44 protein-coding genes, 6 tRNA genes and 3 rRNA genes (2 of these 53 cut by a window edge) are annotated in these 57,671 nt (G+C 30.7%); 23 read left to right on the top strand and 30 right to left on the bottom strand.

Annotated features, from left to right (window positions below; genetic code table 11):
* The 22 genes from ACKU3H_RS00535 to ACKU3H_RS00430 form a co-directional block, all read right to left on the bottom strand.
* On the bottom strand, nt 1-410 hold the 5' end (the start) of the coding sequence (locus ACKU3H_RS00535) for an acetolactate synthase large subunit (RefSeq protein WP_320035023.1). It extends 1,246 nt beyond the left edge of the window; only the first 410 of its 1,656 coding nucleotides appear in the window; it begins with the start codon at nt 408-410; its stop codon lies beyond the left edge, outside the window.
* A 207-nt stretch (nt 411-617) separates the two neighbouring features.
* Entirely contained in the window at nt 618-1,646 is a 1,029-nt protein-coding gene (locus ACKU3H_RS00530) for a hypothetical protein (protein WP_320035022.1), read from the bottom strand.
* 74 nt (nt 1,647-1,720) lie between these two features.
* Nucleotides 1,721-3,736, bottom strand: a complete 2,016-nt coding sequence (locus ACKU3H_RS00525; protein WP_320035021.1) for a dynamin family protein — start codon at nt 3,734-3,736, stop codon at nt 1,721-1,723.
* A complete protein-coding gene (locus tag ACKU3H_RS00520; RefSeq protein ID WP_320035020.1) occupies nt 3,733-6,075 on the bottom strand; it encodes a dynamin family protein in 2,343 nt (780 codons plus the stop codon). Before ACKU3H_RS00520 ends, ACKU3H_RS00525 begins: the two co-directional genes overlap by 4 nt.
* 222 nt (nt 6,076-6,297) lie before the next feature.
* The gene (locus ACKU3H_RS00515) at nt 6,298-7,029 is read right to left on the bottom strand and encodes a fumarate reductase iron-sulfur subunit (protein WP_320035019.1); all 732 of its coding nucleotides are present in this window, start codon (nt 7,027-7,029) and stop codon (nt 6,298-6,300) included.
* The gene (locus tag ACKU3H_RS00510) at nt 7,029-9,014 is read right to left on the bottom strand and encodes a fumarate reductase flavoprotein subunit (RefSeq protein WP_320035018.1); all 1,986 of its coding nucleotides are present in this window, start codon (nt 9,012-9,014) and stop codon (nt 7,029-7,031) included. The genes ACKU3H_RS00515 and ACKU3H_RS00510 overlap by 1 nt, the downstream gene beginning before the upstream one ends.
* On the bottom strand, nt 9,014-9,805 hold the full coding sequence (locus ACKU3H_RS00505) for a fumarate reductase cytochrome b subunit (RefSeq protein WP_320035017.1): 792 nt from the start codon (nt 9,803-9,805) through the stop codon (nt 9,014-9,016). Before ACKU3H_RS00505 ends, ACKU3H_RS00510 begins: the two co-directional genes overlap by 1 nt.
* A 222-nt stretch (nt 9,806-10,027) precedes the next feature.
* Nucleotides 10,028-11,533, bottom strand: a complete 1,506-nt coding sequence (locus ACKU3H_RS00500) for an NADH-quinone oxidoreductase subunit N (protein WP_320035016.1) — start codon at nt 11,531-11,533, stop codon at nt 10,028-10,030.
* Complete coding sequence (locus ACKU3H_RS00495) at nt 11,530-13,014, bottom strand: NADH-quinone oxidoreductase subunit M (RefSeq protein WP_320035015.1); 1,485 nt, start codon at nt 13,012-13,014, stop codon at nt 11,530-11,532. The genes ACKU3H_RS00500 and ACKU3H_RS00495 overlap by 4 nt, the downstream gene beginning before the upstream one ends.
* Before the next feature lies 1 nt (nt 13,015).
* Nucleotides 13,016-14,905 (bottom strand): NADH-quinone oxidoreductase subunit L, encoded by a 1,890-nt coding sequence (gene nuoL / locus ACKU3H_RS00490; protein ID WP_320035014.1) that lies wholly within the window; start codon nt 14,903-14,905, stop codon nt 13,016-13,018.
* Nucleotides 14,905-15,216, bottom strand: a complete 312-nt coding sequence (nuoK, locus tag ACKU3H_RS00485; RefSeq protein ID WP_320035013.1) for an NADH-quinone oxidoreductase subunit NuoK — start codon at nt 15,214-15,216, stop codon at nt 14,905-14,907. The genes nuoL and nuoK overlap by 1 nt, the downstream gene beginning before the upstream one ends.
* Nucleotides 15,213-15,728 (bottom strand): NADH-quinone oxidoreductase subunit J, encoded by a 516-nt coding sequence (locus tag ACKU3H_RS00480; protein ID WP_320035012.1) that lies wholly within the window; start codon nt 15,726-15,728, stop codon nt 15,213-15,215. The genes nuoK and ACKU3H_RS00480 overlap by 4 nt, the downstream gene beginning before the upstream one ends.
* Nucleotides 15,721-16,227: an NADH-quinone oxidoreductase subunit I gene (locus ACKU3H_RS00475; protein WP_320035011.1), complete on the bottom strand. Its 507-nt coding sequence runs from the start codon at nt 16,225-16,227 to the stop codon at nt 15,721-15,723. Before ACKU3H_RS00475 ends, ACKU3H_RS00480 begins: the two co-directional genes overlap by 8 nt.
* A 1-nt stretch (nt 16,228) precedes the next feature.
* On the bottom strand, nt 16,229-17,512 hold the full coding sequence (locus tag ACKU3H_RS00470; RefSeq protein WP_320035010.1) for a complex I subunit 1 family protein: 1,284 nt from the start codon (nt 17,510-17,512) through the stop codon (nt 16,229-16,231).
* Entirely contained in the window at nt 17,509-18,945 is a 1,437-nt protein-coding gene (locus ACKU3H_RS00465; RefSeq protein WP_320035009.1) for a 2Fe-2S iron-sulfur cluster-binding protein, read from the bottom strand. Before ACKU3H_RS00465 ends, ACKU3H_RS00470 begins: the two co-directional genes overlap by 4 nt.
* 37 nt (nt 18,946-18,982) lie before the next feature.
* Complete coding sequence (locus ACKU3H_RS00460; RefSeq protein ID WP_320035008.1) at nt 18,983-20,269, bottom strand: citrate synthase; 1,287 nt, start codon at nt 20,267-20,269, stop codon at nt 18,983-18,985.
* A 17-nt stretch (nt 20,270-20,286) separates the two neighbouring features.
* Nucleotides 20,287-21,546 carry an NADH-quinone oxidoreductase subunit NuoF gene (gene nuoF / locus ACKU3H_RS00455; RefSeq protein WP_320035007.1) on the bottom strand — a complete coding sequence of 420 codons (1,260 nt, stop codon included), beginning with the start codon at nt 21,544-21,546 and terminating at the stop codon, nt 20,287-20,289.
* Nucleotides 21,546-22,022 carry an NAD(P)H-dependent oxidoreductase subunit E gene (locus tag ACKU3H_RS00450; RefSeq protein WP_320035006.1) on the bottom strand — a complete coding sequence of 159 codons (477 nt, stop codon included), beginning with the start codon at nt 22,020-22,022 and terminating at the stop codon, nt 21,546-21,548. Before ACKU3H_RS00450 ends, nuoF begins: the two co-directional genes overlap by 1 nt.
* Nucleotides 22,022-23,656 (bottom strand): NADH-quinone oxidoreductase subunit D, encoded by a 1,635-nt coding sequence (locus tag ACKU3H_RS00445; RefSeq protein WP_320035005.1) that lies wholly within the window; start codon nt 23,654-23,656, stop codon nt 22,022-22,024. The genes ACKU3H_RS00450 and ACKU3H_RS00445 overlap by 1 nt, the downstream gene beginning before the upstream one ends.
* Nucleotides 23,649-24,164 carry an NADH-quinone oxidoreductase subunit NuoB gene (locus ACKU3H_RS00440; protein ID WP_320035004.1) on the bottom strand — a complete coding sequence of 172 codons (516 nt, stop codon included), beginning with the start codon at nt 24,162-24,164 and terminating at the stop codon, nt 23,649-23,651. Before ACKU3H_RS00440 ends, ACKU3H_RS00445 begins: the two co-directional genes overlap by 8 nt.
* Nucleotides 24,155-24,517, bottom strand: coding sequence for an NADH-quinone oxidoreductase subunit A (locus ACKU3H_RS00435; protein ID WP_320035003.1), 363 nt, complete (start codon nt 24,515-24,517; stop codon nt 24,155-24,157). Before ACKU3H_RS00435 ends, ACKU3H_RS00440 begins: the two co-directional genes overlap by 10 nt.
* Nucleotides 24,518-24,647: 130 nt before the next feature.
* Nucleotides 24,648-25,805: a PatB family C-S lyase gene (locus ACKU3H_RS00430; RefSeq protein WP_320035002.1), complete on the bottom strand. Its 1,158-nt coding sequence runs from the start codon at nt 25,803-25,805 to the stop codon at nt 24,648-24,650.
* Nucleotides 25,806-25,889: 84 nt separating this feature from the next.
* Here ACKU3H_RS00430 and ACKU3H_RS00425 point away from each other — a divergent pair, with 84 nt between their 5' ends.
* A complete protein-coding gene (locus ACKU3H_RS00425; protein ID WP_320035001.1) occupies nt 25,890-27,704 on the top strand; it encodes a menaquinone biosynthesis decarboxylase in 1,815 nt (604 codons plus the stop codon).
* A gap of 11 nt (nt 27,705-27,715) precedes the next feature.
* Here ACKU3H_RS00425 and ACKU3H_RS00420 read toward each other — a convergent pair whose 3' ends face one another.
* The gene (locus tag ACKU3H_RS00420; protein ID WP_320035000.1) at nt 27,716-29,995 is read right to left on the bottom strand and encodes an ABC transporter substrate-binding protein; all 2,280 of its coding nucleotides are present in this window, start codon (nt 29,993-29,995) and stop codon (nt 27,716-27,718) included.
* A 127-nt stretch (nt 29,996-30,122) separates the two neighbouring features.
* Between ACKU3H_RS00420 and ACKU3H_RS00415 the strand changes: the two genes are divergently transcribed.
* The 8 genes from ACKU3H_RS00415 to rrf all read left to right on the top strand — a co-directional run bounded on the left by ACKU3H_RS00415 (nt 30,123) and on the right by rrf (nt 38,148).
* Entirely contained in the window at nt 30,123-30,692 is a 570-nt protein-coding gene (locus tag ACKU3H_RS00415) for an aminodeoxychorismate/anthranilate synthase component II (protein WP_320034999.1), read from the top strand.
* A complete protein-coding gene (locus tag ACKU3H_RS00410; protein ID WP_320034998.1) occupies nt 30,689-31,885 on the top strand; it encodes a hypothetical protein in 1,197 nt (398 codons plus the stop codon). The genes ACKU3H_RS00415 and ACKU3H_RS00410 overlap by 4 nt, the downstream gene beginning before the upstream one ends.
* Nucleotides 31,885-32,514 (top strand): type II secretion system protein, encoded by a 630-nt coding sequence (locus ACKU3H_RS00405; protein WP_320034997.1) that lies wholly within the window; start codon nt 31,885-31,887, stop codon nt 32,512-32,514. Before ACKU3H_RS00410 ends, ACKU3H_RS00405 begins: the two co-directional genes overlap by 1 nt.
* A 356-nt stretch (nt 32,515-32,870) precedes the next feature.
* Nucleotides 32,871-34,388, top strand: a 16S ribosomal RNA gene (locus ACKU3H_RS00400).
* A 104-nt stretch (nt 34,389-34,492) separates the two neighbouring features.
* Nucleotides 34,493-34,569, top strand: a tRNA-Ile gene (locus ACKU3H_RS00395).
* A gap of 22 nt (nt 34,570-34,591) precedes the next feature.
* Nucleotides 34,592-34,667: transfer RNA gene (locus tag ACKU3H_RS00390), tRNA-Ala, on the top strand.
* 338 nt (nt 34,668-35,005) lie between these two features.
* A 23S ribosomal RNA gene (locus ACKU3H_RS00385) occupies nt 35,006-37,885 on the top strand.
* A gap of 147 nt (nt 37,886-38,032) precedes the next feature.
* Nucleotides 38,033-38,148 (top strand): 5S ribosomal RNA (gene rrf, locus ACKU3H_RS00380).
* The 16S, 23S and 5S rRNA genes sit together here with 2 tRNA genes alongside, the layout of an rRNA operon.
* 543 nt (nt 38,149-38,691) lie before the next feature.
* Here rrf and ACKU3H_RS00375 read toward each other — a convergent pair.
* Nucleotides 38,692-39,204: a peptidylprolyl isomerase gene (locus tag ACKU3H_RS00375; RefSeq protein WP_320034996.1), complete on the bottom strand. Its 513-nt coding sequence runs from the start codon at nt 39,202-39,204 to the stop codon at nt 38,692-38,694.
* Nucleotides 39,205-39,214: 10 nt separating this feature from the next.
* Nucleotides 39,215-41,095 carry a penicillin-binding protein 2 gene (locus ACKU3H_RS00370; protein WP_320034995.1) on the bottom strand — a complete coding sequence of 627 codons (1,881 nt, stop codon included), beginning with the start codon at nt 41,093-41,095 and terminating at the stop codon, nt 39,215-39,217.
* Nucleotides 41,096-41,123: 28 nt separating this feature from the next.
* Here ACKU3H_RS00370 and ACKU3H_RS00365 point away from each other — a divergent pair, with 28 nt between their 5' ends.
* Both ACKU3H_RS00365 and ACKU3H_RS00360 read left to right on the top strand, forming a co-directional pair.
* Entirely contained in the window at nt 41,124-42,362 is a 1,239-nt protein-coding gene (locus ACKU3H_RS00365; RefSeq protein ID WP_320034994.1) for an FtsW/RodA/SpoVE family cell cycle protein, read from the top strand.
* Nucleotides 42,359-43,378 carry a UDP-N-acetylglucosamine--N-acetylmuramyl-(pentapeptide) pyrophosphoryl-undecaprenol N-acetylglucosamine transferase gene (locus tag ACKU3H_RS00360; protein WP_320034993.1) on the top strand — a complete coding sequence of 340 codons (1,020 nt, stop codon included), beginning with the start codon at nt 42,359-42,361 and terminating at the stop codon, nt 43,376-43,378. Before ACKU3H_RS00365 ends, ACKU3H_RS00360 begins: the two co-directional genes overlap by 4 nt.
* Here ACKU3H_RS00360 and ACKU3H_RS00355 read toward each other — a convergent pair.
* Nucleotides 43,358-44,128: an undecaprenyl-diphosphate phosphatase gene (locus tag ACKU3H_RS00355; protein ID WP_320034992.1), complete on the bottom strand. Its 771-nt coding sequence runs from the start codon at nt 44,126-44,128 to the stop codon at nt 43,358-43,360. The genes ACKU3H_RS00360 and ACKU3H_RS00355 overlap by 21 nt on opposite strands.
* Nucleotides 44,125-44,787, bottom strand: a complete 663-nt coding sequence (locus tag ACKU3H_RS00350) for an MqnA/MqnD/SBP family protein (RefSeq protein WP_320034991.1) — start codon at nt 44,785-44,787, stop codon at nt 44,125-44,127. Before ACKU3H_RS00350 ends, ACKU3H_RS00355 begins: the two co-directional genes overlap by 4 nt.
* Before the next feature lie 71 nt (nt 44,788-44,858).
* On the opposite strand from ACKU3H_RS00350, the gene ACKU3H_RS00345 reads away from it, so the two are divergent.
* The 5 genes from ACKU3H_RS00345 to glnA all read left to right on the top strand — a co-directional run bounded on the left by ACKU3H_RS00345 (nt 44,859) and on the right by glnA (nt 49,167).
* Nucleotides 44,859-45,080 carry a MoaD/ThiS family protein gene (locus tag ACKU3H_RS00345; RefSeq protein ID WP_320034990.1) on the top strand — a complete coding sequence of 74 codons (222 nt, stop codon included), beginning with the start codon at nt 44,859-44,861 and terminating at the stop codon, nt 45,078-45,080.
* A 24-nt stretch (nt 45,081-45,104) separates the two neighbouring features.
* Nucleotides 45,105-45,557, top strand: a complete 453-nt coding sequence (locus tag ACKU3H_RS00340) for a molybdenum cofactor biosynthesis protein MoaE (RefSeq protein ID WP_320034989.1) — start codon at nt 45,105-45,107, stop codon at nt 45,555-45,557.
* The gene (locus ACKU3H_RS00335; protein WP_320034988.1) at nt 45,557-46,807 is read left to right on the top strand and encodes a diguanylate cyclase; all 1,251 of its coding nucleotides are present in this window, start codon (nt 45,557-45,559) and stop codon (nt 46,805-46,807) included. The genes ACKU3H_RS00340 and ACKU3H_RS00335 overlap by 1 nt, the downstream gene beginning before the upstream one ends.
* Nucleotides 46,804-47,604, top strand: coding sequence for a histidinol-phosphatase HisJ (hisJ, locus tag ACKU3H_RS00330; RefSeq protein WP_320034987.1), 801 nt, complete (start codon nt 46,804-46,806; stop codon nt 47,602-47,604). Before ACKU3H_RS00335 ends, hisJ begins: the two co-directional genes overlap by 4 nt.
* Nucleotides 47,605-47,739: 135 nt before the next feature.
* The gene (glnA, locus tag ACKU3H_RS00325; RefSeq protein WP_320034986.1) at nt 47,740-49,167 is read left to right on the top strand and encodes a type I glutamate--ammonia ligase; all 1,428 of its coding nucleotides are present in this window, start codon (nt 47,740-47,742) and stop codon (nt 49,165-49,167) included.
* Between the two features lie 117 nt (nt 49,168-49,284).
* On the opposite strand, the gene ACKU3H_RS00320 is transcribed toward glnA, so the two are convergent.
* Genes ACKU3H_RS00320 through gpmI form a run of 3 tightly spaced genes read right to left on the bottom strand, consistent with a single transcriptional unit; the run spans nt 49,285 to nt 53,466 of the window.
* Complete coding sequence (locus ACKU3H_RS00320) at nt 49,285-51,291, bottom strand: PBP1A family penicillin-binding protein (protein WP_320034985.1); 2,007 nt, start codon at nt 51,289-51,291, stop codon at nt 49,285-49,287.
* 1 nt (nt 51,292) lies between these two features.
* A complete protein-coding gene (locus ACKU3H_RS00315) occupies nt 51,293-51,991 on the bottom strand; it encodes an ATP-binding cassette domain-containing protein (protein WP_320034984.1) in 699 nt (232 codons plus the stop codon).
* Entirely contained in the window at nt 51,991-53,466 is a 1,476-nt protein-coding gene (gpmI, locus tag ACKU3H_RS00310) for a 2,3-bisphosphoglycerate-independent phosphoglycerate mutase (RefSeq protein ID WP_320034983.1), read from the bottom strand. Before gpmI ends, ACKU3H_RS00315 begins: the two co-directional genes overlap by 1 nt.
* Before the next feature lie 158 nt (nt 53,467-53,624).
* Here gpmI and mraY point away from each other — a divergent pair, with 158 nt between their 5' ends.
* The 7 genes from mraY to tuf form a co-directional block, all read left to right on the top strand.
* Entirely contained in the window at nt 53,625-54,686 is a 1,062-nt protein-coding gene (mraY, locus tag ACKU3H_RS00305; RefSeq protein WP_320034982.1) for a phospho-N-acetylmuramoyl-pentapeptide-transferase, read from the top strand.
* A gap of 103 nt (nt 54,687-54,789) precedes the next feature.
* Nucleotides 54,790-55,950: a UDP-N-acetylmuramoyl-L-alanine--D-glutamate ligase gene (gene murD, locus ACKU3H_RS00300; RefSeq protein ID WP_320034981.1), complete on the top strand. Its 1,161-nt coding sequence runs from the start codon at nt 54,790-54,792 to the stop codon at nt 55,948-55,950.
* Between the two features lie 57 nt (nt 55,951-56,007).
* Nucleotides 56,008-56,083 (top strand) — tRNA-Phe (locus tag ACKU3H_RS00295).
* Nucleotides 56,084-56,098: 15 nt separating this feature from the next.
* Nucleotides 56,099-56,175: transfer RNA gene (locus ACKU3H_RS00290), tRNA-Thr, on the top strand.
* 66 nt (nt 56,176-56,241) lie between these two features.
* Nucleotides 56,242-56,326 (top strand) — tRNA-Tyr (locus ACKU3H_RS00285).
* A gap of 9 nt (nt 56,327-56,335) precedes the next feature.
* Nucleotides 56,336-56,412: transfer RNA gene (locus tag ACKU3H_RS00280), tRNA-Gly, on the top strand.
* Between the two features lie 240 nt (nt 56,413-56,652).
* On the top strand, nt 56,653-57,671 hold the 5' portion of the coding sequence (gene tuf / locus ACKU3H_RS00275; RefSeq protein ID WP_320034980.1) for an elongation factor Tu. It continues 190 nt past the right edge of the window; 1,019 of the gene's 1,209 nt are visible here — the first part of the coding sequence; its start codon is at nt 56,653-56,655; its stop codon lies beyond the right edge, outside the window.

The raw sequence follows: 57,671 nt of genomic DNA, 5'->3' as shown, positions 1-57,671 counted from the left end.
GATGGTACATTATTACCATTTACAACAACTTTCGCATATTTTGTTAATGGTTTCATCATACCAACAACATCAATAATCTGAAATCTTCCTTGTTTTGATTTTTTAATTGGTTTTTGACCTGTAATCATCATCATTGGCATAGCACCTAATTGTGCATAAGCAGCAGCTGTTGTAAAGTTAGTAGCTCCTGGCCCTAGAGTTGATACACAAACACCAACTTTTCCTGTTAATCTACCATAAGTTGCAGCCATAAAACCTGCACCTTGCTCATGTCTTGTTAAAATTAGTTTGATTTTGTCTGATTTTCTAAGAGCTTCTAGTAAGTCTAGATTTTCTTCCCCTGGAATACCAAAAATATATTCAACACCTTCATTTTCTAACGCTTTAATAAATAAATCTGACGCGTTCATTATGTCTCCATTATGTAAATTATTTTATATCAAGGATTTTCACACATTTTGTTTTAAATTGATGTTAAGTATCACAATTATGTTACCACTTTATATCTTTTTTGTAACAAATGCGAATATTCGACACAGTCGCTATTATATTATTATATTTTGTTTAAATTATTTACTTAAAATATATTTATAATATTAAAAAAATATATATAATATCTAGTTTTTTTTGAGTATATCTAATCTTGGTATAGTGCAGTTTTTAGCGACTATTGTATAGATATTATTATCATATCTTAATGATAAATAAGACTCTTCTTCTTCCGGATTTTTTATAATCCAAACATTTGTTCTGTCAAATACAATTTCACAAAAATTAAATTTCTTACATTGAGAATATAACTCTTTTTTTAAAGATTCAAATGAGATATTCTTAAAATTTTTTATTTCAATTTTTTGAAAATTTTTATCAGAAGATTCAATAACCTCATTTGGCTTTTCATTATGTTCTTTTTTTATCTCTGTAAATAGCATATTGTAAATATATTTGTAAACACTAGATATAACACTAATTGTAAATATCATAATAAATATATTTAAAAAAGAGTATAAAATTGAAAAATATTCACTTACAACTTTTACTAAAAATCCTATTGCTAAGTTATATACAAATGCTACACTAAAAGAAAATATTGCAGGAAAAACAACTATCATAATAAATGTTAGAAGCTTGTATCTTTTTGTTATATTCCAACTCTCTTTAAAACTCATATTATTATCACAGGCAAGAGCAGGAAATACAAGTGAAAGTCTGCTACTAATTATAACAGCTACACCTATAGCTATATATATTCCTACAGTAGGTATAAAAGAAAGTAAGAAAGTAGGTATTGCTAATATAAAACATAATTGTATTGATTTAAATAAAAATTTAAATTCTCTTTTTCCTAAAATTGCTGAACCAAAATTTGATACAGAGTTATTTCCTAATATTGAAACTCTATGAGTTGTAATTGCTATTGATATGTTAATCATCATCAGTAAGAATAATAATAAAAAAATTATTGCTAACTGATTTAAATCAAAGTTTCCATTTTTTATATTAGAGATTGCATTATCATTTATAAAATTTGTATAAAAATATTCTATTAGAACTAATAAAAAAATTGGTATTAAAAGTTTTTGAAATAGTTTGTCAAAATTTTTGAATATTGAATCAAAAGTTGAAACAAGTATTTTCTCATACATAACTTAATCCTTAATATATAATTCCTAAAATTATATATAATAAAGAATTAAATTATATTTAAGTAAAGGGTATATTAAATATCGTTTTTGATAATTTTTATATCCTCAATTTTTTTAATATATTCAAGTTTTTTTGATTCAACAAATTCAATTCTATCTTTATTAATATCTAAATACTGCTTTTTTGAATATTGGATAATTTTAAATAGATAATTTCTTTTTGATGTTAAGAAATCCTCAATTTTTTCAAATCCAAAATTAGCTTTTAGTTTTGTTAGTATTTCATCTTCTCTTGGATGATAAATTGTAAATTTTGTAGGTTCTTTTTCATATAATGTAACTGATTCTGCAATTTGTTGCTCAAAGTGAGCAATTGTTGCTTGAGTTGTTTGTATATATGAATAAGAAAGTGCTCCATTAAAATATGCAAATTTTTTTCTTAATGCAGAAATATTTTCTAATATTGCTCTATGAAAACTTCTTAATACATTTTCATAAACCTTTGCTGCAAAGTGTCTTGTTGAAGAGAACTCCATATCTGAAGCAATCTCTCTGTGTTTTTTTAATTGTTCATATGGTTCTTGCCATCTATGAATTCTATGTTTGATCTCTCTGTAAACATTTCTATATGCTTCATTACTATCTAATTCAACTTGTTTTAATTCTTTTATAGCTCTTTTAAACATTTTATCTATAGTTTGATCATCATAAAATAGATTTTTATATACATTATCTGAATCAATCCAATAGGTTTCGTATTCGATTCTTTCGTAACTATCTTTATGTAAAAATCCACTTTTTTCTTCATACCTTGAAGCTTTTTGTTTTTTTATACTTTTATATGTTTCATGGGCCATTTTTTCCATAATTGATTCTAATGAGTTATAAACGGAGAATAGCTCTTTTGAGTAAGTTTTATGGATATTTTCAAAGGCTTCTAAAACATCATCTTCTGCATTTTTAAGTATTTCTATTAAAGAATCATATACGGCAATAATAGTTTCATACTCTTTTACTAAAATATTACAAATCCCTTTTAAATCTTTTTTAATCGCATATTCTTTTGATTCTGCAGCTTGTGGTCTAATTGTATTATCAATGAAATCTAAAACATCTTGAATATTAGATTCTTCAAGAAGTTTTGTATTCCCTGATGAATCTATTTCTTTTATCTTTTTAATTTTATTTTTATAGTCTTCAAAATCTTTTTCAAAAAAATTCAAAGTATTAACATCATTAATTCGTAAGTCTTCTTTAAATTTTTTGATAAATTTTTCATACTCATCATGTATTAAAATGTCACTATGAGCAGACCTTGACTCAAGGGCCATTTTAGCTGATATGGGAACTACTTTAGCAAAAAACTTACCAAATTTATCTTTTATATATTTTGTTGTTGTCTCAATTTGATCTTGGGTAAATTTATCTTTTTGATTTAATACACAAAGTGATTTATTTTTAAAGTGTTGCATATATTCTTCTAAAACTTGAGCTTCACTTAGTTTTCCAGCATTATCAATTAGAGTTAACCAAATTATCCCACCAACATCCCTTAAAACTCTTCTTGTAGTATCTGTATCACTTTGTGATTGTGAATTAAGACCTGGAGTATCTACAAAAGAGATATCTTTTAATATATCCATTGGAGCATAAAGTGTAAGATATTTAATATCTCTCATATCATGTTTTCTTTGGTCTGTAAAATCTGCAATAGCTTCTATTGGAGCATACTCTTGCGCACCAGAATAATATGTGATTTTTAGTTTATACTCTTCTCCATAATTTATAAAATTTACTTTTGATGTAACAGGAGTGATACCCGTTGGTAAAATATTTTTTGATAAAAGGGCATTAAGAAAAGTTGATTTACCTGAAGAAAATTGTCCAGTAATTGCAACTTCCATTGGATATCTTGCCCGTCTAATTTGTTTATCAAGAATATTTCTTAATTGTATTGACGGTAAGAATTTCTCATCAAGAAGTTTTGCTCTTATTCTTTTTATATCTCCTGCTAAACCCTCTTCAAACTCTTCCTCTTTTTTTACAAATTTTTCATTAAATTCTTTTACAAATCCATTTAAGATACTCATGATTTAAGTCCTTTATTGATTGCTTCTAGTCTTTTTATCTTTTTATGAATCTCTATTGTTACAGTCTCTTTATTTAGCTCTTTTTCTTCAAAATTTTGGATTCTATCTTGTAACAGTTTTTCATCTTTTTTTAATTTATGTTCAAATACATTAAGTGGCTCAGCAATCTCTTTAAAGAAATTATCAATTAAAATTTCAGATACAGTTTTAGCTTTTTCTTTAATGGTTTTTTCAATAGTAGAAAACTCCTCTTTTATAAAAGTTTCAATTGTTCTATCAAATTCTAATAGTTTATTCTCTTTTGTTTTACTTACTTCATTGATTATCTTGTTAATTAAAACTTCATTTGAAGATGTTAAGAAGCCAGATTTAAAGTCATCTTGGAAGAAACCTCTGGCATCAAAGTTGTCATTTTTGTGACCAATAACAAAACCTAAATCCTGATATTTTTGTTCACAAATCTCACCAATACTTTGAGATTTTTTAATAAATTTATATCTGTAGTCTCTAATAATATCTATAATACCATCTTTTATAGCTGTTTCAATTATAGTTCTAATTCTTGAACTTTCAGGTCTTTTCTTTGTTTTTTCAAAAGAGTATTTTACATCACTAAATACCCTTTGTTTGATAATGTTTTGTAAATCTATAAGTTCTGTTGAAAGGAATGTTTCTAGAGTTTCAACATAATTTTTAGCATCTTTTTTATAAAGATTAATATCTTCATTAAGTGAAGCAAAAATTCTTTTATTTGTATCTTTCTTTTTAGTGAAGTTTTCTAAATCAATAAGTAATTCATCTTTTGTTTTTGATAATAGAACAAGTTCATAATTAAAAGATTTTAACTCTTTTGTGATAGTTTTTTGGATTTGTGTTTGGGCACCTTTTATAATTAACTCAGATTTAGAAGAGTTTACCCCAAATAGTGTATCATCTAGATACTCTTCAATCTCTAAAATACCTGTGTCTTCTAAGTTATATCCAGCATTTACGGCTTCTTCACTTCTTCCTGTTCTATGGTATAACGCCATTTTCCCCGAGATTGGAATAAATTTTATATGCTCTAAGATATAGTTTAATTTACTATCTTTATTTTGTAGTTTTAATTGTTGTTCAATAGAAGATTTCGTATAGTTTATAACCTCTTCTAATTGCTCTTTTGAAACAGTATCAGCTCTTGTGATAACAATTAGTAATTTTGTAATATTTTGGTAAAGTAGGGCATCAATGATAAACTCTACATCTTTAAGTGTTGCACTTTGACTTACATTCATTAGATGAATCATTAAATCGCAAGCAGATAAATACTCTTTTGTTATCTCTTCCCTTTGTATTACTGGGTCATCAAGTCCTGGTGTATCAACTATCTCTATACCATCACTTAAGAAATTCAAATCAGATTTTAGTTCAACATATTTAACTAAATTACATTTTTTCCCACTAGCTTCAGCAGAAGTGTAAGCTGCAAGATTGTTTATGTCAACATTTTCATTTACTGATTCTTCTTTTATAAGATTATCTAACTCATCACCAAAGATTTTTTTTGTTTCATCTACAAACTCTTTTATTGATTCAATCTCATTTGAACTTTGTTCAATTTTTCCCCATTCTTCTTTATTCCAGTAAAACACTTTTGCTTCTGGTTTACCATGTTTTACAATTGTAAGATTGGCTGTTTCAGGTACTACTGCACTTCCTAATATCTCTTGTCCCATAAGTGCATTAAGCATAGTTGATTTACCTGCATTCATAACACCTGTTATACCAATAGAAAACTTTTGGTTTTCAAGATAATTGTAGGTATTTGATAATTCTTCTTTAAAATCATCTGTTATGAAAATCTCTTGTAGTTCAGCAATTATCTCTTCTAAGTGAATTTTAGCTTCTTTAAATGGTTTTTTCTCATCAACTTGAAATTCATCTTCAACGGCAATTTCATCATCACAAGAAGCTAATTCTTCAGGATCAAAAAGAGAGATAAGTTTATTATATTCAAAGTGACCAATTATGTTTTCTTCTTTTAGGAATTCAAAACTTTCATGCATTTTTTCTATGTGACAATTTCTTGTATCATTTTCTATTGCATCTATAATACAAAATTGAAGTTGATAAAGTTCATCTAGATTATTTACAGTTTTGTTAGTGATTTTTGATGTTAAATTTTTAAAACTTTCAAGGGTAATAAATTTTTCATAATCTTTTCTCGTTGCACAAAGTATCAATGATGCTATCTCAAAAAATTCATCTTTCTCTTTGTTTTCATTTGTACCATAAGTTGTAGTTTGTTCTATATCACTTATACCATGATATAATAAAAAATAATCACTTGCTAAACTCAAATTATTAACCTCTCTTTCTGATCTTTTTAAATAAAGATGTAATAATATCTTAGTTAAATGACTTTAATTGGGCATTTTTATAAAAGTATAAAAATGAATTTTTAAAGTAAAGTTAAGTTTTAAAACTAATTTTTTTCTCTCTAAAATAGAAAAAGCCAATTACTCCTAAGAGTAATTGACTTTTTATACTTGTTTTTATATGAGAGGGAACCTCTCATATAATTATCTAAGTGAAACTAGTTTTCTTCTTAAATAAGCTATTTTATTTTGTAATGGTAAGTGTTTTGGGCAATGGTCTTCACAAGCCATTAATGACATACAACCAAAAATACCATCATCATCACCGATTAATTCATAGAAATCATCAGCTGTTCTTTTATCATGTGGATCAATTTCGAATCTTGCTACTCTGTTCATCCCAACTGGACCAACAAAGTCTGGTCTCATTAGCATAGTACCACAAGAAGCAACACAAATACCACATTCAATACATCTATCTAACTCAAATGTATCATTTGCAACTTCTGGATCAATTCTTTCTTCAAGTTTTGTAATATCAGTCTCTTCATTAGTAACAACCCATGATTCAACTCTTTTAGACATTGCATCCATCCATTTACCAGTATTAACTGATAAATCTTTAATCAGTTCAAATGCTGGCATAGGAAGTAGTGTAATAACACCATCAGGATAGTTTGCAATCAGTGTTCTACAAGCTAGTGCAGGTTTACCATTTACAACCATACCACAAGAACCACAAATACCTGCTCTACAAACAAAGTCAAATGATAAGTCTGGGTCTAGGTTTTCTCTAATGTATGTTAATGCAATAAAAAGAGTCATCCCTGGAGTTTCTTCTAATTTATAATCAACATAGTGAGGTTTTGAAACCGCACTTCTTGGATTAAATTTAAGTACTTTAATTGTAATTTCTCTACCTTTTTGTGTACTCATTACTTGTCTCCTGCTCTTTCATTTTTCTCTTTATAGTTCATTGGTAAATCAAATGGCATAAGTGCATCTTGAATCTCATGTCTATCTTTACCATCAGCTTCCATCTTTTCTCTAATTGAATCAACTTCTTCTTGTCTTTTTACAGATAATTCATTTTCAATAATCATACCCTTAGCACCATAACCTCTAAATGCTGGTGGCATTTCCATTTTCATGATGTCTAAGTCTGCATATTCAATTGTTGGTTCAATATCATCTTTGTTTGGCCAAGTACAAAGTGTTCTTTTTAGCCAGTTTGCATCATCTCTTTTTAGATAATCTTCTCTATAGTGTGCACCTCTTGATTCAGTTCTATCTCTAGCACCTTTAGCTACACATAATGCAACTTTTAACATCTTAGGAACTCTATATGCTTCTTCAAGTTCTGGGTTACCAGCTCTTTCTTTTGATTTTACAGTGATTTGTTTAGTTTTTTGTAATAACTCTTTTAACTCTTCTACTGCTTCTTTTAATGGCTCACCTGATCTAAAGATACCAACTTTTTCATCCATTAGTTCTTTCATTCTATTTTTGATTTTGAAGATATCTTCGCTTCCATTGTATGATAATAATTCATCTAAATAAGCATCTTGCTCATCAACAAATTTTTGAATTGTAGAAGTAGGGATTGTAACATCGTTTTCTAAACAGAAATCAGCAAAATAGTTACCAATAATCATACCCGCAACAACAGTTTCAGAAACTGAGTTTCCTCCAAGTCTATTGAATCCGTGCATATCCCAACAAGAAGCTTCACCACAAGCAAATAAACCAGATAATCTAGTAGATTCACCAGTTGGTTTAGTTCTAATACCACCCATAGAGTAGTGTTGCATTGGAAGTACTGGAGCCCAACCTTTTGGACCCTCATCAGCTGGATCGATACCATTAAAGATTTGACAAATCTCTTGAACATCTCTTAAGTTTCTTTCGATGTGCTCTCTACCAAGAATAGAGATATCTAACCATACGTGGAAACCATATGGAGAAGGAACACCTTTACCATTTCTAATGTGCTCAATCATTCTTCTTGAAACAACGTCTCTTGATGCAAGTTCTTTTTTCTCTGGTTCGTAATCTGGCATAAATCTATGTCCATCTACGTCTCTTAGAACACCACCATCACCTCTACAACCTTCAGTTAATAAAATACCTGATGGAACAATTGGAGTTGGGTGAAATTGTACAGCTTCCATATTTGATAAGGTTGCAATACCAGTTTCAAGAGCAATAGCAGCACCTGTACCTTCACAGATAACAGCATTTGTAGTTTGTTTAAATACTCTACCATATCCACCAGTTGCTATACATGTACCTTTAGCAACATAAGCTTCTAATTCACCAGTAATTAAATCTCTAACTACAGCACCATAACATCTACCATCTTCATGGATAATTGAAAGTGCTTCTTTTCTATCTCTAATATCAACATCATGTTTTAAAGCTTCATTTGCAACACCAAATAACATTGTATGTCCAGTTGCATCTGCTGTATAACATGTTCTCCATTTTTTAGTACCACCAAAGTCTCTTGAAGTGATTAGTCCATGTCTATCTTCTTCTTCAGTAATAGTAGTTTTCTTAGCATTAATTACAGCATCGTGTGGACCAGCTTTAACTCTAGACCAAGGCACACCCCATGAAGCTAATTCTCTAATTGCTTTAGGTGCAGTTGTAACGAACATTCTTGCAACATCTTGATCACATCCCCAGTCTGAACCTTTTACTGTATCTGCAAAGTGTAAATCTTCATTATCACCATCAGCCATTTTAGCATTACCTAAAGATGCTTGCATACCACCTTGTGCAGCCGCACTATGAGATCTTTTAACAGGAACTAATGATAAAACAATTGTACTTAATCCTTTTTTCTGTGCAGCAACAGCAGCTCTAAGTCCTGCTAATCCTCCACCGATTACTAATGCATCACAATAATTAATTTTCATTATGCAACTCTCCCATCATTAATTTTATATTCCATAATTTGTGCAGTTGGAACATATTTATTACCAACATTACCTGCTTGTTTGTTTTCATAACCAATTTTCATATAAGCTGCTAAAGTAGCAAAACCTAAGATTAAGAAGAACCAAGTTAAGGCTTTTTTATATGTTTTAAGTTTTTTTCTAGTTGCTTTAGGATCTTTTCCGTCAAACCATCCCCATTTAACTGCAAGTCTATATAACCCAATAGTACCATGGAATTCAACAGCTAACAATAAAAGAATATATAATGGCCACATCCAGTTAGACCAAACTCTATCTGCACTCGCATATGGTCCAATTGCATCTGCTTGAGTCATAATGATATATAAGTGTACTGAACCTAAGAAGAACATAGCAAAACCAGTAAAAGCTTGAACAAACCATAACTTTGTATCTTCGTGTCCCATGTTATTTGCATGAGCCTTCATAACTTGATATTGCTTGAAGTTAGCTGGAAGTTTTCTCATACCCATTGCAGCGTGTGTTATAAATATAATAAATACAACTAATGCAAGAATAGAAACTAATAAAGGATTACCTCCATCAAAAATAAAACTTGCTTCAAAGAATTTTGTAACAGCGTACATAAAATCTTTACTAACTAAAATAGAAGACACCATAAACATATGTCCCCACATAAAAAGACCTAGAAATAAACCAGTTGCACTTTGAATATAATCAAGTTTAGCTGGAACTCTACTCTTCTTTCTCTCTACAGTCTTACCTAAATAACCTTCTATTAGGTCACTCATTTGACATCCTTTCTTAATGAATTTTTTCGTCTGTTTAATAGCATTATAATAGCGAAATTCCCCTTATATTGGGGTGCACAATTATGTAAAAGCTATGTACAATTATTGTACGAAGTGTACATTTTTAAAATAAAATATCCCATTTTATGGGGTTTTTTAAAGCTTAAGCATGTATACATAATTTTAAAATATTATGCATACATGTTACCTATCAACACATCACTATTTGATAAATAGTGATTGAATTGAGATTTGAGTTAAATTGATTAATGAATCGATATTAAGTGCAGGTATAAAGAATACAATTACACTACCAATTCCACCTACAACTGTAGCAATTGCCAAGAATGCAATAGCATAAGTTGAGATTCTTCTGTCATTGAAGTCATTTGACACACATTCATCTTTTGTTGGATAAAAGTACATCATTGCAATAAGTTTAAAGTAATAATATACAGACACAAAAGTTGCAATAATTGCTAAGATTGCTAAAGCAGTAAATCCAGCATTGATTGCTTCTGTAAATACATAAAACTTACCTATAAATCCTATAGTTGATGGGATACCAGCAAGAGAGAACATAAATACTGTCATCATTGCTGCTAAAAATGGTCTTTCATGTGCTAAACCTTTGAAGTCATCATATGTAACTCTTACTTTTGTTTCTGAAATAATATGAGAAACAAGTCCAAAAGAACCAAGTGCTGATAAAAGGTATGCAATTAGATAAAATACAATTGCATAAGCTGCATCAATATTTTGACCAATAGCAATAAATGCTAATAACATATATCCTGTATGAACAATCGATGAAGCTGCAAGCATTCTTTTAACAATTTTTTGTGTTACTGCTAACCAAGTTCCAAATACTAAAGTTAATACAATAATTACATAAATAATAGAATCCCAGAAATCAATTAATGGTTCTATATCTTGTAAGATTGCTCTTAAGAAGAAAGAGAAAATTGCAATTTTAAATGTAGATGCCATAAATGCAGTGATAATCATCGGTGCACCTCTATAAACATCTAACACCCATTGTTGGAATGGGAATGCAGAAATCTTAAACAAGAATGTAAATAAAATAAGAGTTAAACCAATATATAATAATGGCATATCTGCAACATTATTTGAAGTGATAAATGTAGCTATTTCTGTTAAGTTTGTTGTTTGTGTAACTCCATAAACTAAAACTACACCTAATAGGTAAAATGCTCCAATAAATGAACCAAGAACTAAATATTTGAAAATTGCTTCAACTCTTCTGCTATCATCTGAGTTGTAACCAACCATAATATATACAGCAAAAGATGCAATTTCAAGTGCAATATAAGCAGTAACTAATTCATTTGCATTTGCTAATAACATCATTCCAAATAAAGCAAATAATAAAATTGAGAAAAACTCACCTTTAAAATATGATCTATGTTGGAAATAGTGCTCACCAATTAATAATGTTAATAAAGTACCACCAATTAATAATACATGGAAAAAGTTTGAAAATGTATCAAAAATTAGTACATTATTAAAAATTGACTCATATGGTTTAATTGAATATGATTCACCAAATGGAATAAATGCCATAATAAGTGTAGCAACTAAAACTACAGATGAAACAGTAATAAATGTTTTAATTGAGAATTTATTCTCATACATACTCATAAACATCAATGCAACAGCCGCTATTAGTACAGTTAATACTGGTAATATGTGAATTAGTTGACTCATTTTGCTGCTCCAATATGTAAAATGTCATTTAAATAGTGTGTAACTGTTGGTTCAAATTTATCCATAAAAATATCTGGATAAATACCCATTAGGAATACTAAAATAACCCATGGTGCTAAACCAATAATCTCTTTGATTTTTAAATCTCTAAATTTTAAATCTTCACCAGATTCTCTTTTAACTAAGATTGCTCTTTGGAACATCCATAACATATATGAAGCACCAATAATAACAGTTAGTGCAGAGATGTAACCTAGTGTATGATTGAACTCATAAATACCAAAAATAATTAAAAGTTCAGATACAAATCCATTTGTTCCTGGAAGACCAATATTTGCAAAAAGCATAATTGCAAAAATTGTTGTAAAGATTGGAGATTGTTTAGCTAATCCACCTAAATCTTTAATTGTTTTATATCCAGTTTCATCATGAATAATTCCAACTAATAAGAATAAAGCACCCGTTGCAATTGCGTGAGCAATGATTAAATATAATGCTCCATTGATACCAAATTCATTTAGAGAAAAGATACCAGCGGCTATAAAACTTAAGTGAGATGCTGAAGAGTATGCGAACATTCTTTTAACATCATCTTGCATAAGTGCTGCAATACCAAAGTAAACTAAACCAAATAATCCAATAAATACAAACCAAGTTGAGAATTCAACATAGATATCTGGGAAAATTGGAATCATAAATCTTACAATTGCATAAACCCCAAGTTTAGCCATGATTGAAGATAGTAAAAATACTGCACCTGTTGGAGCATTTTTATATGTTTCCATAATCCAAGTATGTAATGGAAAAATTGGAATTTTAATAGCAAAAGCTGAAAGAAATGCTAAAAATAACCAAATTTTTTCATTATAACTTAGAGTTGTAATTTGAGTTAAAGAGTCATATTGGAAAGACCAATTCCCAAACTCATTAAAGTAACTTACACCTAAGTATAAAATTGCTACAAACATTAATAAAGAACCAAGCATTGTATAAACAGTAACTTTAATAGTAGTAAATACTTTGTCTCCAAATCCATAAATACCAATCATTAAGAATACTGGTAATAACATAACTTCCCAGAAGAAATAGAATAAAATTACATCTAAAGATAATAATGCACCTGTTACACCTGTTTGAACAAGAAGCATATTAATCCAGTAACCCTTTGTTCTACCTTCCCATAAAAGAAGATATGCTGTAGGAATTAAAATAGCAATCATCATAAGAATTGTTAATGAGAATCCATCAACACCAATGTAATAATTAATACCATAAGAAGCAATCCATGGTACATTTGATACAAACTGCATACCTGCACTTGGTTCAAAATCAATATAGATTTTTAATACAAGTGCTAAAATTACTGTAGTTGTTAAAAATGCAATATTTCTAACTGTATCTACATGTTTTGTTGTAATCATTAAACCAAAGGCAACTACTGCTGGTAAAAAGATAATAAACGATAATATATCTGCACTCATATTATAATCCTAAAGAAATATATAGATAGATAAATACACAACTCATACCCACAAGCATAAATACTGCATAAAATCTTACATTCGCATTTTGTAATTGCGCAACTTTTTTACCAAAATTGATAAATTGGTTACATCCATTCATAATTAGAGCATCAATAATACTCATATCAAGCACTTTATCAATAAATGTAGAGATAGCTTTTGAAGTTTTAACAAACACTGCATCATAAATCTCATCAACATAGAATTTATTAGCAATTAATCCCTCTTCACTTTCTGGTTTATAAACATCAAAGTTAGCATATTTTTTATATGCTACAAAAATACCTGAAGCTGCAACTAATACTGAAACAACCATTAGGATATATTCAGTAGTATGTGACATATGAACTTCTATTGAGTTAGTTTGAGCTAACCATGTATCAACCATATGTTCTCCACCTAAAGCTGCTGGTAAATTTAAGAAACCAGCTCCAACTGCACCAATAGCTAAAATAAGTAATGGTAATGTGATTGTTTTTGATGTGTAAACATAATGTTTTGTATGTTTGTTTGGTGCAACAAAAAGTATAAAATACATTCTAAACATATAAAATGCTGTTAAAAATGCTGTAAACATTCCAATTCCCCAGATTAAATATTGCCCCTCTTGGAAAGCTGCTGCTAAAATAGCATCTTTTGAGAAGAAACCAGAAAACGGTGGAATCCCAGAAATTGCAATAACACCAATTAAGAATGTAATTCCAATAATTGGAAGTTGAACTCTGTGTTGTGCCATCTTAAAGATGTTTTGTTCGTGATGTAAAGCTATAATCATACCCCCAGCACCCATGAATAACATAGCTTTAAAGAAAGCGTGAGTTAATACATGAAATAATCCAGAACTATAAAAACCAAGACCAACTGCAATGAACATATATCCTAATTGAGACATTGTTGAGTATGCAAGAATCTTTTTAATATCTTGTTGTCTTGTAGCAATTACTGCTGCAAGTAAAGCTGAAAAAGCACCAATATAAGCTATAAATGTTCCAATCTCTTCTATTCCACTATATAAAAAGTGGAATCTTGCAACCATATAAACCCCAGCTGTTACCATTGTAGCTGCATGGATTAATGCTGAAATTGGTGTTGGACCTGCCATCGCATCAGGAAGCCATACATATAATGGAATCTGTGCTGATTTACCCATAGCACCAACAAATAATAAGAAACCTGAAAGTACTAAAAGAGAAGTTGAGGCATTTGAAATATTAGCTTCTAATGAAGAGAAACTTAAATCTACACCACCTAAAGCAAAGAATAAAGTTACAATACCTAAGATAAAACCAAAGTCACCAACTCTATTTGCTATAAAGGCTTTGTTACCTGCAAGTACATTATCTGTTTCAGAATAGTAAAATGCAATTAGTAAGTAAGAACAAAGTCCTACCCCTTCCCATCCAATAAATAAAATTACTGGGTTATCAGCAAGTACTAAAATTAACATTGATGCTAAGAATAGGTTAAAGTATGCAAAGAACTTACCAAAACCTTCATCTTTTGTCATATATCCAATTGCATAGATATGAATTAACCAACCAATAAATGTAACAAACATTGACATGAAAATAGCTAGTTTATCACCTAAGAAGGCCATTGATATATTTAAAGTATCAATATTAACCCAAGTAAATAACTCTTGTCTATATGTAGTATCGCTATCTACCATATTTAAAAACAACGATAGTGTGATTAAAAATGCAATTAATGGAGTACCAGTACCAATTAGTGAAAACACTAATTCAGGAATTGGCTTTCTCTTTATATGATAAAAATAAAACCCTGCATTTAAAATAGCACCAAATAAAGGAGCTAAAATAATCCATACAAGAAGTGAAGTATCAACCATTATTTCTCTCCTTGTGTTAAAGTTGTAAAGATATCTGTATCAAGTGATTTTTTCGATCTGTAAAGAAGTATAATAACAGAAAGAAAAATTGCCGCTTCAGCAGCTGCAATTGATATAACCATAATTGTAATAATTTGTGGATCCATATTAAAGTGGTATCTAGCAAATGTTATAAGGAATAGGTTAACCCCATTTAACATCAACTCAATAGACATATAGATTACAAATATATTTCTTCTAGCAATTACACCTATAACTCCAATAGAGAAAAGAATCATAGAAACAAATGCATATGATGTTAAACTAATCATGCGTTTTCCTTATTTGTTTTTTTTCTTTTTGCTAAAACAATTGAACCTACTAATGCAATTAAAAGTAGAATTGAGATTAACTCAAATGCTAAAATCCAATCATCATATAATAAACCACCAATTGGTTTAATATCACCAAAAGTTCCCTCTACAATATTCATATCTGCATCTGGTAAGTTTGAAACAGCTTTTAATATAACAACATTAAAAGGGATCATTATAACTGCGCCAAGTCCAATTAAAAAATATTTTTTAGGCTCTTGAGGAAGATTTTCTTCTTTAATGTTAAGAAACATTAGTAAGAATAAAATCAGAGTCATAATAGCACCTGCATAAACAATTATTTGAACCATAAAAAGGAAAGTTGCATTTAATAATGCAAACATACCTGCTACTGCCATAATTGAAACAAGTAAACCCAATGCAGAATACATAGGATTCTTATAAACTAACATTGCAATTCCACCAGTTATTGCAAAAAAACTAAGTCCTATAAAAATAATATCACTCATCATCAAAATCCTTTGAACGCTCATGTGACATAAGTCGTTCTTTATCTACTACAAAATCTTCTCTTTTACTTGCAGTGAAACTAAAAATACCTGTGTCCATTCTAATTGCATCACAAGGACAAGCCTCAACACAATATCCACAGAACACACACTCTAAAAGGTCAATTTTAAACTCTTTAGGTCTCTTTTCAGCTACACCATCAAATCTCTCTTCTGCATCAATAAAGATACATTGAGCAGGACAAGCTGTTGCACACATATAGCAAGCAACACATTTCTCACTCTCATCTTCCCACTTTGTAAGTCTATGTACACCTCTATATCTTTCTGTGATATCAGTAGGTTGTACTTCTGGGTATTGCATCGTTCTTAAGTTTGATACATCACCAAGATTTTTCTTAAAGTGAGAAAAAGTAGTTTTCATACCTGCTGCAATTGCAGGTATATATAACTTATCTTTTAAAGACTTACCATGTCTTTCTACTATTTTAATTCCCATATTAACTTCCTATCGCTACAACAACAATAGCTGTAACTACAATGTTTAATATTGATAATGGAATAAGAACTTTCCATCCTAACATTTGTAATTGGTCATATCTAAATCTAAGAAGTGTCCATCTAATCCAAATAAATACAAAATTCATAAATAAAAATTTAGCTACAAATGTTCCTATTTGAATAACTGCTGTTGCAATGTTTACACCATTCTCACCTAATCCTGTCGCAATTAAAGCTATTAAACTAGCTGAAATAATAATTGCAATTCCCCAGAATCCTTTGATAAGAATATTTTTCTCTTTTTGTCTTTTGTCGTTTTTATCAAGCCAATCATAGTTTTTATTCATCCATTTAGCAAAGAAGAATGCTTTTAAAGGTAATAAAATAATGATAGCAATCATCACATAATTGATATTACTTTGAATTGTTTGTGTATCCATCCAAGGGATTTGATATCCACCTAAAAATAGAGTAACAATAATTGCTGATGAAGCTGACATTGCTGCATATTCACCAACTTGGAAAAGACCAAATCTCATTGCTGAATACTCAGTATGATAACCTGCAACAATTTCAGATTCACCTTCAGCTATATCAAAAGGTGTTCTATTTGTTTCAGCAAAAGCTGTAACAATAAAAATTAATGCAGCTAAAGGTTGCATAAATATTCCCCATGCAGGAATAACTCCCCAAAATGTTCCACCTTGTACTTGAACCATATCATTTAAGTTAATTGAACCATAAGTTAAAAGAATAGAGATTACTGATAATGCCATAGCTGCCTCATACGAGATAACTTGTGCAGATGCTCTAATACCACCTAAAAGTCCATATTTATTTTGAGATGCATAACCACCTAAAATAATACCAAATACAGATAATCCAGCAAATGCTAAGAACCACATAATTCCAAGCTGTGTTGGAATAGCTTGCATCATGAAACTTTCACCATCAACAACTAAGTTATCAGCAAATGGAATAACTGCCATTGTTAAAAATGAACAGATAAATACAAGAGCAGGAGCAATTGTATATAAAAATTTGTACTTAATATGTGCAGGAGTAAAATCCTCTTTAAATACAAGTTTTAACATATCTGCTATTGCTTGAATAAGACCACCAAGTCTTATCCCTCCAATGTCAGCTCTGTTTGGTCCAGTTCTATCTTGCATAAACCCAGCAACTCTTCTTTCCCACCATACCATAATTGGAGTAGTTCCAACTGATAATATTTTTGCAAGAAGAATATTTATAATAATAATAACTATTGCAGCTGTACTCATAGGCTACCTTTATCTATCATAGTTTTAATATATTCTATTATTGAAGTGATAGTCTCTTTAGGATTATCTTTCTTCATTTTTGAAATCACTCTTTGTTTTATTCCCTCAAAGTTAATATATGTACCACTTTTTTCATAGAATGAAGCTACAGGTATAGCAATTCCAGATTTTGATACTGTTTCATTTTTATGTGAGAAAAAGCTAATAACTTTTTTGTTTGATAATAAATCTAAGTTTTTATCAAAATAAGTATTACCTAAAATAACAATTGTATCAGACTCTTTAACTAGTTTATTAAAGTTCTCTTCACTTTCATCGATATCTAACTCTTTATACGAAGCTCTATTTGCAGATTTATCATTTTTCTTTAAATAGTCGTCACCAAAAGTTTCATCAATATATTGAGGTGCATAACCTGAAATATTAGTATTTAATACTTCTGCTAATTTTTTAGCATTTTGCATCTCTTCTAATGAAAGACTTGGATCTAGTAAAAATAAAGTTTTATTTTTTTGTGTTAAGATTTTAAAAGCTTTTGTAATTGCATTATCAAAAAGAGTCTCTTCTCCATCCATTAATGCAGTTTCAAATCTATTTTCAGCTTCATTTTTGTATGAAAGTCTTCCTTCATCACACATAAACCAACCATTAACTGCTTTATTAACTCTTGGCTTGAATCTAAAAATTTGATCATCTTTATATTTCTCTTTTCTATGGTCAACTGTAATGTTGCATCCTCTAGAACATCCATTACAAATTGCATCAAAAGTCTCTAAAAACCAAACTCTTTGTTTAAATCTGAAATCTTGTGAAGTTAATGCTCCAACTGGGCATATATCTACCACATTCATTGCATATGGGTTAGATAGTGGTCTTCCTGGGAAGGTTCCAATAACAGAGTGATCTGCTCTACTTATAACTCCAAGTTCATTTGTACCTGTGATTTCTGAACAAAATCTTACACATCTTGTACAAAGTACACATCTTTCTTGGTCAAGCATAACATTGCTTCCAAGTTCAACTCTTTTTCTAGCTGTAACTTTTTGGTTAACATCAACTCTTGATTGATAAAAACCAGACTCCATATAGTAGTCTTGTAGTTTACATTCTCCTGCTTGGTCACATGTAGGACAGTCAATAGGGTGATTAATTAATTCAAGTTCAAGAATATCTTTTCTTACTTTTTCAATTTTTTCACCTTTTGTTCTTACAATCATTCCCTCTTTTACAGGAGTATCACACGCAATTTGTGGTCTTTTTTGACCCTCGATTTCAACCATACACATTCTACAGTTTCCATCTTTTCCTAAAGCTTGGTGATAACAAAAGTGAGGAATATGAATATCTCTATCTAAAAGGCTGTCTATTAAAAGACTGCCTTTATCTGCTTCAATTTCTTCCCCATCCACCGTAAATTTGACAAGTTCACTCATAGTGTGTAATCTCCTTTTAAATCGTCCGCTTTTATTTTTATTTACCAGTGTATAGTTGTCTTGGTCTAGCAATTTTTGCTGCTGGGTCTTGTTTTAATTCTGACCATTGTGAAATCCAACCTGGAATTCTACCAATAACGAAAATTGGAGTAAACATCTCTACTGGAATTTTAAGAGCTGTTAAAATAACTCCTGAATAGAAGTCAATATTTGGATATAAACCTCTTTGGATGAAGTAATCATCATTTAATGCTGCTTCTTCAACTGCTGAAGCTACATCTAATAATTTAGAGTCAAGATTTAACTCTTCTCTTAATTTATCTTGTAATTTTTTAAGTTCTTGTGCTCTTGGGTCTCTGTTTTTATAAACTCTGTGACCAAATCCCATAAGTCTGAATGGATCGTTTTTATCTTTTGCTTTTGCAATATAAGTAGGTACGTTTTTAACATCACCAATCATTTTTAATTGATCCATAACTCTTTCATTTGCACCACCATGAGCAGAACCCCATAATGCAGCAATACCAGAAGCAATAGAAACATAAGGGTGAGCTTCAGTTGAACCAACATTTCTAACTGTTGTAGTTGAAGCATTTTGTTCATGGTCAGCATGTAAAGTTAAGATTGCATCAAGAGCATCAACTTCAACTTGTTTAATCTCTTCATTTTTCCCATTTCCAAGGTATTTCATTTTACCACCTGGATATGCTCTTAACATATATAAGAAGTTTTCAGTGAAGTATCTATTTACATCTGGATAAATCATTGGAACACCAATTGAATTTCTATAAGCCATTGCTGCAATTGTAGGCATTTTTGCTAAGATTCTTCTTCTCATAACTTTGAACTCTTCATCAGATTTAAGGTTTAAGTGATCTTTATAGATTGTTGCAAGAGCCATAGTTGCTGCACCCATAGTTGCCATTGGATGTGCATGATCAGGAAGTGCATCAAATAATCTTAAAATACCCTCATCAAGAAAAGATCTGTGTCTAATCTCTAAGTCAAAGTTTTTAGAAGCTTCTTCAGTTGGTAAATTACCTCTCATTAGAAGATAACAAACATCAAGATATGATCTTTTTCCTGCTAGTTCTTCAATAGGGATACCTCTATATCTTAATTCAGAGTTTTCACCATCAATAAATGTAATCTTTGATTCACAAGAAGCTGTAGAAGTATATCCTGGGTCATAAGTAAACATCCCTGAATCTTTATAAAATGATCTAATATCAACTACATCTGGTCCTCTTGTACCACTAATAATATCATACTCGAAAGATCTACCATCTCTGTTATCTGTTAATGTAAAAGTATTTTTTCCCATCTTTTCTCCTTATAGTTTTATTTATTAAAATGTTCTTCAAATTCATGTGTATATTTTTGCACGATACTTTTGATAATATCTTTTACAGCTGGTGCAAAAACACAAATCGTTTTACCATTCATAGTTTCACAAACATCAAGAATTGTCTGGATGTCATCTTGTGAACCAACCCCATCAAGAATCTTTTTGATTGTTTTATCAATCCAACCAGTACCCTCTCTACAAGGTGTACATTGACCACAAGATTCATGGTGATAAAATTCAATTAAATTCTTAGCTACATCTACCATAGATACACCTTCAGGAATAATCATCATTCCCCCAGTTCCTAAAGTAGAACCTATGTCCCACATCGATTCATAATCTAAGTAAGCTTTTTCAACTTCTTCGGCAGTTAAAATAGGACAAGATGCCCCACCAGGAATAACAGCTTTAAGTTTTAAGCCATCTTTCATTCCACCACCAATTTCATTGATTACATCAATCATCTTTTCACCATATTGTAATTCATAAACACCAGGATTTTTAACTGGTCCACTCATAGCAAAAAGCATCGTTCCAGGAGCTTTTTCAGTTCCCCATTTAGTATATGATTCATATCCATTTAATACAATATTTGGAACTGATGAGATTGTTTCAACATTATTTACTGTTGCAGGTTGTCCATAAAACCACTCACACTCTTTTCCGTGTGGTTTTAATCTTGGGTGTCCTCTTTTACCTTCAATTGATTCAATTAAAGCAGATTTTTCACCACAAATATAAGCTCCACCACCTCTGTGAACAGTAACATTTACTCTAAAGTCATACTTATTCATAACTTTATCACCAATGATTCCAGCCTCATAAGCTTCTTCAATAGCAGCATTTAATCTATCAATGAACCATTTATATTCACCTCTAATGTAAATATATGCATCATTTGCTTGAAGTGCCCAACAAGAAACTATAATACCTTCAATAAGTAGGTGTGGATCGTATTGGAAAATTTGTCTATCTTTAAAAGTTCCTGGTTCTGATTCATCCCCATTTACAATTAAATATCTTGGTCTTTCATCAACTGGTGGCATAAGTTTCCATTTCGGTCCACATGCAGCACCACCACCACCTTTTCCTCTTAGTCCTGATTTTACAACCTCTTCAGTTATATCTTCAGGTTTCATTGAAAATGCTTTATCTACAGATTCATATCTTCCATTTTTTAAAGCAACTTCAAGTTTATGAGAATCAGGAATGTCAAAGTTTTTACTTACAATTTTTACTAATTCAACTGCCATTACTTACACTCCTCTAAGATTGTTTTTAACTTATCAACAGTTAAATTTTCATGGTATGTATGATTAAGTGCAATCATTGGAGCTCCACCACAAGCACCTTGACATTCAACTTCACTTAAGTGAAATTTACCATCTTCTGAAGTTTCACCTGGCTCAATACCAATTGTTTCTTTAATAAATTTTTTAAGTTCTGGTGCACCCATTAACATACAAGATAAAGTTTTACATAACTCAATATGGTAAGTACCAATTGGTTTTAGATTAAACATTGTATAAAATGTTGCAAATTCATAAACTTCAATTGGAGTTTTTCCTAATTTATCTGCAACATAAACCATTGCATCAGGACTTACCCAACCCTCTTGTTCTTGAACTAACCAAAGTGCTGGAAGCATCATAGCATCGATTTTTGGATATTTCTTTGCTATTCTTTGGAACTCTTGTTCTTTCTCTTCTGTATATTTAAATTTACTCATTATCTATCAAACTCCCCAGCAATAAAGTTCATACTTGCCATTGTAACAACAGCATCAGCTAACATACTACCTTCTACAATTCTTGCATATCCACCTAGTGAATAAAAACAAGGTGGTCTACATTTAATTTTATAAGGTGTACCTGAACCATCACTTACAGTATAAAAACCAAGTTCTCCATTAGCTCCTTCAGTTGAACCATAATATTCACCTTTTGGAACTTTGATACCTTCAAAAGTTAGTTTAAATTGGTTCATTAAACCTTCAATATTTCCATAAACATCTTTTTTAAGTGGTAATAAAACAGCTGGATGGTCTGAATTAATTGGACCATCTGGTAACTCTTTCATTGCTTGTCTAATGATTCTAATCGATTGTCTCATCTCTTCAAATCTACACATAATTCTGTCATAAACATCTCCATGTGAACCAACTACAACATCAAAATCAAAATTTTCATATCCATAATAAGGAGCATCTTTTCTTAAGTCAAAAGCAACTCCTGCAGCTCTAAGATTTGGTCCAGTGATACCTGCATCAAGAGCAAATTGTGCATCAATTACACCAACATCTTGTGTTCTATCGTGGAAAATTTTATTATGTGCAATTAATGATAAAGAGTCCTCTATAGCTTTTTCAACATCTTTAATTACATCATCTAAATCTTCTGCAAAACCATCATAAAGATCAAATTCTAAACCACCAATTCTTGTATATGAATTAGTTAATCTAGCACCTGTAAGTTTTGAAAATAGGTCATATGCTTTATCTCTTGGAGCAAAGATATACCAGAAGTTTGTAAGACCACCTAAGTCAACCATATTTGCAGCATTACATACAATGTGGTCTGTTAATCTACTTAATTCACCAATAATTACTCTAATCATTTTAGCTCTTGGAGTAATCTCAACACCTAACATATCTTCAATTGCTTTTGCATAACCAATATTGTTTAAAATGGCTGAACAATAGTTAAGTCTATCTGTGTATGGAATAACTTGAGAATAATTATGTGTTTCACAGGCTTTTTCAAAACCTCTATGAAGATAACCAATTTCTGTTACACAAGCTTGGATAGTCTCACCTTCCATTGCAACAAAGTTTCTAATAGTACCATGTGAAGCAGGGTGAGAAGGACCAACATTTAGCATCATTAAATCTTCTAAATCTGCTTCAGAATATCCTTTTCTTTTTAATAAAGGAATCATTTCATCCATTAAATCTTCAGTTTCAGTACAGATTTGACCTTTTGTTATCTCATAATCTTTTCTTAGTGGATGACCAACAAATTGATGGTGGTTTAACACTCTTTTTAAGTTTGGATGACCTTTGAATCTTACACCATACTGGTCAAATACTTCTCTTTCTGCCCAATCAGCAGAAAAGTAAAGGTCTGTAATTGAATCAACTTCTAAAGTATTATCATCTACATACGCTTTTACTGTCATTTGTTTTTTAAAGTTGCTTGTTCTTAAAATATAAATTACAGCAAATCTTGATGGTGTTACATCTGGATATTGCATATAATCTACAGCAGTAACATCTAGAAGTATTGTATAATCTTCTTCATTTTTAAGTCTAGTGATTGTTGATTTGATATCTTTTGCATCAATAAGCAGGTCTGGTTTAAGCATCTAGAATCCCCTTGAAATTTCTTTCTCTATCTTTAATAATAGATTCATCATAAGATCTCTCTTGAATTCTCATAATTGCATCAAGTACAGCTTCAGGTCTTGGAGGACACCCTGCAACATACTCATCTACAGGTATAACTTCATCAATCCCTTGTAAAGTTGTATAGTTATCATAAAAACCACCAGAACATGCACATGCACCCATAGATATAACCCATTTAGGCTCACACATCTGATCCCAGATTTTCTTTAATACAGGTGCTTGTTTATATGTAATAGTTCCTGCAACAATTAGCAAGTCTGCTTGTCTTGGTGAGAATCTTACAACCTCTGCACCAAATCTAGATACATCGTATCTTGCAGCTGCAACAGACATGAATTCGATACCACAACATGCAGTACCAAATGCCATTGGCCACATTGAATATGACCTAGCCCAGTTAATAGCTGAGTCTAATTTTGTAGTGATTATTGAATCACCTAAGCTAGCTTCTGCTCCTAATCCCATGATAATGCCTTTTTCTTATACATATATATTAATCCTGCAAATAGTAATCCTATAAAGATAAACATCTTAATAATACCTGCAAATCCAAGTTCTAAAATATTTACGGCCCAAGGGAACATAAAAATAATTTCTACATCAAATAGTAGAAAACCAATTGCAACTAAATAGAATTTTACTGAGAATCTTATATTAGTATTCCCAACAGGATTTGTAACTCCACTTTCATATACAGTGTTTTTTAGTTTGTCTTCAGTTTTATTTGGTCCAAGATACTTAGTTAGTAGGAAAACTCCTACTAATATAAAAGCAATTGCAACAAATATAACTGACGAAAGAATTAAATGTGTTGACATAATCTATCCCATATATTTATATTGTTTAGAGAATTGTACAATATTTTAAGTAACTATTTGGTCATATGGCAAAAATTAATCATAGTTAATTTTTTAGTGAGAAGAATGGTAATACTAAGGAAAAAACTCCTTAGAATTTTGTAACCATTTTACACAGTGCTTTTTCTAGATTTTCCTTAGGTAGTGCACAATTTAGTCTGAAATACCCCTTTCCTTCGAGTCCGAAACTAATTCCTTCATTTAAAGCAACTTTAGATTCTTCTAGTAACTTTTGTTTCACTTTGTTATAGTCACTAATAGTATTTTTAAAGCTTAACCAAAGTAAATAGGTTGATTCTGGCTCAATAAAATCAATCTTAGAATTATTTTTTTCTAAATAATTTTTTGTAAAATAAATATTATTCTTAAGGTAAACTAATAATTCTTCTAACCAATCTTCGCCATACTCGTAAGCAGCTTCTAAAGCTGTAAATCCAAAAACATTAATTGAACTTATACCTCTTTTTTCTACAATTTCTTTAAATTTATTCATTATTTCTTTATTTTTACATATTGCATAGGCACAATTTAATCCAGCAGTGTTAAAAGTTTTACCTGGAGAGTTTAATGTTAGAGTATTATTTGCTATCTCTTCAGATATAGATGCAAGAGGTGTAAATTTTTTAAAAACAATATCTGCATGTATCTCATCACTAATCATTAATATCTTATTTTCAATACATATTTTTGCTAAAGCTTCTAGTTCTTCTTTATCCCAAACTCTCCCAACAGGATTATGTGGAGAACATAAAACAAAGATTTTTGTTTTTGGTGTGATTTTCTTTTTTAAATCATCTAAATTCATTTTATAATAACCATTCTCTTCAATTAAAGAGTTTTTTACAAGTTTTCTATTATTAGATTTTATATGTTTAAAGAGTGGAAAATATACAGGCGTTTGAACAATGATTTCATCACCTTCTTCACTAAACGCTTCTATAGCAGCACTATAAGCTGGAACTACACCATTTACAAAGTTTATCCAAGATGTATCTATATCCCAGTTATGTCTTTTTTTCATCCAATTCTTTACTAAGTTGTAAGTTTTTTCTGTTGCAATTGGATATCCAAACATTCCAAAATCTGTTTTTTCTTTTAGTGCATTAATTATCACATCTGGAGTTTTAAAATCCATGTCTGCAACCCAAAGTGGTTGTAAATCTTCATATCCAAAATATTTTTCTAGTGCATCATATTTAGCACAAGAGGTGTTTTTTCTATCAATTAGTTCATCAAAATTATAAATCATACAAAATATCCCTATTATAAACAATTTTTTATTGATAAAATGATATAAGATTTATACTAATTATTAGGTTATTTTGAGGATATAATGAAAGAAGCTATAGAAATTTTAAAAAAGAATGACTTACTTAAAGTTATTGATGATGAATTGGATATCTATTTAGAGATACCTCATGTTGCATATGTGGAAGTTAAAAAAGAGGATTCCAAAGCAATTTTGTTTACTAATGTTGTAGATAAGAAAAACAATAAGAAATTTGATATGCCTGTTCTTATGAATGTATTTTGTAATGAAAAAGCGGTAAAACTTTTTATTGGAGATGGTGATAAAATTGGAAGTGAGATTGAATCTTTACTAAAAATGAAGCCACCCACAACTTTTTCTGAGAAGTTGTCAACTTTTGGAAAACTATTTGCACTAAAAAATACTATTCCTAAGAAAAACAAAGGAAAAGGTGAGTGTCAACAAGTTATAAAATTAGGTGAAGAAGCAAAATTATCTGATTTACCAATTTTAACAACATGGGAACAAGATGGTGGACCATTCATTACTATGGGACAAGTTTACACAACTTCATTAAATGGTGAAATGAAAAACTTAGGTATGTATAGACTACAAGTTTATGATGATCATACTTTAGGAATGCATTGGCAAATTCACAAAGATTCTAATCACTTTTTCCATGAATATAAAAAAGCAGGTGAAAAAATGCCAGTATCAATAGGTATAGGTGGAGATCCTATGTATATTTGGTGTGGACAAGCTCCACTTCCAATTGGTGTATTTGAGCTTATGCTTTATGGTTTTGTTAAAAACAAAAATGCACAACTTGTAAAATCTATTACAAATGATATTTGGGTTCCAAAAGACAATGACTTTGTTATTGAAGGATTTGTTGATACTTCAAAAATGAAAATTGAAGGGCCATTTGGAGATCATACAGGTTACTATACCCTTGAAGAAGAGTATCCATTTTTAGAAGTTAGTGCTATCACATCTAAAGAAAAACCTACATATTTAGCTACAGTTGTTGGAAAACCACCATTAGAAGATAAATATATGGGGCATGCAACTGAAAGAATATTTTTACCACTTTTAAAAACTACAGCACCAGATTTAATTGATTATTATATGCCAGAAAATGGAGTGTTTCATAATCTTATTTTAGCAAAAATCAAAACTCTATATCCTGGACATGCAAGCCAGATGATGCACGCATTTTGGGGAGTAGGGCAAATGAGTTTTGTTAAGCATGCCATTTTTGTTGGAGAAGATGCACCAGATTTAACAGAGCATGAATCTATTACTGAATATATCTTAAATAGAATAGATATAGATGATATGCTTATTTCAAAAGGTGTAGTTGATGCCCTTGACCATTCAAGTCCTAAATTTGCAGTGGGTGGTAAGTTAGGATTAGATTGTACTGGTGAAGAGATAAGTGAGTTAGGAATTACTATATTATCTGATAATGAACTTTTATCTAAAATGAAAGAGATTACTAGTGAAGTTAAAGATTTAAAACAATATTTTACAAATACAAAAAATCCAGTTACAGTAATAACTGTTGATAAAACAAGAAATCAAAAAAATCTTTTTGAGGATTTAAAACCTTTATATCCATATATGAAGATTTTAGTTATTGTAGATGCAGCAAATCAAAATGATGTAAATAATCCATATATGTTAGTGTGGAGAGTTGTTAATAATATTGATTCAAACAGAGATATCTTTATAGATTCAAACACAATTTGTGTTGATGGTACAAATAAAAATTCATTTGATAATTTTAAAAGAAGATGGCCTGATGATGTAGATTGTACAAAAGAGGTTATAGATTCTTTAAGACAAAGAGGTATTTTAGATATAAGTGATGAATTTATAAAAGAATATCAACTTTAATATAAAAGTGGTTAAACCACTTTTATATCATTCTTTCCATTTTTTTTAACATAATACATAGCATGGTCAACTCTTGTTAACACAGAATCTTTATTATCAGTTTCACTAAAACTTGTTACTCCAAAACTGCAAGTCACTGATCTATCAATATCAAAATCAAATTTAGAAATTTTTTCTTTTAACATATTTGCAATAACTTCTGCTTTTTCTTTATTTGTTTCAGGCAAAATGATAATAAACTCTTCTCCTCCCCATCTTCCAAAGAAATCAGTTTTTCTAATACTATTTTTTATTAATATTGATAAGTTTATTAATACTTTATCTCCATCTTTATGACTTAAGTCATCATTTATCATTTTAAAATTATCTATATCAAAAAATATAATAGATAATTCCCTTTTATATCTTTTTGATCTATTAATTTCATTATCAAAAATTGATGTAATTTTTCTTCTATTATAAATATTTGTTAATGAATCTATATTTGCAACTTTATTTAACTGTAGTTCTATCTCTTCTCTTCTTTTAATCTCTTTATTCATTAATCTATTACTTCTAAAAATAAACAATAAAAGGATTATTAGAGGTATTAATATTTTATAAAGTTCTTTATAATCATGATTGTTTTGATATACAACAGAATAATATTTTGAAGCAATTGATTCTCTATCTTTTTCTGAAATAGTTGTTATAGCTTTATTTAAAAGGTTAATTAACATTTTATTTTCTGCATTAACAACAAGTTTTAAATCATACTTTTCATCAAAAGAACCTATAATTTTTAAATCATTTAATCCTTTGTTTGAAATTGTGTAGTTTAAAGAGGGGATTTTATTTACTATTGCATAAACTTTCTTCTCTTTTAAAAGTAAAATACCTTCTTCTGTATTTTTTACCTCTACAAATTTAATTTTAGGGTAATTGTTTTTGATTTGTTGATAATATGAAGTATATTTAATTATCGCAACTTTTTTCCCATTTAATTCATTTATATCTGAAATATAAGGAGTATTGACAAATGAAGCAAGTCCTATTTTTATCTCTGCAATTGTATCAGTTAATGTTGTTTTATTTGAACGGTCTTTTTTACTAAAAGCATATTTAATTAAATTTGGATTATTTTTTATTTTTTCTAATGAGTCTTTTGAATTATTTACTATTTCAATTTCGCTATTTTTTAAATTTAATCTTTTTGAAATAAGTTTCCAATAGTCAATTTCTATTCCTTGTAAATTTTTATCAAGCATCATTGTAAAAGGTGGGAAATTATTATTACTTAAGAGTTTGATTTTTGTTTGTTTTATATATTCTTTTTGATTTAAAGAATATAAAATATTTGAACTGTTATAAATAAAATCATTAACTTTTGGTATTTTATTATTTTTGCTTCCAAATCCTAAGAGAACATATAAACGTTGCATCTCTTCAATTTTATTTTTATCTATTTGTCCTAATAATCCATCTTCTATTTTGGATAAATTTTTTAAAACTTGTCCTTCATAAATTAATGATTCTAAACTTTTATTTTGAGTGTTGTATTTTTCAAAAATTAACTTTGCAGTCTCTTCTATATTATTAAAGGCATATTCCCAACCTCTCATAGTGGCTTTATAAACTTTTCTTACTCTATTTGAATGTTTATGTAATTCATCTTCTGAAGTAAAAAATATACCACCATAAAAATCAAAACCATAATCACTAGGATTTAAAATATTATAAAGGATATCTCTTTTTTCTAATATATATGGCTCATTTGAAAGATAGCATCCCATAGCATCAGTTTTACCATCAATCAAATCATCTAAATTAAAAGAGTGTTTTTGAAAGTTAATATCTTCTAATTCTAAGCCTTGAGACATTATCATTGAATTTATACTTGCAGCTGATCTTGCATCAGAAGTTAACATCACTTTTTTATTTTTCAACTCACTAGGTTTTGTAATATTTGATTCTTTTCTTGTAATTAAAACCATAGGAGAAGTTTGATAGATAGCATTAAGCAAAATCACTTTTTTATTTTCTAATCTATCAATTATTAATGAGGATTTTCCCACTCCATAATCACTTTTTTTATTTAAAACATCATCAACTACATTTTTATTAAATGTATATTCTTTTATTAAAACATCCAGGTTTTGATTTTTGTAATAACCCTTTTCTTTTGCAACATAATATCCTGCAAATTGGAATTGGTGCAACCAATCTAATTGAATAGATATTTTTTCTAGTTTTTTGGCACTAACTAATGAAGAAAATAGGATAAGTGAGATTATTATTTTAATTAAATTCATAGGTAAATTATATTTAAAATTTTATTAATGTTGTGTATAAAATAGTTGATATTTTAAAATCAAAATATAGTTTAAATATAAAACCTGATATAATCAATATTTTAAATATAATTGAGGAAAAATATATATGATTTTAATGATAGATAATTATGACTCTTTTACTTACAATATAGTTCAATATTGTTTAGAGTTAGGAGCAGATTTAAAAGTTATTAGAAATGATGAATTATCAGTAGAGCAGATAGAAAAATTAAACCCTGAAAAAATTATAATATCTCCAGGACCAGCTACACCTAATGAAGCAGGTGTTTGTTTAGAAGCAATTAAGTATTTTGCTGATAAGAAACCAATTTTAGGAATTTGTTTAGGTCATCAAAGTATTGCTCAAGTTTTTGGAGGAGAGGTTATTCGTGCAGAGAATATGATGCATGGAAAAACTTCAAAAATGAAAAGAGTGAAAGATACTAAGATTTTTGATGGTTTACCAAATGAGTTCACTCAAACAAGATATCATTCTCTAACAGTAAAAAAAGAGAATCTACCCTCTTGTATTATTCCTACATCTTATAGTATGGATGATGATGAAATAATGTCTTTAGAGATTGAAGGAAAAGATATATATGGTGTTCAGTTTCACCCAGAATCAATAATGAGTGAACATGGATTTACAATATTAAACAACTTTTTAAAATTATGAGTTTAACAGATAATATTTACAAATACATATTTTATTCAACACTTTTTGTAGTATTATCAATTCTTTTTTTTACAGTAGATGGTTTAAGCATTTCTTATAAAGAGGCTTTAAACGTCTATGTAAATAATTCTTTATTATCAATAATAACTAATGGCTCAATTTTTATTTTTGGTGAAAATGACTATGCATTAAGAACACCTTTTATCATTACTTATTTTCTTAGTGTTATTTTAATGTATAAATTAACTGATAACCTTTTTAAAAAAAATCTAGATAGATTAATCTCTATTTTAATATTTATGTTATTGCCAGGTTTACTTAGTGCAGCATTATTGGTTAATAGTGCAATTATTGTAACTTTTTTAACTATAGTATATTTGTATTATTTAAAGGTAACACAAAAACATTCTTATGTATTACTATTACTTTTTCTTTTTATAGATAATTCCTTTGCAATATTTTTTCTAGCTTTGTTCTTCTATTCATTAAAAAAAGATGATAAAAAACTTTTAGTAATATCTTTAGTACTTTTCTCAGTCTCTATGGCTTTATATGGTTTTGATACAGGAGGAAAACCTAGAGGATTTCTAGTGGATACTTTTGGTATCTATGCTTCAATATTTTCACCTTTGCTATTTATCTATTTTTTTTACACTATATATAGAGAAGGGGTAAAAGGTGATAGGGATATTGTTTGGTATATTTCAGCTACATCATTGGCTTTCTCTTTATTGTTTTCTTTTAGACAAAGGATATATATAGAGGACTATGCTCCTTTTGTAGTTATCTTTTTACCATATATGGTAAAAAACTTTGTACATAGTTTTAGGGTTAGACTTCCTCAGTTTAGAACTAAACATATATATATAACTATTTTTACTTTAGCCGTACTTATACTTAATGCAACTATAACAATTTTTAACAAGCCACTATATTTATTATTAGATAATCCAAAAAAACATTTTGCCTACAAATATAATATAGCAAAAGAATTAGCAGAAAAACTAAAACAAAACAATATTAATGAAATTGAAAGTGATGAAAAAGATTTAATATTGAGATTAAAGTTTTATGGGATTAAAAAGGGTCATAAATATTTTGTTTCTACGAGAGATCAATATTATTTTGATAAAAAAATAAATATTGATTATCTAGGTAAAACAGTAGCGAATGCTTACATTATAGAAAACTGATGAAAAAGAGTTATTCTTTAATTGAATTAATTCTTGTCATCTTTCTTATCTCTATTCTATACTATTCAATTTCATTAAATAATCATAATAACAAATTAGATGAACTTACTAATAGAATAGTATTGTATTTAAAGCAAGCAAGATACCAAGCACTTATAGATAATAAAAAAGAAAAGAATCAAGAACTTTGGCATAAAAAAAGATGGACTTTGAAATTTTTTAATTGTAAAAAGAGTGTAGGTGGAATCTATTATGTTATATATAGTGATAGTAATATGACAGGTCATCCTAATTTGGATGAATCATTAAAAGACCCCTTAACAAAAAAAAGAATCTACTCTTCTAATAGTTGTGAAACAAATGAAAAAACAAGCAAATATGTGTTGTTAACAAAAGAGTTTAATATAAAAGATGTATTTATATCTTGTAATAATACCTCTTCAATAGGACAAATTTCATTTGGAAGTGAAGGAAAAGTTTACTCAAAATTAAGTAGTAAAGAAAATGAATCTGATGAGTATGAGATAAAAGAAAGATGTAAAATAGAGATAAGAACAAAAGAAAATGAGAGAAGAGAGATAATAATAGAAGGAAGAAGTGGATATGTATATAAAGAGGAAAGACCATAAAAAGGGGGAAGTTGGAAAAAAGAAGAAAAAAAAGAAACAAAAAGAGGAAAGAATTTAAAAATTTAAGCCAGAAATAAGAATAAACCCTTGACAAGCTTAAAAAAATCTATTATAATTCCCGTCCAATTTCAGAGGAACGACACAAAGTTTTGAAGAGATGGATGATCTTTAAAAACGAAGGTTTGTTAAGAGAATATAATCTTTATAAACCGAATATGATAAACAAAAATATAACAACAAGAATATAAGTAAATTATATCCTTGTCTATTTTAGAAACATAAAGCTAAGCTTTACAAATGAGATTTAATATTTGTTACATAAGTAATAAAATATAAGTCAGAGAATCAAATTTTTTATTATGGAGAGTTTGATCCTGGCTCAGAGTGAACGCTGGCGGCGTGCCTAACACATGCAAGTCGAACGAGAACGGACTTAAGCTTGCTTAAGTTGTCAGCTAAGTGGCGCACGGGTGAGTAATGTATAGTTAACCTGCCCTCTAGAAAGGAATAACAGATGGAAACGTCTGCTAATGCCCTATATGCCCATAATACAAAAGTATGCTGGGGAAACGCTTTAGTGCTAGAGGATGGGACTGTATGGTATCAGATAGTTGGTGAGGTAATGGCTCACCAAGTCAATGACGCCTAACTGGTTTGAGAGGATGATCAGTCACACTGGAACTGAGACACGGTCCAGACTCCTACGGGAGGCAGCAGTGGGGAATATTGCACAATGGAGGAAACTCTGATGCAGCAACGCCGCGTGGAGGATGACACTTTTCGGAGCGTAAACTCCTTTTATATAGGAAGATAATGACGGTACTATATGAATAAGCACCGGCTAACTCCGTGCCAGCAGCCGCGGTAATACGGAGGGTGCAAGCGTTACTCGGAATCACTGGGCGTAAAGAGCGTGTAGGCGGATAGATAAGTCAGAAGTGAAATCCTATGGCTCAACCATAGAACTGCTTTTGAAACTGTCTATCTAGAATATGGGAGAGGTAGATGGAATTTCTGGTGTAGGGGTAAAATCCGTAGAGATCAGAAGGAATACCGATTGCGAAGGCGATCTACTGGAACATTATTGACGCTGAGACGCGAAAGCGTGGGGAGCAAACAGGATTAGATACCCTGGTAGTCCACGCCCTAAACGATGTACACTAGTTGTTGCGATGCTAGACATTGCAGTAATGCAGTTAACACATTAAGTGTACCGCCTGGGGAGTACGGTCGCAAGATTAAAACTCAAAGGAATAGACGGGGACCCGCACAAGCGGTGGAGCATGTGGTTTAATTCGACGATACGCGAAGAACCTTACCTGGACTTGACATTTACAGAACTTTCTAGAGATAGATTGGTGTCTGCTTGCAGAAACTGTAGGACAGGTGCTGCACGGCTGTCGTCAGCTCGTGTCGTGAGATGTTGGGTTAAGTCCCGCAACGAGCGCAACCCACGTCGTTAGTTGCTAACAGTTCGGCTGAGAACTCTAACGAGACTGCCTACGCAAGTAGGAGGAAGGTGTGGACGACGTCAAGTCATCATGGCCCTTACGTCCAGGGCTACACACGTGCTACAATGGGGCATACAAAGAGCAGCGATACCGCGAGGTGGAGCAAATCTCAAAAATGCCTCCCAGTTCGGATAGTAGTCTGCAACTCGACTACTTGAAGTTGGAATCGCTAGTAATCGTAGATCAGCAATGCTACGGTGAATACGTTCCCGGGTCTTGTACTCACCGCCCGTCACACCATGGGAGTTGAACTCATTCGAAGCGGGGATGCTAAAGTAGCTACCCTCCACAGTGGATTCAGCGACTGGGGTGAAGTCGTAACAAGGTAACCGTAGGAGAACCTGCGGTTGGATCACCTCCTTTCAGAGAAGAGAAGTTAGATTCGTTTCTAACTTCCAAAGCTATCAAAGATAGCAAGTTTATCATGTTCGGTTTATAAAGATTATTTCAAAGAATAGGTGAAGAATGGGCCTATAGCTCAGCTGGCTAGAGCGCTCGACTGATAATCGTGAGGTCCCAGGTTCAAGTCCTGGTAGGCCCACCATATAATAATCTGATTAGTATGTGGGGATATAGCTCAGCTGGGAGAGCGCCTGCCTTGCACGCAGGAGGTCAGCGGTTCGATCCCGCTTATCTCCACCATCTATTAAAGCAAACAAGAGTAAAGAGTTTGAAAAAAGCTAAATATAAGTTCAATAAAAAGTTTGAATTTATATTTGGTTTTCAAAGAACCAAAATGATATTTAAAAACATAATGTTAAAGTCTTTAATTTTTTCGTTTAAATCAATATCTTTCGTATGAAGATGATTTAAAAAACAAAAAAATTTCATATCTAAAAATGATTATGTTAATAAAGCGATTTATTAATATAAAAAGTATAGATAGACACAACTGTTTTATTGAGCTTAAGTTCAATAAGATAGTAGCCAAGGAATAATTATTCAAAAAAGGTAGAATAACGAAAGTTATTTTATTCTCAAAGAAAGCTATAAAGGGCTAATGGTGGATGCCTAGACTGTAAGAGGCGATGAAGGACGTACTAGACTGCGATAAGCATCGGGGAGCCGTCAAGAGGCTTTGATCCGGTGATTTCCGAATGGGACAACCCAGCATGTTAAGCATGTTATCCTTTCGAGGAGGCGAACCTGGTGAAGTGAAACATCTCAGTAACCAGAGGAAGAGAAATCAATTGAGATTCCCAAAGTAGCGGCGAGCGAAATGGGATTAGGGCATTAAGTGATAGCATTTTAAATAGGTGAATTACCTGGAAAGGTAAAGCATAGAAGGTGAAACTCCTGTAACCGAAATTTTTAATGTGGTACTAGGCTTAAGAACGAGTAGGACGGAACACGTGATATTTTGTCTGAATATGGGAGGACCACCTTCCAACCCTAAATACTACTTACAGATCGATAGTGAACAAGTACCGTGAGGGAAAGGTGAAAAGTACCCCAGTGAGGGGAGTGAAATAGAACCTGAAACCATTAGCTTACAATCATTCGGAGCCCTATGATTTATCAGGGTGACGGACTGCCTTTTGCATAATGAGCCTGCGAGTTGTGGTATCTGGCAAGGTTAAGCCAAGTGTGAAGCCGTAGCGAAAGCGAGTCTTAATAGGGCGAATTAGTCAGATGCTGCAGACCCGAAACGAAGTGATCTATCCATGAGCAGGTTGAAGCTGGTGTAAGAGCTAGTGGAGGACCGAACCGGTAGGCGTTGAAAAGTCTTCGGATGACTTGTGGATAGGGGTGAAAGGCCAATCAAACTTCGTGATAGCTGGTTCTCTCCGAAATATATTTAGGTATAGCCTTATGTAGTAACATATAGGGGTAGAGCACTGAATGGGCTAGGGCTGCTTACCGCGGTACCAAACCCTATCAAACTTCGAATACTATATGCGTAATCATAGGAGTCAGGCGTAGGGTGATAAAATCCTATGTCGAGAGGGGAACAACCCAGACTAACAGCTAAGGTCCCTAAGTTACATCTAAGTGGAAAACGATGTGGAGTTACTGTGACAACCAGGAGGTTGGCTTAGAAGCAGCCACCCTTTAAAGAAAGCGTAACAGCTCACTGGTCTAGTGATTCTGCGCGGAAAATATAACGGGGCTAAGATGTACACCGAAGCTTTAGACTTGATTTATCAAGTGGTAGGAGAGCGTTCTATTCAGCGTTGAAGATGTACCGGTAAGGAGCGTTGGAGCGGATAGAAGTGAGCATGCAGGCATGAGTAGCGAGAATTAAGGTGAGAATCCTTAACGCCGAAAACCCAAGGTTTCCTACGCGATGCTCGTCATCGTAGGGTTAGTCGGGTCCTAAGTCGAGTCCGAAAGGGGTAGACGATGGCAAATTGGTTAATATTCCAATACCAACAAATAAGCGCGATGTGGGGACGCATAGAGTTAATCGAGGTCACTGATGGAAGTGTGGCTCGAAGGACGTAGGTTGTTACTTAGGCAAATCCGGGTAACGTTAGACCGAGATCTTACAGGCTCTTGACACTCTTCGGAGGAGATAGAGAATCGATGATACTGTCGTGCCAAGAAAAGCCACTAAGTATATTATTTGTTGCCCGTACCGTAAACCGACACAGGTGGGTGGGATGAGTATTCTAAGGCGCGTGGAAGAACCCTGGTTAAGGAACTCTGCAAACTAGCACCGTATCTTCGGTATAAGGTGTGCCTACCTCTGTATAGAGACTTGCTCTCGAAAGCGGAGAAGGTTGCAACAAAGAGTCCCTCCCGACTGTTTACCAAAAACACAGCACTTTGCTAACACGTAAGTGGATGTATAAGGTGTGACGCCTGCCCGGTGCTCGAAGGTTAACTGATGATGTTAGCGTAAGCGAAGCATTTGATTGAAGCCCGAGTAAACGGCGGCCGTAACTATAACGGTCCTAAGGTAGCGAAATTCCTTGTCGGTTAAATACCGACCTGCATGAATGGCGTAACGAGATGGGAGCTGTCTCAACCAGGGATCCAGTGAAATTGTAGTGGAGGTGAAAATTCCTCCTACCCGCGGAAAGACGGAAAGACCCCGTGCACCTTTACTACAGCTTGACACTGTAGCTTGGATATTCATGTGCAGGATAGGTGGGAGGCTTTGAAACTTGGACGCCAGTACAAGTGGAGCCAACCTTGAGATACCACCCTTGAATATTTGAGTTACTAACTGCGAGAAGTTATCCTTCTTCAGGACAATGTCTGGTGGGTAGTTTGACTGGGGCGGTCGCCTCCTAAAAAGTAACGGAGGCTTACAAAGGTTAGTTCATGGCGGATGGAAATCGCCAGTTGAGTATAATGGCAAAAACTAGCTTGACTGTGAGACATACAAGTCGAACAGAGACGAAAGTCGGTCATAGTGATCCGGTGGTTCTGTGTGGAAGGGCCATCGCTCAAAGGATAAAAGGTACGCCGGGGATAACAGGCTGATCTCCCCCAAGAGCTCACATCGACGGGGAGGTTTGGCACCTCGATGTCGGCTCATCGCATCCTGGGGCTGGAGCAGGTCCCAAGGGTATGGCTGTTCGCCATTTAAAGCGGTACGCGAGCTGGGTTCAGAACGTCGTGAGACAGTTCGGTCCCTATCTTCCGTGGGCGTAGGAAAGTTGAAGAGATTTGTCCCTAGTACGAGAGGACCGGGATGAACGTACCACTAGTGTACCAATTGTTCTGCCAAGGGCATCGTTGGGTAGCTACGTACGGATGTGATAAGAGCTGAAAGCATCTAAGCTCGAAGCCAACTCTAAGATGAACTTTCCCTGAAGATCCCAGCAAGACTAGCTGGTTGATAGGCTAGATGTGTAAGCGTTGAAAGACGTTTAGCTGACTAGTACTAATAGATCGTTTGGCTTTTTTATATAATTTCTTGGTTTACTATCTTATTGAGTTTAACTCAGTATTGTGTTCAAGACGTTAGAGATAACGCAAAGACTTAACATTAATTTTTATAACTCATAAATGTGAGTAAAGAGATATATTTTTAAAATACTTTCTTTACTCATATTGCTGGTGGTTATAGCGAGGTGGAAATACCCGGCTCCATTCCGAACCCGGAAGTCAAGCACCTCTGCGCTGATAATACTGCAGGTTTCACTTGTGGAAACGTAGGCCGCTGCCAGCTCTTGAGTATTTTTCTTAAGCTTCATTCAATTCAACACTGGTTGTCTTGCATGAAGCTTTTTTTTAGCCTCTTTTTTTACTCTGAATTCTTCGCTTATTATTTATCTTATTTCATTAGTTTTTATTTATTACTATAGTTATGTTTATTTACTCTTGAGGCTTTATATATTTGTTTTAGTTGCTTTTTAATAGTTCTTCTTACTTTATTATTAGCTTTTATTTCTTTAGGTGTTTTTTTACTTGTATTTTTATGTTCTTGCGGCTTTCTTTTATATTCTTATCATTTATTGCCTTTTTTACTTACTTAGCTCTCTTTGCTCTTTATAGCTATGTAATTGGCTTCTTATTCCTCTTAGCTCTTTTATTATATATTTATGTGTTTCTTCTTTCTTTTTTAGCTCTTTACTGAATCTAGATAGTATATATTTGTATTTGTTTTAATGATAAGATTGTAGGAAAAATTTAAATTATATTATTTAAAAAATTAGTTAGATTAGTTTATATTATATGAGAGATAAGGAAGTTTAAATAAAAGAGAAGAGAATTAATCTCTTTGCTCTTTTATCTCAATAGAATCAATAATATCACCTTGTCTAATACTATCTAGTACTTCAAAACTACTTTCGTCATTTTCTTCAATTCCACCAAATACTGTATGGTGTCCATCTAGATGTGGACAATCAACAAAACATATAAAAAATTGGCTTCCTCCTGTATCTGGACCAGCATGTGCCATTGATAAACTACCTCTATTGTGTACTTGTCTATCTGAGTCAGTTTCACAAGCAATAGCCCATTCTGGACCTCCAGCACCTGTTCCATCTGGACAACCACCTTGTGCCATAAAACCAGCTATAACTCTATGAAAATTAAGCCCATCATAAAATTTATCATTTGCTAATGTAGCAAAATTTGCAACAGTATTTGGTGTTTCTTCATTAAATAACTCTAACCAAATTACACCTTTTGATGTAGTAACTTTTGCATATTTAAATTTTGATAACTCTTCTTTTGAATATTCATACTGTTTTAATTCTTTTCTTCCAAAACCAAACATTTTTATCCTTTTATTTTTTATCTGAAATTATATCGTTTTTTGGTGTTAGATAGTTTAATCTAACAAGATTATTAATGATCTCTTTAAATACTGGCACTGCTGACCATGAAGCATAATGGTAATACCAATGTTTACCAGTTGATACAGGATCAATTACAGTAACTCCAATAGTATAAGAGTTCTCTCCATCATTTACAAAACCAAAAAAAGATGAAATATATTCTTTTAAATATTTCCCACCTCTTGCAATTTGGGCAGTCCCTGTTTTTCCACCTATTTCTAGACCTGGAATTTGAGCTTCTCTACCTGTACCTTTGTCAACTGTTTTTATAAGTAATCTTTTTATCTCTTTTGCAGTTTTTTCAGTGATGATTTTTTCATCTTTAATTTTATCTTCTTTATATTTGTTCCCATCCATTTCTAGATAAGAAACTATTTTTGGAGTTACAGCAACTCCATTATTATTAAATGCTGAATAAGCTTTTAAAACTTGCATAAATGTAGCTGTCATACCTTGGCCATAAGATACTGTTGCTTTATAAACATTATCTTCACCTTTTTTATCATTTGCTGCAAATTGCCAAACTTTAGGCATTTCTCCTTTTTTCTCATAAGGTAGGTCTATCCCTGTTTTTCTTGTAAATCCAAATCTTTTCATACCTTCAAAAAACTCTGGCCCACTTAACCTTTGTGCAAATTGTAATGTTCCAATATTTGATGAAAAAATGAGTATATCATCAAGAGTAAGGTAATGTTTTTTAAATCTATGGTCATCTTTAATTGTAAATCTACCTAATTTATATCTTCCTCTAGGAAATTCACCTTTACTATTAGCTTTCCCTTTTGTATTATATGCAAATAAAAGTTCATTTCTTTTAATTCTATTTTTATCTAAAACTAATGCAATAGCGATAGGTTTTATTACTGAACCTGGTTCAAATTGGTATTCAATAGCATTTACATTTAATGAGGGTATATCTTTTTGATATATCTTTTCAGGGTTAAATCTATTAGAAGAAGCTAAAGATAAAACCTTACCTGTTTTACTATCCATAACTGAAACTATAATCTCTTTTGCTTCTAGTTTCTTTTTATAAATATCTAAAATCATTTCGTTGTTTTTTTGTAGTTTTAATGGGATATTTAAAACAATATTAGCTCCATCAATTCTTTGTTTAATTGTAGAGTTTCTATTAAATGATATATAAGATAATACATCTCTATTGCCACTTAAAATTCCATCTTTACTATCATTTAGTAAATCATCATATTTTTTTTCTAAGCCTTTTATACCCTTAACTCTTGTTTTATCATTTTTAGTTTCATATTTTGTGATATATCCAACAACAGGTGTTAAAGTATTCTCATATGAATAAACTCTTTTTTCTCCACTTTCATTTATACTTAAACCTCTTAAAATTTTTCCACCTGGAACTTTTCTTGCTTTAAACACATCAAGTCGTCTAAGTTTGAAACCTAACTCTTTTAAGTTTTTTGCAGTTTTTGAGTCAATATTATATGAAAGTACAAGATTCCCTGGGCTATTTCTTAAGGCATCATCTAGTTTTTTTTCAATTTTTTTATATGGGATATTACTATAAATAGAAAAAAGTCTTATGAATAACTCTTTTTTATTTTCATCAAGATGTCTAGTATCAATAGAAGCTTTATATATTTTTTTTGATGTTGATATTTTAAAATTATCAGAACTTACTATATCTCCACGCACTGCCAATTCTTTTTTGGAAGTCTCTAATGAAGGTAACCTTCGGTAATCTTTCATCGTGTCAAATATAGAGATTAGTAAAATAATTAATAAAAAAAGTATAAAGAAAAACAAAATCATAATTTTCTTGATTTTGTTATCTTTTTCCTTAAAATTTGAAGACATATTTATCCATAATATAATATAATAAAAAATGAATTCTAACAAAAATACAATTAAAAGAAACAATTCCAAAAAGAGAATTTACGAAGCAGATTATGTACTATTTCTATTGGTTTGTTCTTTAATTATAGTAAGTATTATTTTCTCTTATTCATTATCCATTTATACAGTTGAGTATTATGGGTATAATCAATTTCATTTTTTTATAAGACAAATGTTTGTTGGAGTACTAGCAATAGTGATTATGTGGGCTTTTTCATTAATTGATCCAGATGAAATAGTAAATAGAGTTGGAATGGGTTTTTTTATTATATTTTTTATACTTATGGCACTTATGCCTTTTTTACCCTCATCTATGGTAACTGCATCAGGTGGAGCAAATAGATGGATTAGACTTCCTGGTTTTTCTTTGTCACCTGTAGAGTTTTTTAAAATCGGATTTATATATTTTTTATCATGGTCTTTTCATAGAAGGCTTATTGAAGTTCCTAGGAAAATTGGATTAAAACAAGAGATGCTTTTATTGGCACCATATTTTGTTGCTTTCCTTGTTGTTGTATTTATTATTGCATTTTTGCAAAAAGATTTAGGTCAGGTTGTACTTTTAGGTGGAATACTGTTTATTCTTTTAATTTTTGCTAATAGAAGTTATAAAGTATTTGTTTCTTTAGGAGTTGTTGGGATTATTGCTTTTATTGGATTGATTATTGCTGCACCTCACCGAATACAAAGAATATTTTCATGGTGGGCAATGGTACAAGATAAAATACTTTCAATTTTACCTTCATGGGCTGATGCTTATTTGCGTATTGATGAACTTCCTGAACCTTATCAGGTTTCTCACTCTTTAAATGCTATGCATAATGGAGGGGTTTTTGGAGAAGGTGTTGGTTTAGGAGATATAAAATTAGGATTCTTAAGTGAGGTTCATACAGACTTTGTATTAGCAGGAATAACTGAAGAATTGGGTTTAGTTGGATTAACTTGTATTACACTAATTATATTTTTAATTGTATTTAGAATTTTTAGAATAAGTGGAAGAGTAGAAAATAAAATATATCATCTTTTTACAATTGGCGTTGCACTTATGATTATAATTGCATTTTTAATAAATTCGTATGGTATTTCAGGAATGATACCAATTAAAGGTATTGCTGTACCACTTTTAAGTTATGGGGGTTCATCTATGTTAGCAATGTCTATTGCCATAGGTTTAGTTTTATCAATTAGTAAATCTGTAGATTTAAGTAAAAAGGTTAATCAACAATGAGAGTAGTAATTACAGGTGGTGGAACAGGAGGGCATCTAAAAGTAGCTGATGCACTTATAGAAGAATACTCAAAAAGAGGTATTAAACCCATATTTATAGGTTCTATAAATGGACAAGATAAAGATTGGTTCGATAAAGATAAAAGATTATACAGAACATATTTTTTAGAAACTAAAGGGGTTGTAAATAAAAAAGGTTTTGGAAAAATTGCTTCTTTATTTCAAATAATCAAAGCTATGAATAAATGTTTTGATATTTTTGATGATAATGAAGTAAAAACAGTGATCTCTGTTGGAGGATTTTCTGCTGCACCTGCTACTTTTGCTTCAATTCTTTCTTGGGGATGTAAACTTTATATACATGAACAAAATTCAGTAATGGGAAAATTAAATCAATTAACATCAAAATTTGCAACAGAAGTATTTTGTTCTTTCGATAATAACTCTCCAATTAAAGATTATCCTGTATCAGATGAATTTTTTGATAATGCAAGAATTAGAGATGAGATTCAAACAATTATATTTTTAGGTGGTTCACAAGGTGCTACAGCAATAAATAACTTTGCTTTAAAAGTTGCACCTAAATTAAATAGTTTGGGTTTAAAAATAATTCATCAAACAGGAAAAAATGATTTTGAACGTGTGTCAAAAGAGTATGAAACAATGGGTATAGAAGTTGATGTTTTTCCTTTTTCTAAAGAGATATCAAAAAAAATGAGTTTAGCAGATTTTGCAGTGAGTAGGGCAGGGGCTTCAACACTTTGGGAACTTTGTGCCAACTCTTTGCCTACACTTTTTGTACCTTATCCTTATGCGGCAAAGGATCATCAATATACAAATGCAAAATTCTTAGAAGAAAAAGGTTTATGTTATATCTCAAGGGAAAAAGATTTAAGTGAAGAGTTATTAATAGAAACATTAAAAAAAGATAATTTTTCAATAAGTAAAAAATTAGTTGATTCAATCAGCTGTGATGCTGTTGAATCAATTGTTGATTTAATAAGTAATCAAAAGTAGAATTATTCCAAAAAGAATTCTATAGATACCAAATGCAACAAAGGTAAACTTCTCTAAGAATTTTAAAAATAGTTTTATAGTTAAGTAAGCAACTATAAAAGAGATTACAAATCCTATTAAAAGATTAGTGAAGTTTGTTCCTACTAATAATTCATCATGATGTTTTAACAAATCATATCCCGTTGTTGCACACATTACAGGAAAAGCCAAAAGAAATGAAAACTCAGCACTAGCTTTTCTATTTAAGCCTACTAGCATAGCTCCAATAATAGACGAACCAGCTCTAGATGTGCCTGGGATTAAAGCAAAGATTTGTGCAAGACCGATATATAGTGATTGTTTATATGTAACATCTTCCACATCACTTGTAATATGTTTTGATTCATCATAATATTTCTCTACAATTAAAAATACAATCCCGCCAATTATAAACATAATTGCAACTATTTCAAGTGAAAACAACTCTTTTACTTGTTTTGAAAATAAAAATCCGATAGTTGCAATTGGTAAAAATGCAATAAAGATTTTAGTCCATAAATCAATATGTTTAAAGGTGAATTTGCTTGGATAATTTAATATAACTGCAAGTATTGCTGCAAATTGAATAATTACCTCATAAGCTTTATTCACATTTGTTTGATCAATACCTAAATATTCACTTGCGACAATTAAATGCCCTGTTGAAGAGATTGGAAGAAATTCTGTAATTCCTTCTATAATACCAAGAAAAACTGAATCAAGAGCTGTCACTTAAACCCTTTTTGTTTAGTAAAAATTAGAAATTTTTTTAATGCAATTTTTTCTTTTTTTGTAATATCGTAATCAATTCTTTTTAGATATTCAAGGATATTTTTGTTTGATACTTTTGTTCTTTGAGAATATTCATTTAAAATATATTGGGGTATTTTTACTTTTCTTTTATGAAAATTTTTCATTGTTTTTTTTAAAAGATTTCCATTTTTTCTATAACAAAGTGTTGCAAAAACAAAAGGTAGGTTAAATTTCTTTTTCCATTCTAAAGCTAAATCTATAACCTCTACATCTGGATTCTCATGGAAAAATTTTAGTGCTTTGTCACCAATAAGAACTTCTCCATTCAAATTTAAAATTTTTGCTAAAGCATTAGATGTTTCACTTTGATAATCAGCTTTCTCTTTTCCAGGTATTAAAATTACAGATTGTACATCTTTTCTTGCAATAATTCCAAAATCTAATTTTTTTTCTCCTCTTGATGCAATAGAAGATATAAAAGCAGAATCTACTTTACTTTTTTTAAATTTTTTATTTATTTTTGCTGGATATGATTTTTTATAATTTATTATTGATTTTACTTGACTTGACTGTACTCTTTTTTTTAGATAAACATGAACAGGCAATAAATTTATAAAATCTATTTTTGCAAATATCATTTTATTTGCTCCTTCTTTTTATTAAAATTAATTGGATATAATATCCAAAATGAAGTAAATAAGGAGTTAATATGGTTAAAATTGAATTTTTAGGTCCTATTAATAAAGAAGCAATGAGTCTTGATATAAAAAATTTAAATGAATTAAGTGAGATATTAAAAAATGACACTGAAATATCTACTTGGTTAGAAAACTGTGCAGTAGCAGTTAACGATACACTTGTTGGTTCAAAAGATATAGAATTAAATGATGGAGATAGAGTCTCTTTATTACCTCCTGTTTGTGGTGGATGATATAATAGAAATTAAGAGTAAAACATGAGTATAGATAATAGATTACAACTTTTTGATGGTTCTTTACCAGTAGAGCAAATAACAAATGAATGGTATAGTGAATTTAAAGATTCAAATTATGGTGCAGTTATAACATTTATAGGGGTTGTAAGAGATGAGAATAAAATTGATGGATTAAGTTTTGATATATATGAACCAATCTTAAAAAAGTGGTTTGAAGCATGGCAAGAAAAAGCAAAAGAGAAAAATGCTGTTGTTCTTATGGCACATAGCCGTGGAGATGTTTTTAATCATGAAAGTTCATATATAGCAGGAGTTTGCAGTCCTAAAAGAAGAGTTGCATTAGAGATGATAGATGAATTTGTAGAAGATTTTAAAGCTTCTGCTCCTATTTGGAAATATGATATTTTAAATGGGAAAAGAGTATATGCAGAAGATAGAAGTACTCCAATACAGGGAGCAGGTATATTAAAGTAATGTCAAAAAGAGTATTAATAATTGAGGATAGTAAGTCAGTTGCAAACACAATAAGTTTAATGATAAAAGAGGAGCTTGGCTATCATACAACAATTGGTGGTTCTGTTAAAGAGTGTGCGAAACTTTTATTAGAATTTAAAGGTAGGTTTGATGTTGCTTTGTTAGATTTAGGCTTACCTGATTCTAATGATGGCGAAATTGTAGATTTTGTAACTAAGTTTAATATCCCAATTGTTATTTTAACCGGATCAACTTTAGTAGAAGACAAAATAAAAAATAAGAGTAAAAATATTGTTGATTATGTTGTTAAAGACGGAATTTATTCTTTTAAATATGCTATTTCTGTTATAAAAAGAATTATTAATAATGAGAAAGCGAAAGTACTTTTAGTTGATGATTCAAGAACTTTTTTAGAAAATACAAAAGAGTTAATAGAAAGATATAGACTAACAGTTTTTACCGCAACAAATGGAAAAGAAGCTTTAAACATATTAAAAAATAATAAAGATGTTAAATTGATTTTAACTGATTATTATATGCCTTATATGGATGGACTTGAACTTATAAGAAAAGTTAGAAAAGAGTATACAAAAGACGAATTATCCATAATTGTAACATCAGGTGTAAAAGATAAAAATACTGCTTCAAAATTTTTAAAATACGGTGCAAATGATTTTTTATATAAAGGATTTACCTCTGAAGAATTATTTGTTAGAATTAATGCAAATATAGAGCTATTAGAGTTATTTGATGAGTTAAAAAATAGAGCTAATAGAGATTTTTTAAGTAAATTATTTAATAGAAGATATCTTTTTGAGTACGGGAATGTTCTTATAAAAGAAGCAATACATAAAAATCAGAAAGTTTTCTTAGCTTTGATTGATATAGATAAATTTAAATCAATAAATGATACCTATGGTCATGATATAGGAGATATAGTTATAAAAGAAGTATCTGATATTTTACAAAATCATTTTAACCGTGGAGAACTAGTAGCTAGATTAGGTGGAGAAGAGTTTTGTATTTTATTTATAGATGAAGATGAAAAATCTATAATTGATAGGTTAGAGATTTTAAGAGAAGAGTTTCAAAATAAAATATTTGATATTGATAAGAAAAAGGTTAACTTTACTGTATCAATTGGCTGCTCTTTTAAAGAAGATAAAGATTTAGACCTAATGATAAAAAACTCAGATGAACTTCTTTACAAAGCAAAAGAAGAGGGAAGAAATAAGGTGATATATAAATGAGAGTAGATTTACATAATCATACACCCTTGTGTAATCATGCAAATGGAAGTATGGAAGAGTTTGTACAAAAAGCGATTGAATTAAATATAGATGTATATGGTTTTTCAGACCATGCCCCAATGCCTTTTGATCCAAAATATAGAATGGATATATCTCAAAAAGATGAATATGAAAATAGTATAGATTTTTTAAAAGATAAATATAAAAATAAAATCGAAATACTTAAAGCTTATGAAGTTGATTTTATGCAAAATAGCTCTTTAATGCTTGATGAGGTATTGAGCACAAATGTAGATTATTTAATTGGTTCTGTACATTTTATACAGGAGTCAAATAATAATTTATGGGGCTTTGATAATCCTGAGTTTATAGGAAAATATAAAGAAAAAAATATTGATGAGATTTGGACTGATTATTTTGAAGCCATAAAGCAACTTGCAAAAAGTAAACTTTTTGACATAGTGGGACATTTAGATTTGATTAAAGTGTTTAAATATTTACCCAATAAAGATATAAAAATATTGGCGAAAGATACTTTACAAGAGATAAAAAAATCAAATATGGTTATTGAAATCAATGCAGCAGGTTTTAGAAAACCAATATCAGAAGCTTATCCTTCAAAAGAGTTATTAGAATTAGCTTTTGAACTTGATATACCAATTACATTCTCTTCTGATGCACATGAAATTGAACAAATTGGCTTTATGTATGATGAGGTTACAAAAATTGCAAGGGAAATTGGATATAATAAATGTGCAATTTTTAGAGAAAGAGAAAGGGAACTAGTTAATTTTTAAACAGCTAAGCCTCTCTTAAATTTAAGCTTTAGTTAATAAAAAGTATTTCACTGTATATTTTTTAACCAAAAATTTTATTTATCTTTTTCTTTATTTTGATACAATTATGCATAATTATTTCAAGGAGTTAAAAACATGGGTAAATTTGTAAACAATACTGAAGAGTTTTTCAAATATTGTGAAGAAAACGAAGTTAAGTTTGTAGATCTTAGATTTACAGATATGAAAGGTATGTGGCATCACCTTACTTATATGTTAAGTGCAGTTAATGAAGACAATTTAAAAAATGGTATGCCATTTGATGGTTCTTCTGTTGATGCGTGGCAACCAATTAATAAATCAGATATGATATTAAAGCCAGATGTTGAGACTGCATTCTTAGATCCATTTACAGCTGATTCTACAATTATTCTTTTTTGTGATGTATATGATATCTATAAAGGTGAATTATATGAAAAATGTCCAAGATCTATTGCTAAAAAAGCATTAGGACACTTATCTGAATCTGGATTAGGTGATGTAGCTTATTTCGGACCTGAAAATGAATTCTTTATCTTTGATGATGTAAAAATTATTGATGATATTAACGAGTCTTACTATAGAGTTGATTCTGAAGAGGGTTGTTGGTCAGATGCTACTGATTATGAAACTGGAAACATGGGACACAGACCTAGAACTAAAGGTGGATATTTCCCAGTTCAACCAACAGATTCAATGGTAGACTTAAGAGCAGAAATGATGCAAATCTTAGAGCAAGTTGGATTAGAAGTAACACTTGGACACCACGAAGTTGCACAAGCACAAGGTGAAATCGGTGTTGTATTCGGTGACTTAATTGAAGCTGCTGACAATGTTCAAAAATATAAATATGTTTGTAAAATGGTTGCTCACCTTAACGGTAAATCTTGTACATTCATGCCAAAACCATTATTCGGTGATAACGGAAACGGTATGCACGTTCACCAATCAATTTGGAAAGAGGGTAAAAACTTATTCTACTCTGAAGGTGAATATGGTAACTTAAGTGAAACTGCTAGACATTATGTTGGTGGTGTTTTCAAACACGCTAGAGCTGTTGCAGCATTTACTAATGCATCAACTAACTCTTACAAAAGATTAATCCCAGGATTCGAAGCTCCTTCAATCTTAACTTATTCTTCACAAAACAGATCAGCATCTTGTAGAATTCCTTACGGAGCTGGTGAAAAAGCAACTAGAGTTGAAATGAGATTCCCAGATTCAACTGCTTGCCCATACTTAGCATTCGCAGCAATGTTAATGGCTGGATTAGATGGTATTAAAAATAAATATGAGCCAGTAGGTCCAATGGATGACGATTTATTCGAATTATCATTAGACGAAATTAGAGAGAGAAAAATCCCTCAAATGCCTCATACTTTAAGAGGTTCATTAGAAGCTTTAATTAGAGATAATGATTTCTTAAAACCTGTATTCTCTCAAGAAATGATTGATACATACCAACACTACAAATTTGAAACTCAAGTTTGGCCAGACGAAGCAAGACCAACTGCATTTGAATTCAAATCAACTTATTCTTGCTAGTATCTATTTTATAGATATTAAAATAAAAAAGGCTAGTCCAAATTGGACTAGCCTTTTTTTATGTCTATAATAATTTAAAAGTATGATTGTTAATTAGATAAGAAAATAGAGTTCTATTTAGAACTCTATTACTTCACCAGATGAAGATTCATTTACAACGGGCATTTGAACTTTTGGTAAAGGAGATGTTTCAGTATAATACTCTTTATGACCATTTACAAATGATGTTTTAACATTGTCAGGCATAGTAAATTCTCTTTGGATTTCAGGATGAATCTCTAAATATTTATCATAAAAATAAGAAAATGAAGGAGCTGCTGTTGTACCTCCACCTTCACTTCTTCTCATAGGTGCATTATTATCTTTTCCAAACCAAACTATTGTTTGTATAGTTGGAGAAAATCCACAAAACCATGCATCAACATTATTATTTGTTGTTCCTGTTTTACCTGCTAATTCAAGTCCTTTTACTTTTGCTCTTCTTCCTGTTCCTTTTTGAACTACATCTTTTAAGATTGTTTTCATAAGAAAAATTTGTTCAGGAGAATCTACATATTTTGTTTCAGGTTCAAAACTTATTGTTTCACCTTTACTATTTGTAATTGAATTTATCATATATGGAGTAACTTGAATCCCATCATTTGAGAATGAACTATAAGCTTTACTTAAATCAAGAGGAGAGATTGAAAAAGAACCTAATGTAATTGATAAATCTCTAGGCATACCTGTAATTCCAAAATTTTCAAGGCCTTTATACATCTCATTAATACCAACATCTGTAACTAGATTAATAGTAGCAAGATTTCTAGATTTAGTTAATGACTCTCTTAATGTGATAATACCTTTAAATTTTCCTCCATAATTTTTTGGTTGCCATTTTTTCTCTTCCCCATCAATTTCATATTCATAAGTTCTTCCAATATCTACAAGTTGAGAAGCAGGAGAATATCCTAAATCTAAAGCTGTTTGATAAAGAAATGGTTTTGCCGCAGATCCTGGCTGTCTTTTACTTTGTACTGCTCTATTAAATGATGATTCTGTATAATCAACTCCACCAACTAATGCCAAAATTTTACCTGTATTATTTTCAATTGAAACTAATGCTCCATTAAGAGTATCAACAAAATACCCTTCTTCAACAGGAACTTTCTCTTCACCTTTTTCTATTACATTATTTACTGGATTTTTTTGCAGTTTTTTATCTCTATCAATAATTCTATTATATCCATAAGTTAATGCTTCCCTTGCAATTCTTTGAGCATCTAAATCAATTGTAAGATTAATTTTATATCCACCTGATCTTATATCATCTATATCATTGTGTAATAATTTTATTGCATAATCAACAATATATGGAGCTTGATTTTTTGTTAAAGTATCATTATAAACTTCTGGAATATAGTTTATTGAACTATTATATTCCTCTTCATTTATCCAACCTAAAGTATGCATTCTGTTTATAACTTGATTTGCTCTTGTTAGGGCAAATTTTAAATTTTTTGTTGGGTCATAAAAACTTGGAGCTTTTGGAAGTCCAACTAATATTGCAATCTCTTTTAAATTTAATTCAAATAGATCTTTTCTAAAATATCCTTGTGCCGCTGTACGAATACCATAATAGCTGTGACCAAAATAAACTTGATTTAAATATCTTTCAAGAATCTCTTCTTTTGTTAAAATAGTTTCAAGTCTAATTGCAAGTAAAGCCTCTTTGATTTTTCTCATTAATTTTTTTTCTCTACTTAAAACAACACTTTTTATTAATTGTTGAGTTAGAGTACTAGCTCCCTCAACATACCCCATTGCTTTAATATTTTTAATCATTGCTCTACTAATTGCATCAGGATTTATTCCATGGTGTTCAAAAAAGTGTGTATCTTCAATAGCTACAAGTGCTTCTACTACTCTTGCTGGGATATCATCATAGTTTACATATAATCTATGCTCTTTTTTAAATATATTAGCAATTAAGTTCCCATCTTTGTCAAAAAATTGAGTTGTTTTTTGTGGGTTGTAATTAACTACTTTATCTATATCACTTCTAATATCATTGTATAAACTTAATAGCCATCCTGTAACTGCAATACCAACTAATAGTATAAATGTAAAAATATATTTAATCATATTATTCCCTAAAATCTTTGTTTTCGAAAGTTGAGTTTATAAGCTCTTTTGTATAAGTTGATTGAGGATTATTTAGTACATCTTTTGTTGTACCTTTTTCAATAATCGCACCATCTTTTATAATCACGATATTTTCGCAAATATTTTTTATTGAATTTATATCATGAGTTACAAAAAGAGTTAGAATATTTAACTCTTTTTGTAACTTATATATTAGTTCCAAGATTGTTTTTTTTGAATTTTCATCTAAAGCTGTTGTTGGTTCATCTAAAAGTAAAAATTTTATTTCATTACTAAGGGCAATAGCTATAACTACTCTTTGTAGTTGTCCCCCACTAAGTTCACTTGGAAATCTATTTAAAAATTTTGTATCTAATCCTACTAGATTAAATAGTTCCTCTTTTTTCTCATTTTTACAAAAAAATTGATTTTTAATTTTTGTCATTGGAGAGAGTGATGTAAATGGATTTTGCGGAATAAACCCTATATTTTTACTATTTAGTTCAAATGGTGAATTGTAATCAAACTTTAAATTCAAATTGGAAGGAAGTAGGTTTAATATAGACTTTAATGTTAAAGATTTACCACTTCCACTTTGCCCTATAAGTGCTGTAGAGTTTTTTATATTAAAACATATATCAACTAGAGTTTTATCTTCCGTTGAGATTTTAAGATGTTTTATCTCTACAGTTTGCTGCATTAAACTAAAGCCTCATCCATTTCATCAGGTTTTTCTACACCCATAAGTTTAAGTACAGTTGGTGCTATGTTATTTAAGCTTCCCTCTTTAACTTCAGATACATTTTCTGCCATTACAAAACAAAATACATCTCCTACTGTATGATTAGTTAGAGTTTTTCCTTCTGTATCTTTCATCATTTCACAGTTACCATGGTCGCTTGTTAATATTAAACTGTAATTTTTCTTTTTAGCTTTTTCTATAATTAAACCAATCTCTTTATCTACAGCTTCAACTGCTTTAATACCTGCTTCGTAAACACCAGTGTGTCCAACCATATCACCATTTGCAAAGTTAACAACAATAAAATCTGTATCCGCATCCATTGCTTTTAATACTTCAACACCAACTTCAGGAGCACTCATTTCTGGTTTTAAATCATAAGTTGCTACTTTTGGAGAAGGGATTAAAACTCTACTTTCATTTAATACTGGTTCTTCAACTCCACCATTAAAGAAAAAAGTCACATGGGCATATTTTTCAGTTTCAGCTGTATGAAGTTGTGTTAATCCTGCATCTGATATAACTTCTGCTAAAGTATTTTTAGGTGTTTCTTTTGGAAAAATTACTGGTAGGGGAAGATTCTTATCATATTGTGTCATTGTTGCGATATTTAGTTTTTCTTCAAATCTATTGAACTCATTAAAATCTTTATTTGCTATTGCATTAGAGATCTCTCTCATTCTGTCACTTCTAAAGTTACAAAATATTATTCCGTCATTTTGTGCCAAACCTTCATATCCTTCAAAAGCAGTTGGTACTAAGAATTCATCAAAAATCTCTTCTTTATATGAATCTTCTATAAAGTCCAATGGATTATTTGAAGTTTTTGGTTGTGCGAAAGCTATTGCATCATAACCTTTTTGTACTCTTTCCCATCTTGAATCTCTATCCATAGAGTAATATCTTCCTGCAATTGTTGCTAAGATTATATCCTCATCACAAATATCTAAAATTTGTTTAATATATTTTGCTGCGCAGTTAGGTGCTACATCTCTACCATCAGTTATAGCATGGATAAAAACTTTTTTATTATTTGTTTTTGCAATTTTTGCAAGAGCTATTATATGTTCTATATGAGAGTGAACTCCACCATCACTTAGAAGACCAATTAAATGAATATTATTAGAACTATCTATTGTTGATTTTATAATTTCATTATCTTTTAATGTATCATTTTCAATAGCCATATTTATTTTTACTAAGTCTTGGTATAGTACTCTACCACTACCAATTGTCATATGACCAACTTCTGAATTTCCCATTTGTCCATCTGGTAAACCAACATATTTACCATAAGTATGGATTAAAGAATAAGGGATATTTTTAAATAGATAATCGTATGTAGGAGTTTTTGCGTTTACAAAAGCATTATAACTTTCTGATTCATTAAACCCTATCCCATCGGTAATTACTAAGATTGCTTTTTTGCTCATTGTTTAAACCTTTTAAAAAGTATATTGTATTATAATCTTCGCGGATTATACCAAAACTAACTCCTATATTTGCTGAAAATATATATCTTTGTCCAAAGGCAGAGATTGGGGTTTTTTAAAACTCAGGAGTATCCTTTCCTGAAATTGAAGGCTTAAATTTGTTTTATTGGTTTTATAGACATCTAGATATTAATATTTTTCAATATATTTCAGTTCGTGCAGGAATTGCATTTTTTATTTCATTTTTTTTAACAATGTATTTGCTTCCAAAGTTTGTCAAATGGGCAAAATCAAAAAAGGCTTCCCAACCTATTTATGAATATGCGCCTGAATCTCATCAAGAAAAAGCTGGTACTCCAACTATGGGTGGTGTTGTTTTTATTTTTTCTACTATAATCGCAACATTATTAACTGTAAAATTAAACAATTTCTATGTAGTAGGGGCACTTTTAGTTTTAGGTGCTTTCTCTTTTATTGGATTTAAAGATGATATTTCAAAAATTCTAAAAAATAGCAATTCAGCTGGCTTAACTCCAAAAGGAAAACTTATATTACAATTTTTAGCTGCTTGTGTTGTTTCTATTGTTTTAGTTGTATATCACCATACAACTACAATATATACACCATTTTATAAATACCCACTTTTTGATATGAGTTATTTTGCTATTGCATTTTGGATGCTAGTTATTGTATCTGCATCAAATGCAGTCAATCTTACAGATGGATTAGATGGTCTAGCTACAGTTCCATCAATAATAGCATTTGTAACACTTTCAGGATTAGTATATGTTAGTGGACATGCCGTATTTTCATCTTATCTTTTATTACCTAGTATTCAAACCTCAGGTGAATTAGCAATAATAGGTTCAGCTCTTATTGGCTCTTTGATTGCATTTCTTTGGTATAACTGTCATCCTGCACAAGTATTTATGGGTGATAGTGGTTCCTTGCCATTAGGAGCTTTTATGGGATATATGGCAATCGTAGCAAAATCTGAAATATTACTTATTTTAATTGGACTTGTATTTGTTATTGAAACAGTATCTGTAATACTACAAGTTGGTTCATATAAACTAAGACAAAAAAGAATATTTTTAATGGCTCCAATTCATCATCATTTTGAGCAAAAGGGTTGGAAAGAAAATAAAATCATAGTTCGGTTTTGGATTGTTTCTTTTATGGCAAATTTAGTTGCCTTGTTAAGTCTTAAAATTAGATAGGAATTGTTAAAAATATAGAAATACTTCCCCCTTTATATATAGATTGCATGTGGAATTATTTTAAGACACCAATAGAATTGAGCTAAAAAAGCTAGGAGATATAATGATTAGAGTACTTGGTAAAGGGCTCACTGCCCAAGCTATTAAAGATAATTTTAATGATGTCATATTATATGATGATAATGATTTCGATAAATACAATTTAGAATCTGACGATATAACTATAGTAAGTCCAGGTATTCCCCCATATAATGAAATGGTAAAAAAAGCAAAGAATATTCAAAGTGATTATGATTTACTTTATAAAGATATGCCCTTTTCAATTTGGATTAGTGGAACAAATGGTAAAACAACAACAACCCAAATGATTCAGCATTTGTTAGAATCTAAAGGTAGTGTATGTGGAGGGAATATTGGTACACCCATTACAAAATTAGATAAAAATGCACCCATATGGATTCTTGAAACCTCTTCTTTCACTTTTCATTATACAAATATAGCAAAACCAAATTTATATGTATTATTACCAATATCTGAAGATCATATCTCTTGGCATGGAAGTTTTAAAGAATATGAAGAATCAAAACTAAAACCTTTATCTATGATGGTAGAGGGGGAAATAGCAATAATACCTGAAGCATATAAAGATTATCCTACCAGTGCTATGAAAATAACATATAAAAATAGTGATGATTTGTGTGCATACTTTAATATAGAAAAAGAAAAAGTAGATTTTAAAGAACCATTTCTATTAGATGCATTATTAGCTTTAGCAACAAAAAAGATAGTATTTGATGATATTGACTATGAAAAAATAAATACATATAAAGTAGATAAGCATAAAGTAGAAGAGTTTTATGATAAACAAAATAGATTATGGATAGATGATAGTAAAGCTACAAATATAGATGCAACAATTAATGCATTACCTCCTTATAAAGAAAAAAAGATATATTTAATATTAGGTGGAGATGATAAAGGTGCAAACTTAAAGCCTCTTTTTGAATTTTTAAAAGATTACGAAGTGGAAATTTTCTCTATAGGAAGTAATTGTGAAAGAATTTCTAAATTTTGTGATGAATACAAATTAAAAAATTCAGAATGTAAAAATTTAGAAAAAGCAGTAGAAGAAATATCAAAGAAACACGATACAGACAGTGTTTCAATGCTTTCTCCAGCAGCTGCATCTTTAGATCAATTTAACTCTTATAAGCAAAGAGGAGAAGAATTTAAAAGATTTGTTTCTAGTTTAAGCTTCTTTTAATGTATTACTGTATATAATTTCACTCCAATTTAAGAAGGACGCATTCAAAAAGCGTATGGCTCGGTAGCTCAGTCGGTAGAGCAAAGGACTGAAAATCCTTGTGTCGGCAGTTCGATTCTGCCCCGCGCCACCACTTAAATTATTGGACGCTGGTGTAGCTCAGTTGGCTAGAGCAGCTGATTTGTAATCAGCAGGTCGGGGGTTCGACTCCCTTCACCAGCTCCATTTTTATTAATGTCGTGCGTAATCTTAAAAAGATCAGCGCTTGACCAGAACAATAATTTTTTCAACGGTGAGGTTGGAGAGTGGTCAAATCCAGGAGACTGTAAATCTCCCGCCTATGGCTTCGAAGGTTCAAATCCTTCTCTCACCACCACGTAATGTTGCGGGAATAGCTCAGTTGGCTAGAGCCTCTGCCTTCCAAGCAGATTGTCGCGAGTTCGAGTCTCGTTTCCCGCTCCATTAATTTATTTATTGATTACTGGGAGCTGAGTTATAACGCATTTTTATAACTCCCTTTTTTTATAAAAAATCTCCCATTAAAGTTTTTTTTAGTATTTTTTAAGTAAAATACCAGTCCACAAAAAAATATTGCTTTTTTTTGTAGGTATATTAATAGTAAACATCCCCTCTGAATAGAGAAGTTATCGGACTTATCTACTCAGAGGGCAATAACAACCAAAATTTTTTAAGGGGAATTTTATGGCAAAAGAAAAATTCGAGCGAAGTAAACCGCACGTAAATATTGGTACTATTGGTCACGTTGACCACGGTAAAACTACATTAACAGCTGCAATCACTATGTGTTTAGGGCTTAAAAATGGTCAAGCAACTATGGATTATGATCAAATTGATAATGCTCCAGAAGAAAGAGAAAGAGGTATTACAATTGCTACTTCTCACGTTGAGTATGAAACTGAAACTAGACACTACGCACACGTAGATTGTCCAGGTCACGCCGATTATGTTAAAAACATGATTACTGGTGCTGCACAAATGGATGGTGCTATTTTAGTTATTGCTTCAACTGATGGACCAATGGCTCAAACAAGAGAGCACATCTTATTATCTAAACAAGTTGGTGTACCATACATCGTTGTATTCTTAAACAAAGAAGATCAACTTGATGATGAAGATAAAGAAGAGATGTTAGAATTAGTTGAAATGGAAGTTAGAGAATTACTTTCTGAGTACGATTTCCCAGGTGATGATACTCCTATCGTTGCTGGTTCTGCATTCCAAGCTTTAGAAGAAGCTAAATCTGGTACTGCTGGTGAATGGTCTGAAAAAATCTATAACTTAATGGCAGAAGTTGATGCTTATATCCCAACTCCAGAAAGAGATGCTGATCAAGATTTCTTAATGCCTGTTGAAGATGTATTTACTATTCAAGGTAGAGGTACTGTTGTTACTGGTAGAATTGAAAAAGGTACAATCAAACTAAACGAAGAGATTGAAATCGTTGGTATGAGAGATACACAAAAAACTACTGTAACTGGTATTGAAATGTTCAGAAAAGAGATGGACGAAGGTGTTGCTGGTGATAACGCTGGTATCTTATTAAGAGGTATTAAAAAAGAAGATGTTCAAAGAGGACAAGTTCTTGTTAAGCCAGGTTCAATTACTCCACACACTGAATTCAAAGGTGAAGTATATATCCTTTCTAAAGAAGAGGGTGGTAGACACACTCCATTCTTCTCAGGATACAGACCACAATTTTA

It is taken from the genome of Halarcobacter sp., from assembly GCF_963675975.1.
GTDB lineage: Bacteria > Campylobacterota > Campylobacteria > Campylobacterales > Arcobacteraceae > Halarcobacter.
This window is presented reverse-complemented; position numbering and strand designations above follow the sequence as displayed.

Excerpts from the sequence above, each read along its gene's own strand:
- ACKU3H_RS00530 (WP_320035022.1), bottom strand. The coding sequence starts at position 1,646 with ATGTATGAGAAAATACTTGTTTCAACTTTTGATTCAATATTCAAAAAT.
- ACKU3H_RS00525 (WP_320035021.1), bottom strand. The coding sequence starts at position 3,736 with ATGAGTATCTTAAATGGATTTGTAAAAGAATTTAATGAAAAATTTGTA.
- ACKU3H_RS00515 (WP_320035019.1), bottom strand. The coding sequence starts at position 7,029 with ATGAGTACACAAAAAGGTAGAGAAATTACAATTAAAGTACTTAAATTT.
- ACKU3H_RS00510 (WP_320035018.1), bottom strand. The coding sequence starts at position 9,014 with ATGAAAATTAATTATTGTGATGCATTAGTAATCGGTGGAGGATTAGCA.
- ACKU3H_RS00505 (WP_320035017.1), bottom strand. The coding sequence starts at position 9,805 with ATGAGTGACCTAATAGAAGGTTATTTAGGTAAGACTGTAGAGAGAAAG.
- ACKU3H_RS00500 (WP_320035016.1), bottom strand. The coding sequence starts at position 11,533 with ATGAGTCAACTAATTCACATATTACCAGTATTAACTGTACTAATAGCG.
- ACKU3H_RS00495 (WP_320035015.1), bottom strand. The coding sequence starts at position 13,014 with ATGAGTGCAGATATATTATCGTTTATTATCTTTTTACCAGCAGTAGTT.
- nuoL (WP_320035014.1), bottom strand. The coding sequence starts at position 14,905 with ATGGTTGATACTTCACTTCTTGTATGGATTATTTTAGCTCCTTTATTT.
- nuoK (WP_320035013.1), bottom strand. The coding sequence starts at position 15,216 with ATGATTAGTTTAACATCATATGCATTTGTTTCTATGATTCTTTTCTCT.
- ACKU3H_RS00480 (WP_320035012.1), bottom strand. The coding sequence starts at position 15,728 with ATGAGTGATATTATTTTTATAGGACTTAGTTTTTTTGCAATAACTGGT.
- ACKU3H_RS00475 (WP_320035011.1), bottom strand. The coding sequence starts at position 16,227 with ATGGGAATTAAAATAGTAGAAAGACATGGTAAGTCTTTAAAAGATAAG.
- ACKU3H_RS00470 (WP_320035010.1), bottom strand. The coding sequence starts at position 17,512 with ATGAGTACAGCTGCAATAGTTATTATTATTATAAATATTCTTCTTGCA.
- ACKU3H_RS00465 (WP_320035009.1), bottom strand. The coding sequence starts at position 18,945 with ATGAGTGAACTTGTCAAATTTACGGTGGATGGGGAAGAAATTGAAGCA.
- ACKU3H_RS00460 (WP_320035008.1), bottom strand. The coding sequence starts at position 20,269 with ATGGGAAAAAATACTTTTACATTAACAGATAACAGAGATGGTAGATCT.
- nuoF (WP_320035007.1), bottom strand. The coding sequence starts at position 21,546 with ATGGCAGTTGAATTAGTAAAAATTGTAAGTAAAAACTTTGACATTCCT.
- ACKU3H_RS00450 (WP_320035006.1), bottom strand. The coding sequence starts at position 22,022 with ATGAGTAAATTTAAATATACAGAAGAGAAAGAACAAGAGTTCCAAAGA.
- ACKU3H_RS00445 (WP_320035005.1), bottom strand. The coding sequence starts at position 23,656 with ATGCTTAAACCAGACCTGCTTATTGATGCAAAAGATATCAAATCAACA.
- ACKU3H_RS00440 (WP_320035004.1), bottom strand. The coding sequence starts at position 24,164 with ATGGGATTAGGAGCAGAAGCTAGCTTAGGTGATTCAATAATCACTACA.
- ACKU3H_RS00435 (WP_320035003.1), bottom strand. The coding sequence starts at position 24,517 with ATGTCAACACATTTAATTCTTTCGTCAGTTATATTTGTTGCAATTGCT.
- ACKU3H_RS00430 (WP_320035002.1), bottom strand. The coding sequence starts at position 25,805 with ATGATTTATAATTTTGATGAACTAATTGATAGAAAAAACACCTCTTGT.
- ACKU3H_RS00425 (WP_320035001.1), top strand. The coding sequence starts at position 25,890 with ATGAAAGAAGCTATAGAAATTTTAAAAAAGAATGACTTACTTAAAGTT.
- ACKU3H_RS00420 (WP_320035000.1), bottom strand. The coding sequence starts at position 29,995 with ATGAATTTAATTAAAATAATAATCTCACTTATCCTATTTTCTTCATTA.
- ACKU3H_RS00415 (WP_320034999.1), top strand. The coding sequence starts at position 30,123 with ATGATTTTAATGATAGATAATTATGACTCTTTTACTTACAATATAGTT.
- ACKU3H_RS00410 (WP_320034998.1), top strand. The coding sequence starts at position 30,689 with ATGAGTTTAACAGATAATATTTACAAATACATATTTTATTCAACACTT.
- ACKU3H_RS00405 (WP_320034997.1), top strand. The coding sequence starts at position 31,885 with ATGAAAAAGAGTTATTCTTTAATTGAATTAATTCTTGTCATCTTTCTT.
- ACKU3H_RS00375 (WP_320034996.1), bottom strand. The coding sequence starts at position 39,204 with ATGTTTGGTTTTGGAAGAAAAGAATTAAAACAGTATGAATATTCAAAA.
- ACKU3H_RS00370 (WP_320034995.1), bottom strand. The coding sequence starts at position 41,095 with ATGTCTTCAAATTTTAAGGAAAAAGATAACAAAATCAAGAAAATTATG.
- ACKU3H_RS00365 (WP_320034994.1), top strand. The coding sequence starts at position 41,124 with ATGAATTCTAACAAAAATACAATTAAAAGAAACAATTCCAAAAAGAGA.
- ACKU3H_RS00360 (WP_320034993.1), top strand. The coding sequence starts at position 42,359 with ATGAGAGTAGTAATTACAGGTGGTGGAACAGGAGGGCATCTAAAAGTA.
- ACKU3H_RS00350 (WP_320034991.1), bottom strand. The coding sequence starts at position 44,787 with ATGATATTTGCAAAAATAGATTTTATAAATTTATTGCCTGTTCATGTT.
- ACKU3H_RS00345 (WP_320034990.1), top strand. The coding sequence starts at position 44,859 with ATGGTTAAAATTGAATTTTTAGGTCCTATTAATAAAGAAGCAATGAGT.
- ACKU3H_RS00340 (WP_320034989.1), top strand. The coding sequence starts at position 45,105 with ATGAGTATAGATAATAGATTACAACTTTTTGATGGTTCTTTACCAGTA.
- ACKU3H_RS00335 (WP_320034988.1), top strand. The coding sequence starts at position 45,557 with ATGTCAAAAAGAGTATTAATAATTGAGGATAGTAAGTCAGTTGCAAAC.
- hisJ (WP_320034987.1), top strand. The coding sequence starts at position 46,804 with ATGAGAGTAGATTTACATAATCATACACCCTTGTGTAATCATGCAAAT.
- glnA (WP_320034986.1), top strand. The coding sequence starts at position 47,740 with ATGGGTAAATTTGTAAACAATACTGAAGAGTTTTTCAAATATTGTGAA.
- ACKU3H_RS00320 (WP_320034985.1), bottom strand. The coding sequence starts at position 51,291 with ATGATTAAATATATTTTTACATTTATACTATTAGTTGGTATTGCAGTT.
- ACKU3H_RS00315 (WP_320034984.1), bottom strand. The coding sequence starts at position 51,991 with ATGCAGCAAACTGTAGAGATAAAACATCTTAAAATCTCAACGGAAGAT.
- gpmI (WP_320034983.1), bottom strand. The coding sequence starts at position 53,466 with ATGAGCAAAAAAGCAATCTTAGTAATTACCGATGGGATAGGGTTTAAT.
- murD (WP_320034981.1), top strand. The coding sequence starts at position 54,790 with ATGATTAGAGTACTTGGTAAAGGGCTCACTGCCCAAGCTATTAAAGAT.